This is a genomic window from Pseudomonas sp. (genome assembly GCF_049590575.1).
Classification (GTDB): domain Bacteria; phylum Pseudomonadota; class Gammaproteobacteria; order Pseudomonadales; family Pseudomonadaceae; genus Aquipseudomonas.
Genome location: NZ_JBAWDE010000021.1, coordinates 1 through 55,874 on the forward strand (window position 1 = coordinate 1; position 55,874 = coordinate 55,874).

Annotated in this window: 57 protein-coding genes and 1 pseudogene; 34 read left to right on the forward strand and 24 right to left on the reverse strand. The window is 60.1% G+C overall.

What is annotated here, in order from left to right; genetic code table 11:
- The first annotated feature begins 59 nt into the window (after nt 1–59).
- Genes WBR57_RS01690 through WBR57_RS01700 form a run of 3 tightly spaced genes read left to right on the forward strand, consistent with a single transcriptional unit; the run spans nt 60 to nt 4,340 of the window.
- On the forward strand, nt 60–1,187 hold the full coding sequence (locus WBR57_RS01690) for a GNAT family N-acetyltransferase (protein WP_424081541.1): 1,128 nt from the start codon (nt 60–62) through the stop codon (nt 1,185–1,187).
- The gene (locus WBR57_RS01695) at nt 1,184–2,953 is read left to right on the forward strand and encodes an ATP-binding protein (RefSeq protein ID WP_424081543.1); all 1,770 of its coding nucleotides are present in this window, start codon (nt 1,184–1,186) and stop codon (nt 2,951–2,953) included. The genes WBR57_RS01690 and WBR57_RS01695 overlap by 4 nt, the downstream gene beginning before the upstream one ends.
- A complete protein-coding gene (locus WBR57_RS01700; RefSeq protein ID WP_424081544.1) occupies nt 2,943–4,340 on the forward strand; it encodes a sigma-54-dependent transcriptional regulator in 1,398 nt (465 codons plus the stop codon). The genes WBR57_RS01695 and WBR57_RS01700 overlap by 11 nt, the downstream gene beginning before the upstream one ends.
- Nucleotides 4,341–4,393: 53 nt before the next feature.
- Here the strand turns inward: WBR57_RS01700 and WBR57_RS01705 are convergent, their stop codons facing one another.
- The 11 genes from WBR57_RS01705 to WBR57_RS01755 form a co-directional block, all read right to left on the reverse strand.
- Entirely contained in the window at nt 4,394–4,732 is a 339-nt protein-coding gene (locus tag WBR57_RS01705) for a GlpM family protein (RefSeq protein ID WP_424081546.1), read from the reverse strand.
- On the reverse strand, nt 4,732–6,081 hold the full coding sequence (locus WBR57_RS01710; protein ID WP_424081548.1) for a sigma-54-dependent transcriptional regulator: 1,350 nt from the start codon (nt 6,079–6,081) through the stop codon (nt 4,732–4,734). Before WBR57_RS01710 ends, WBR57_RS01705 begins: the two co-directional genes overlap by 1 nt.
- Nucleotides 6,078–7,979 carry a sensor histidine kinase gene (locus WBR57_RS01715; RefSeq protein ID WP_424081550.1) on the reverse strand — a complete coding sequence of 634 codons (1,902 nt, stop codon included), beginning with the start codon at nt 7,977–7,979 and terminating at the stop codon, nt 6,078–6,080. The genes WBR57_RS01710 and WBR57_RS01715 overlap by 4 nt, the downstream gene beginning before the upstream one ends.
- A gap of 79 nt (nt 7,980–8,058) precedes the next feature.
- Nucleotides 8,059–8,793, reverse strand: coding sequence for an amino acid ABC transporter ATP-binding protein (locus WBR57_RS01720; protein ID WP_010170183.1), 735 nt, complete (start codon nt 8,791–8,793; stop codon nt 8,059–8,061).
- Entirely contained in the window at nt 8,790–9,461 is a 672-nt protein-coding gene (locus WBR57_RS01725) for an ABC transporter permease subunit (RefSeq protein WP_043048812.1), read from the reverse strand. The genes WBR57_RS01720 and WBR57_RS01725 overlap by 4 nt, the downstream gene beginning before the upstream one ends.
- Nucleotides 9,461–10,207, reverse strand: a complete 747-nt coding sequence (locus WBR57_RS01730) for an amino acid ABC transporter permease (protein ID WP_003208731.1) — start codon at nt 10,205–10,207, stop codon at nt 9,461–9,463. The genes WBR57_RS01725 and WBR57_RS01730 overlap by 1 nt, the downstream gene beginning before the upstream one ends.
- Before the next feature lie 193 nt (nt 10,208–10,400).
- Nucleotides 10,401–11,327 carry a glutamate/aspartate ABC transporter substrate-binding protein gene (locus tag WBR57_RS01735; RefSeq protein ID WP_424081554.1) on the reverse strand — a complete coding sequence of 309 codons (927 nt, stop codon included), beginning with the start codon at nt 11,325–11,327 and terminating at the stop codon, nt 10,401–10,403.
- Between the two features lie 305 nt (nt 11,328–11,632).
- Nucleotides 11,633–13,171, reverse strand: coding sequence for a glycerol-3-phosphate dehydrogenase (gene glpD / locus WBR57_RS01740; protein ID WP_424081556.1), 1,539 nt, complete (start codon nt 13,169–13,171; stop codon nt 11,633–11,635).
- Between the two features lie 245 nt (nt 13,172–13,416).
- Entirely contained in the window at nt 13,417–14,172 is a 756-nt protein-coding gene (locus WBR57_RS01745; RefSeq protein WP_010212755.1) for a DeoR/GlpR family transcriptional regulator, read from the reverse strand.
- Between the two features lie 95 nt (nt 14,173–14,267).
- Nucleotides 14,268–15,773, reverse strand: coding sequence for a glycerol kinase GlpK (gene glpK, locus WBR57_RS01750; protein WP_424081558.1), 1,506 nt, complete (start codon nt 15,771–15,773; stop codon nt 14,268–14,270).
- Between the two features lie 76 nt (nt 15,774–15,849).
- Nucleotides 15,850–16,704, reverse strand: a complete 855-nt coding sequence (locus WBR57_RS01755; protein ID WP_424081560.1) for an MIP/aquaporin family protein — start codon at nt 16,702–16,704, stop codon at nt 15,850–15,852.
- Between the two features lie 326 nt (nt 16,705–17,030).
- Between WBR57_RS01755 and ybaK the strand changes: the two genes are divergently transcribed.
- A complete protein-coding gene (ybaK, locus tag WBR57_RS01760; RefSeq protein ID WP_424081562.1) occupies nt 17,031–17,501 on the forward strand; it encodes a Cys-tRNA(Pro) deacylase in 471 nt (156 codons plus the stop codon).
- Nucleotides 17,502–17,643: 142 nt separating this feature from the next.
- On the opposite strand, the gene WBR57_RS01765 is transcribed toward ybaK, so the two are convergent.
- Both WBR57_RS01765 and argF read right to left on the reverse strand, forming a co-directional pair.
- Nucleotides 17,644–18,753, reverse strand: a complete 1,110-nt coding sequence (locus tag WBR57_RS01765) for an ABC transporter ATP-binding protein (protein ID WP_424081564.1) — start codon at nt 18,751–18,753, stop codon at nt 17,644–17,646.
- Complete coding sequence (gene argF, locus WBR57_RS01770) at nt 18,750–19,670, reverse strand: ornithine carbamoyltransferase (RefSeq protein WP_424081566.1); 921 nt, start codon at nt 19,668–19,670, stop codon at nt 18,750–18,752. Before argF ends, WBR57_RS01765 begins: the two co-directional genes overlap by 4 nt.
- A gap of 434 nt (nt 19,671–20,104) precedes the next feature.
- Here argF and WBR57_RS01775 point away from each other — a divergent pair, with 434 nt between their 5' ends.
- Complete coding sequence (locus WBR57_RS01775; RefSeq protein WP_424081568.1) at nt 20,105–22,213, forward strand: molybdopterin oxidoreductase family protein; 2,109 nt, start codon at nt 20,105–20,107, stop codon at nt 22,211–22,213.
- Between the two features lie 84 nt (nt 22,214–22,297).
- Nucleotides 22,298–22,636: a Grx4 family monothiol glutaredoxin gene (gene grxD / locus WBR57_RS01780; protein ID WP_056857625.1), complete on the forward strand. Its 339-nt coding sequence runs from the start codon at nt 22,298–22,300 to the stop codon at nt 22,634–22,636.
- Between the two features lie 66 nt (nt 22,637–22,702).
- Here grxD and bfr read toward each other — a convergent pair whose 3' ends face one another.
- Both bfr and WBR57_RS01790 read right to left on the reverse strand, forming a co-directional pair.
- Nucleotides 22,703–23,173, reverse strand: coding sequence for a bacterioferritin (bfr, locus tag WBR57_RS01785; protein ID WP_012722487.1), 471 nt, complete (start codon nt 23,171–23,173; stop codon nt 22,703–22,705).
- Between the two features lie 201 nt (nt 23,174–23,374).
- On the reverse strand, nt 23,375–23,593 hold the full coding sequence (locus WBR57_RS01790; RefSeq protein ID WP_010564137.1) for a bacterioferritin-associated ferredoxin: 219 nt from the start codon (nt 23,591–23,593) through the stop codon (nt 23,375–23,377).
- A 244-nt stretch (nt 23,594–23,837) separates the two neighbouring features.
- Between WBR57_RS01790 and WBR57_RS01795 the strand changes: the two genes are divergently transcribed.
- Nucleotides 23,838–24,440, forward strand: coding sequence for a peroxiredoxin (locus tag WBR57_RS01795; protein WP_057724790.1), 603 nt, complete (start codon nt 23,838–23,840; stop codon nt 24,438–24,440).
- Nucleotides 24,441–24,504: 64 nt separating this feature from the next.
- Here WBR57_RS01795 and rnt read toward each other — a convergent pair whose 3' ends face one another.
- Both rnt and pyrC read right to left on the reverse strand, forming a co-directional pair.
- Nucleotides 24,505–25,176: a ribonuclease T gene (gene rnt / locus WBR57_RS01800; RefSeq protein WP_010564138.1), complete on the reverse strand. Its 672-nt coding sequence runs from the start codon at nt 25,174–25,176 to the stop codon at nt 24,505–24,507.
- Nucleotides 25,173–26,219, reverse strand: coding sequence for a dihydroorotase (gene pyrC, locus WBR57_RS01805; protein WP_424081573.1), 1,047 nt, complete (start codon nt 26,217–26,219; stop codon nt 25,173–25,175). The genes rnt and pyrC overlap by 4 nt, the downstream gene beginning before the upstream one ends.
- A 156-nt stretch (nt 26,220–26,375) precedes the next feature.
- Here pyrC and WBR57_RS01810 point away from each other — a divergent pair, with 156 nt between their 5' ends.
- The 3 genes from WBR57_RS01810 (at nt 26,376) to WBR57_RS01820 (ending at nt 29,880) form a co-directional block, all read left to right on the forward strand.
- Complete coding sequence (locus WBR57_RS01810; protein ID WP_424081575.1) at nt 26,376–27,284, forward strand: flagellar protein MotY; 909 nt, start codon at nt 26,376–26,378, stop codon at nt 27,282–27,284.
- Between the two features lie 129 nt (nt 27,285–27,413).
- A complete protein-coding gene (locus WBR57_RS01815; RefSeq protein ID WP_424081576.1) occupies nt 27,414–28,631 on the forward strand; it encodes an argininosuccinate synthase in 1,218 nt (405 codons plus the stop codon).
- A gap of 616 nt (nt 28,632–29,247) precedes the next feature.
- Nucleotides 29,248–29,880: a response regulator transcription factor gene (locus tag WBR57_RS01820; RefSeq protein ID WP_122539733.1), complete on the forward strand. Its 633-nt coding sequence runs from the start codon at nt 29,248–29,250 to the stop codon at nt 29,878–29,880.
- A gap of 75 nt (nt 29,881–29,955) precedes the next feature.
- On the opposite strand, the gene WBR57_RS01825 is transcribed toward WBR57_RS01820, so the two are convergent.
- The 4 genes and pseudogenes from WBR57_RS01825 to metG all read right to left on the reverse strand — a co-directional run bounded on the left by WBR57_RS01825 (nt 29,956) and on the right by metG (nt 33,958).
- Complete coding sequence (locus WBR57_RS01825; RefSeq protein ID WP_424081578.1) at nt 29,956–30,138, reverse strand: PA3496 family putative envelope integrity protein; 183 nt, start codon at nt 30,136–30,138, stop codon at nt 29,956–29,958.
- Between the two features lie 107 nt (nt 30,139–30,245).
- Complete coding sequence (nth, locus tag WBR57_RS01830; RefSeq protein ID WP_424081580.1) at nt 30,246–30,884, reverse strand: endonuclease III; 639 nt, start codon at nt 30,882–30,884, stop codon at nt 30,246–30,248.
- A gap of 138 nt (nt 30,885–31,022) precedes the next feature.
- Nucleotides 31,023–31,793 (reverse strand): annotated as a pseudogene (gene rsxB, locus WBR57_RS01835) (electron transport complex subunit RsxB); the annotation flags it as partial.
- Between the two features lie 113 nt (nt 31,794–31,906).
- The gene (metG, locus tag WBR57_RS01840; RefSeq protein WP_424081582.1) at nt 31,907–33,958 is read right to left on the reverse strand and encodes a methionine--tRNA ligase; all 2,052 of its coding nucleotides are present in this window, start codon (nt 33,956–33,958) and stop codon (nt 31,907–31,909) included.
- A 172-nt stretch (nt 33,959–34,130) separates the two neighbouring features.
- Here metG and apbC point away from each other — a divergent pair, with 172 nt between their 5' ends.
- A complete protein-coding gene (gene apbC, locus WBR57_RS01845; protein WP_424081584.1) occupies nt 34,131–35,225 on the forward strand; it encodes an iron-sulfur cluster carrier protein ApbC in 1,095 nt (364 codons plus the stop codon).
- Nucleotides 35,226–35,723: 498 nt separating this feature from the next.
- Here the strand turns inward: apbC and fdxA are convergent, their stop codons facing one another.
- On the reverse strand, nt 35,724–36,047 hold the full coding sequence (gene fdxA, locus WBR57_RS01850; protein WP_003208688.1) for a ferredoxin FdxA: 324 nt from the start codon (nt 36,045–36,047) through the stop codon (nt 35,724–35,726).
- Nucleotides 36,048–36,189: 142 nt separating this feature from the next.
- Nucleotides 36,190–38,781 carry a DNA mismatch repair protein MutS gene (gene mutS / locus WBR57_RS01855; protein WP_424081586.1) on the reverse strand — a complete coding sequence of 864 codons (2,592 nt, stop codon included), beginning with the start codon at nt 38,779–38,781 and terminating at the stop codon, nt 36,190–36,192.
- A 189-nt stretch (nt 38,782–38,970) separates the two neighbouring features.
- Between mutS and WBR57_RS01860 the strand changes: the two genes are divergently transcribed.
- The 23 genes from WBR57_RS01860 to recX all read left to right on the forward strand — a co-directional run bounded on the left by WBR57_RS01860 (nt 38,971) and on the right by recX (nt 54,395).
- Nucleotides 38,971–39,714 carry a LexA family transcriptional regulator gene (locus WBR57_RS01860; protein WP_424081684.1) on the forward strand — a complete coding sequence of 248 codons (744 nt, stop codon included), beginning with the start codon at nt 38,971–38,973 and terminating at the stop codon, nt 39,712–39,714.
- Nucleotides 39,715–40,313: 599 nt separating this feature from the next.
- On the forward strand, nt 40,314–40,658 hold the full coding sequence (locus WBR57_RS01865; protein ID WP_010567787.1) for a phage holin family protein: 345 nt from the start codon (nt 40,314–40,316) through the stop codon (nt 40,656–40,658).
- A 21-nt stretch (nt 40,659–40,679) separates the two neighbouring features.
- Nucleotides 40,680–41,195 (forward strand): hypothetical protein, encoded by a 516-nt coding sequence (locus WBR57_RS01870; RefSeq protein ID WP_424081589.1) that lies wholly within the window; start codon nt 40,680–40,682, stop codon nt 41,193–41,195.
- 3 nt (nt 41,196–41,198) lie between these two features.
- A complete protein-coding gene (locus WBR57_RS01875) occupies nt 41,199–41,810 on the forward strand; it encodes a phage baseplate assembly protein V (protein ID WP_424081591.1) in 612 nt (203 codons plus the stop codon).
- 9 nt (nt 41,811–41,819) lie between these two features.
- Nucleotides 41,820–42,152: a phage baseplate protein gene (locus WBR57_RS01880; protein ID WP_424081593.1), complete on the forward strand. Its 333-nt coding sequence runs from the start codon at nt 41,820–41,822 to the stop codon at nt 42,150–42,152.
- Nucleotides 42,149–43,144 (forward strand): baseplate J/gp47 family protein, encoded by a 996-nt coding sequence (locus WBR57_RS01885; RefSeq protein ID WP_424081595.1) that lies wholly within the window; start codon nt 42,149–42,151, stop codon nt 43,142–43,144. The genes WBR57_RS01880 and WBR57_RS01885 overlap by 4 nt, the downstream gene beginning before the upstream one ends.
- Nucleotides 43,141–43,770 carry a phage tail protein I gene (locus tag WBR57_RS01890; protein ID WP_424081597.1) on the forward strand — a complete coding sequence of 210 codons (630 nt, stop codon included), beginning with the start codon at nt 43,141–43,143 and terminating at the stop codon, nt 43,768–43,770. The genes WBR57_RS01885 and WBR57_RS01890 overlap by 4 nt, the downstream gene beginning before the upstream one ends.
- On the forward strand, nt 43,771–45,240 hold the full coding sequence (locus WBR57_RS01895; protein WP_424081599.1) for a phage tail protein: 1,470 nt from the start codon (nt 43,771–43,773) through the stop codon (nt 45,238–45,240).
- 9 nt (nt 45,241–45,249) lie between these two features.
- On the forward strand, nt 45,250–45,678 hold the full coding sequence (locus WBR57_RS01900) for a phage tail protein (RefSeq protein WP_424081601.1): 429 nt from the start codon (nt 45,250–45,252) through the stop codon (nt 45,676–45,678).
- Nucleotides 45,679–45,764: 86 nt separating this feature from the next.
- The gene (locus WBR57_RS01905; protein ID WP_122539747.1) at nt 45,765–45,956 is read left to right on the forward strand and encodes a hypothetical protein; all 192 of its coding nucleotides are present in this window, start codon (nt 45,765–45,767) and stop codon (nt 45,954–45,956) included.
- A 2-nt stretch (nt 45,957–45,958) separates the two neighbouring features.
- Nucleotides 45,959–47,125: a phage tail protein gene (locus WBR57_RS01910; protein WP_424081603.1), complete on the forward strand. Its 1,167-nt coding sequence runs from the start codon at nt 45,959–45,961 to the stop codon at nt 47,123–47,125.
- A complete protein-coding gene (locus tag WBR57_RS01915; RefSeq protein ID WP_424081605.1) occupies nt 47,125–47,631 on the forward strand; it encodes a phage major tail tube protein in 507 nt (168 codons plus the stop codon). Before WBR57_RS01910 ends, WBR57_RS01915 begins: the two co-directional genes overlap by 1 nt.
- A gap of 51 nt (nt 47,632–47,682) precedes the next feature.
- The gene (locus WBR57_RS01920) at nt 47,683–48,255 is read left to right on the forward strand and encodes a phage tail assembly protein (RefSeq protein ID WP_424081607.1); all 573 of its coding nucleotides are present in this window, start codon (nt 47,683–47,685) and stop codon (nt 48,253–48,255) included.
- On the forward strand, nt 48,252–48,377 hold the full coding sequence (locus WBR57_RS01925; RefSeq protein ID WP_010212704.1) for a hypothetical protein: 126 nt from the start codon (nt 48,252–48,254) through the stop codon (nt 48,375–48,377). The genes WBR57_RS01920 and WBR57_RS01925 overlap by 4 nt, the downstream gene beginning before the upstream one ends.
- A gap of 6 nt (nt 48,378–48,383) precedes the next feature.
- Nucleotides 48,384–49,520, forward strand: a complete 1,137-nt coding sequence (locus WBR57_RS01930) for a glycine zipper domain-containing protein (protein ID WP_424081610.1) — start codon at nt 48,384–48,386, stop codon at nt 49,518–49,520.
- Nucleotides 49,520–49,903 carry a phage tail protein gene (locus tag WBR57_RS01935; RefSeq protein WP_424081611.1) on the forward strand — a complete coding sequence of 128 codons (384 nt, stop codon included), beginning with the start codon at nt 49,520–49,522 and terminating at the stop codon, nt 49,901–49,903. Before WBR57_RS01930 ends, WBR57_RS01935 begins: the two co-directional genes overlap by 1 nt.
- Nucleotides 49,896–50,108, forward strand: coding sequence for a tail protein X (locus tag WBR57_RS01940; RefSeq protein ID WP_424081613.1), 213 nt, complete (start codon nt 49,896–49,898; stop codon nt 50,106–50,108). The genes WBR57_RS01935 and WBR57_RS01940 overlap by 8 nt, the downstream gene beginning before the upstream one ends.
- 9 nt (nt 50,109–50,117) lie before the next feature.
- Nucleotides 50,118–51,128, forward strand: a complete 1,011-nt coding sequence (locus tag WBR57_RS01945; RefSeq protein WP_424081615.1) for a phage late control D family protein — start codon at nt 50,118–50,120, stop codon at nt 51,126–51,128.
- 20 nt (nt 51,129–51,148) lie between these two features.
- Nucleotides 51,149–51,706, forward strand: a complete 558-nt coding sequence (locus WBR57_RS01950) for a glycoside hydrolase family 19 protein (RefSeq protein WP_424081617.1) — start codon at nt 51,149–51,151, stop codon at nt 51,704–51,706.
- Entirely contained in the window at nt 51,694–52,194 is a 501-nt protein-coding gene (locus WBR57_RS01955; protein ID WP_424081619.1) for a lysis system i-spanin subunit Rz, read from the forward strand. Before WBR57_RS01950 ends, WBR57_RS01955 begins: the two co-directional genes overlap by 13 nt.
- Nucleotides 52,195–52,276: 82 nt before the next feature.
- Complete coding sequence (locus WBR57_RS01960; RefSeq protein ID WP_424081621.1) at nt 52,277–52,777, forward strand: CinA family protein; 501 nt, start codon at nt 52,277–52,279, stop codon at nt 52,775–52,777.
- A gap of 83 nt (nt 52,778–52,860) precedes the next feature.
- On the forward strand, nt 52,861–53,919 hold the full coding sequence (gene recA / locus WBR57_RS01965; RefSeq protein WP_424081623.1) for a recombinase RecA: 1,059 nt from the start codon (nt 52,861–52,863) through the stop codon (nt 53,917–53,919).
- Nucleotides 53,920–53,927: 8 nt separating this feature from the next.
- Nucleotides 53,928–54,395, forward strand: a complete 468-nt coding sequence (recX, locus tag WBR57_RS01970) for a recombination regulator RecX (protein WP_122541557.1) — start codon at nt 53,928–53,930, stop codon at nt 54,393–54,395.
- A gap of 167 nt (nt 54,396–54,562) precedes the next feature.
- On the opposite strand, the gene WBR57_RS01975 is transcribed toward recX, so the two are convergent.
- The gene (locus WBR57_RS01975; protein WP_424081626.1) at nt 54,563–55,675 is read right to left on the reverse strand and encodes a TIGR00730 family Rossman fold protein; all 1,113 of its coding nucleotides are present in this window, start codon (nt 55,673–55,675) and stop codon (nt 54,563–54,565) included.
- Between the last annotated feature and the right edge of the window lie 199 nt (nt 55,676–55,874).

The following is a 55,874-nucleotide window of genomic DNA, read 5'->3' on the forward strand; positions in this document are numbered from 1 at the left end:
GCTCCCACAAAAGCCAGCCCACATTTGAATGGTGTACGCCATAGCAATAAGGGAAAGATGTGATAACCAAGCAAGCCTTCCCGACCATCCGGGCCATCCAGCGCAGTGCCTGGAACGACTGCTTTCCCGGTGCCCTGGAGGACTGGGACTATTACGTCGCCGTGGAAAACGCCGCGATGGATGACTTCAAGTGGCGTTACCTCGCCGTTTACGAGGATGGAACGCTGGTGGCCGTGGCCGCAGCGTTCATCACCCACTACCGGCTCGACACCACGGTGTCGGGCGCCAGCAAACGCCTGACCGAGCGCGTGGAGCGGCTGTGGCCGGGTATTTTGCAGCTGGGGCTGTACGCCCTCGGCTCACCGGTGGCGGAGCGTTGCGACGCCGGCGTCGCCAGCCATGTAGCCGAATCGCGGCGCCCGCTGTTGCTCAAACACCTGTTGCAGGCTGCACGCCAGGACGCCGACGACTTCGGTATCGGCCTGGTGGCCGTCAAGGACGCCCCCACACAGGACCCGCATTGGCTCGCGAGTTGCCGGGCGGCAGGCTTTCAGAGCATGCCGAGTTTGCCCACGGGCGTTTTGCCGCTCCCCTATGGCTCGGTCGACGCCTACCTCGGCTCGCTGGGCAAATCCACGCGCAAGGACCTGCGCCGCAAATTGCGCGCACCGGGCCCACGGGTGGAATGGCGACGCAATATCGATGACGTGCTGCCCGAGGTCATGCGCCTGTATGAGGCAACCCTTGCGCGTGCCGAGTTGCAGTTCGAGCGGTTGCCCGCCGACTACTTCACCGGCGTGCTCGAACGCCTCGAAGCGCGCGCGATGTGTGTTCTTTACTGGGTGGACGAGCAATTGGTAGCGTTCAACCTGGTGCTGGTGGATGAACATCGCCTGGTGGACAAGTTCTTCGGGCATGACGTTGAATTCACCCGTGATTACAACCTCTACTTCCGCAGCTGGCTGACCAATATCGACTACTGTATCCAGCACAATATTGCGCTGTACGAGTGCGGGCAGGCCGGGTATGCCAGTAAGCTGCGCCTGGGGTGCGAATTCCACGGCAACAGCCTGTTCTTCCGCCACCGTAATCGGCTGGTGAACGGCCTGCTCAAAGTAGTGAAAATGTTTTTCCGACCGGATCGTTCCGACCCTGCCATGGCTGCTGCGATAAGCGAAACCCGATGATCACCAAGACCCGCCAGAAAGCCCGTCCCTTTGCCATTTCGCGCTGGAGCGTCCAGCGCAAGCTGGTGCTGGCGTTCTGGTTGGTCAGCGTGATTCCCACCATGATTGCCGCGGAGCTGGCCGCCACTACGCTGTCGCAGATCTTCGACAGCAACGTGCGTATCTGGCTGCAGGAGTCGACCAAGATCGTCAAGGACGAGATCGGTGACATCCTTCATGACAACGCGCGCATGGCCAAATTGTTCCTGCGCTACACCAGCCCGCCGTCCAGCAAGCAGGCGGCCAAACACGACCGCCTGACCACCGACATTGCCGACGCCACCGACATCGACGTGGTCGCGCTGATCCGCACCAGCGATCAAAAAGTCGTGTTCAGCACCGCCGCCGATGACATCGTCAAACAGATCAGCCTCGCCCCGAACACCGTGCTGCAGACCGTGCAGGTGGGCGGCGTGAGCACCGGGATTGTGATTTCGACTTTCGAGACCACCCAGGACGGCGTCGACTACCTGCTGCTGGTGGGCACCTACCTGGACAGCAGCTTTCTGACCAGCGTCGCCGACGTGCATTCCCTCGACCTGCGTCTGTACCTGGCCAACCCCGAGGGTTTCTCGGAAATATTCTCGACCCAGCGCTTTGAGGATCACCCGGCGCGCATTCCGAAAAACGTTGAAGCCGCGATGCGCAGCACCAAGCAGCCGAGCGAGCAATTCACCAATAACTACAGTGGTTTGTACTGGCCGATTTTCAATGATGCCGGCGACTTGCAAGGCGTGATTTTCAGCGGCTTGCTGCGCCATACCAGCCTGGTCGGGCTGGTGAACCAGAGCAATTTGTTTGTGTTGATTTTCCTGCTCAGCTCGGCGTTGTCGCTGGCGGCCGGGGTGCTGGTGTCGCGGCGCCTGACCCAGCCGCTGCGGGATTTGTCCCAAGGCGTGAGCGCGGTGATTTCCGGCAATTACGAGCACCGCGTGCAGGTCACCGGCGGCGACGAGCTGGCGCAGTTGAGCAGCACCTTCAACCACATGACCGAGCGCCTGGGGGAATTGCATCACCTCGAGGCCCAGCTGCGCCGGCGTGATCGCCTGCATGCCTTGGGCGAGGTCGCCATGGGCCTGGCCCACGAAATCCGCAACCCGCTGGGCATCATCAAAACCGCCACGCAATTGCTGCACCGTCGCGCCGACCTGGCCGAGGCCGACAAGCGCCACCTGGAATACGTGATCAGCGAAGTCAGCCGCATCAACGACCTGATCACCGAGTTCCTCGATTTCGCCAAGCCCAACCCGCCGTTGCGCGTGCTGCAGCCGGCGCGCCCGCTGGTGGAGGAAATCCTCGGGTTCTGCGCGCCGGAACTGGCCAGCCATAACATCGATGCGCAGATCGACGACCAGGCGCCGGGGGCGACGCTCTACGCGGACGCCAAGCAACTCAAGCAGGCGTGTCTGAACCTGATCCTCAACGCCATCGACGCCATGCCCGAAGGCGGGCGCCTGACCCTGGGCATTCGCAGCGCCGGCGGCAATACGGTGATCAGCATCGGCGACACCGGCCAGGGCATTCCGGCGGAAATGATCGAACGCATCTTCACGCCATTCGTCACCACCAAGGCTTCCGGCACCGGCCTGGGCCTGGCCAAAGTCTATTCGATCATGGAAAGTCACGACGGCAACATCGAATGTGCCAGCGACAAAGATGCCGGCGCCACGTTCAGCCTGTACATTCCGGCGATAGGCGAAGACGACGAGGACAGTCATGACGCATAACATTCTGGTAGTCGACGACGAACCCAAGCTCTGCGACCTGCTCGCGTCGGCCCTGGGCCAGAACGGCGTGCAGGTCTTTATTGCCGGCAACGGCCTGCACGCGCTCAAGGTACTCGAGCAGGAAGACATCGACCTGGTGATCAGCGACTGGCGCATGCCGGGCATGGACGGCCCGGCCTTGCTGGCGGAGATCAAACAACGCTACCCGCATGTGCCGGTGATTGTCATGACCGCCTACAGCACGGTTAAAAACGCCGTGCAGTCGATGCGCAACGGCGCCTATGACTACATCGCCAAGCCGTTCGACATCGACGAGTTGGACATCACCGTGGCCAAGGCCCTGCAGTTTCGCGACATCATGCGCGACAACGCGCGCTTGCGCGCCGAGCTGGATGAGCACGCGCAGTTCGACAGCCTGGTGGGCGACAGCCCGGCGTTTCGCAAAGTGCTGCAGGCGGTGGATTCGGTGCGTGACAGCAGCGCGACCATCCTGCTGACCGGCGAAAGCGGTACCGGCAAGGAAATGGTCGCCCGCGCCATCCACAAGCACGGCAGCCGTGCCGACAAACCCTTCGTGGCGGTCAATTGCGCGGCCATCCCCGAAGGCCTGCTGGAGAGTGAAATGTTCGGCCATCGCAAGGGCGCCTTTACTGGCGCTGTGGCGGATCGCATCGGGCGTTTCCAACAGGCCGACAAGGGCACGCTGTTTCTCGACGAGGTCGGCGATATGCCGTTGGCGTTGCAGGCCAAGATTCTGCGCGCGTTGCAGGAACGCGTGATCGAACCGGTGGGCGACCCGCGCGAGCGCAAAGTGGATGTGCGGGTGATCGCCGCGACCAACAAGAACCTGCTGGACGCGGTGGCCAACAAGGAGTTTCGCGAAGACCTGTATTACCGGCTCAACGTGTTCCCGATTCCATTGCCGGCCCTGCGCGAACGTGTGGAAGACATCGCGCCGCTGGCCCGGCACTTCGCCCAGACCCTCAGCGCCACCGCCGGCAAACGCATCACTGGCTTCAGCCCCGACGCACTGCAGGCGATGGCGGCTTATCACTGGCCGGGCAATATCCGTGAGCTGCAAAACTGTGTGGAGCGCGCGACCATCGTCGCCGCCTCAGCGGTGATCGAGGACATCGACCTGCCGGGTTATCTGTTTGCTTCCCGGCCCAGCGAGGGCGGCGTGACGGCGATTCTCAGCGATGGGCCGGGCATTCCCCAGGACCTGGATGCGGCGCTGGCGGAGGTCGAGAAGGCCTACATTCTGGCGGCGTTGCAGGAGAGTAACGGCGTGCAGGCCGCCGCGGCGGCGAAGATCGGGATTTCCGAGAGGAGTTTCTGGTATCGGCTGAAGAAGCTGGGCATTCAGGTGGACAAGATCGTCCGCTGATTAAAAATGTGGGAGGGGGCTTGCCCCCTCGCACATTTTTTGACCGGGTCGGCTCAGGCGTGGATGCGTACCCAGATACTCACCAGGACCGTCGCCGCCATCAGCCAGGCTACCGCGGCTACGGCCAAGGACGCTTCCAAGCGCAGCCGATCAACCAGCACGTACAACGTCGCCAAATACACAAAGTACGGAATGATCGACCACATCCCGAACAGGATCGTGGTCTTCAAATCTTCCACCGAACGCCCTTTGCCGACGATGTAATGCGCGATCAACGCAAAGGTCGGAAACAGCGGCACCAGGCCGGCGATGTAATAGTTTCTGGTCTTGGCCAGTGCGGCGAGTATCAGTACCACCGCCGCGCCGAGGGCAGCCTTCAATAACAGATCCATCAGTGGCTCAACCCGTATTTCTTGACCTTGTCGAACAGTGTGGTCTTGGCCATGCCCAATTCCTGGCTGGCCTGGGTCAGGTTGCCGCCGCTGCGTTGCAACGCGTCGTTGAGCAGGTTGCGCTCGAACGCTTCCACCGCCTCGGTAAAGGCCAGGCCATGGTTGACGGTGCCGCTGCCGCTTTTCTTGAAGGCGGGCAAACCCAGGGCAAATCGCTCGGCGACGTTGCGCAGCTCGCGCACGTTGCCGGGCCAGTCGTGGCTCATCAGGATCGATACGGTCTGGTTATCTAGCTCCGGCACGCTGCGGTCAAAACGCAGGGAGGACTGCTGCAGGAAGTGTTCGAACAGCTGCAGGATGTCTTCGCGGCGCTCACGCAGGGGTGGCAGCTCCAGGGTCACCACGTTGAGGCGGTAGTACAGGTCGCTGCGGAACTGGTTGGCGCGGCTCAGTTCGTCGAGGTCGGACTTGGTGGCGGCGATCACCCGGCAATCCACCGCCACGCTCTGGTTCGAGCCCAGGCGTTCCAGGGTGCGTTCCTGCAATACCCGCAGCAATTTGATCTGCAGGTTGATCGGCATGCTTTCCACTTCATCGAGGAACAGCGTGCCTTCATGGGCGTGCTCGATCTTGCCGATACGCCGCTTGCCGGCGCCGGTAAAAGCGTTGGCTTCGTGGCCGAAAATCTCGCTTTCGAACAGGTTCTCCGGCAGGCCGCCGCAGTTCAAGGCGACAAACGGGTGGGAATGGCGCCGGCTGAAATCATGCAGGCAGCGCGCGACCAGTTCCTTGCCGGTGCCGGTCTCGCCTTCGATCAGCACGTTGGCCGAGGTGTCGGCGACGTTGGCGATCAGTTCACGCAGGTTCTGCATGGCCGGCGAGCGCCCGATGATGCGGCCTTCGAGCGAATCGCGCTCGGCCAACTGGCGGCGCAGCGACCAGACTTCCCGCGCCAGCCCGCGCTGCTCGAGGGCGCGGCGCGCCACATCGACCAGGCGCTCAGGAGAGAAGGGTTTTTCCATGAAGTCATAAGCGCCGTTGCGCATTGCGCCGACGGCCATGGAAATGTCGCCGTGCCCGGTGATCAACACCACCGGCAGGCTTTTATCCAGGGCCTTGAGGCGCGTGAGCAGCTCCAGACCGTCGATGCCCGGCAGGCGAATATCGCTGATCACAATGCCGGCGAAATTCTCGCCGATGCGCTTCAAGGCTTCTTCGGCACTGCCCACGCCGACGCTGGGAATGTCTTCCAACGCCAGGGCTTGCTGGCAGCCGAGCAGCACATGTGGGTCGTCTTCGACGATCAGCACGGTGAGGTCGTCTTTGGGGGCTGTAGCGTCTGTATTCATGTCGACTCAGCTTTTTGAGTGCCCACCAACGGCAGGCTCAAGACAAAGGCCGTACCACCACTGGCCGGGTGTTCGACGGCGAGGTTGCCGCCGGTGGCCGCCGCGAGGCTGGCGGACAGGGTCAGGCCCAGGCCCAGGCCTTGCTCGCCGGGTTTGGTGGTGAAGAACGGTTCGAATAAATGTTTGCGTGCCTCGGGGTCGATACCGTGGCCGTTGTCGCGCACTTGCAAGCGGTATTTGCCCTCGCTGCTGTGCCCGTCCAGCCACAGTTCGGGGGCCGGTTGCGCCTGCATCGCATCGAGGGCGTTGCCGATCAGGTTGACCAGGATCTGCTCGAGGCGTGTCTGGTCGATCTGCAGTTGGGCGTTGCTGAAGTCGCGGTGCACGGTCAGCGGCAGGCCGTCCAGGCGTGCGCCGAGTACCTGGAAGGCGGCGTCCACGGCTTTGCCGAGGTTGGCTTCGCCCTGGTCATCGCCGCGCCGGGCAAACGAGCGCAGGCTGGCGGTGATGCGGCCCATGCGGTCGATCAGCTCGTTGATGGTCTTGAGGTTGGCGCTGGCGGTGTCCAGCGCACCACGCTCCAGAAAGCGCACGGTGTTGCCCGACAGGGTGCGCAGCGCGGCCAATGGCTGGTTCAATTCATGGGCGATGCTGGTGGACATCTGGCCGATGGCCGCCAGCTTGCCGGCCTGCACCAGTTCATCCTGGGCGCGGCGCAGGGTTTCTTCGGCCTGGCGGCGCTCGCGGATCTGGCCCTTGAGCCGTTCATTGCTGGCGCGCAGGTCGCTGGTGCGTTCGGCAATCCGACGCTCCAGTTGGCTATTGGCTTCCTGCAAGGCTTCCCGCGCGGCGAGGCGGGTGGCGATGACCTTGCGGCGCTCGTTCCAGGCGATCAGCAGAAACGCGACCAGGCCAAACGCGACGGCCACCAGGATGCCCTGGTTGATTGCCGCGCGGCGCAGGTCATTGAGCGGCGTGAGCAGGGTGAAATTCCACGGCGTGTCGTTGAGTGGGCGGGTTTGTGCCAGGTAGCTGACCGCGTGCTCGTCGTTCACCACTTCGCTGTTGGCCGGGAAGGTCAGCTTCTCGGCGCCTTCGTTGATGCGTTCACGGGCCAGGGGTTCCAGCTCGTTCAGGGTTGCCCAGTAATATTGCAGGCTGTGGGCCAGGCGATCCTTGGTGTCATCGCTCAGCGGACGCACGGCCTTGAGGCGGCGGGCCGGGTCGCTGGAGAGGATGATGATGCCGTTTTCGTCGCTTACAAACGCTTCGAGACGCGCGCGTTGCCAGCGTTCTTCCAGGGCTTCGAGGCGCACTTTGACCACGGCCACACCGATGATCTTGCCGTGCTCCTCCAGGCCATGGGCCAGGTAGTAGCCGGGTTCGCCATTGGTGCTGCCGATGCCGTAGAAACGCCCGGGCTGGCCGCGCACGGCATTCTGGAAATAGGCACGGAAGGACAGGTCTTCACCCTGGTAACTGTCGGCATCGCGCCAGTTACTGGTGGCCAGCACGCGGCCGGTGGTGTCCATCACGTAGATAGCCCGACTGCGACTGCGTCGGTTCAGGCCTTCGAGGTAATCGTTGACGGTCTTGCGGGTTTCCTGGTTCGGGTCGGCCAGCAGTGTGGAGACGCTGGACTCCAGTTCCAGAAGGCTGGGCAGGTATGTGTATTTGCTCAGTTCGCTTTCGACAGTCCGGGCATGCAGCTCCAGCTGGCGTTCGCCATTGTCGCTGAGGGTGCGAATGCCATAGTACTCACTGACCCAGAAGCCGATGTAACCCAGGCCGATCATCAGGGCGATGATCAACGGCGGCAGGAACAGTTGGCGAATCAGGCGAGGTTTCACGGCAAGTGATGGCGGTGCGGCGCGAAATTGGTTGGGGTCGCATTTCATCACAGATGCCTTGGGTCAACCAGAGCTTGCCATGTGGGAGGGGGCAAGCCCCTTCCCACATTGGCTCGGGTTTGATTGCTTAGTGCTGCAGGATTTTCTCAAGGAAGTGCTGCGCGCGTTCGGAGCGGGCGCTGATGTCGCCGAAGAACTCTTCTTTGGGGCAGTCTTCGATGATCTTGCCGGCGTCCATGAAGATCACGCGGTCGGCCACTTTGCGCGCGAAGCCCATTTCGTGGGTCACGCACATCATGGTCATGCCTTCGTGGGCCAGTTGCACCATCACGTCGAGCACTTCGTTGACCATCTCAGGGTCGAGCGCCGAGGTCGGTTCGTCGAACAGCATGACGATCGGGTCCATGGCCAGGGCGCGGGCGATTGCCACACGTTGTTGCTGGCCGCCGGACAGTTGCCCCGGATGCTTGTGGGCGTGCGCCGACAGGCCGACGCGCTCCAGCAGTTGCAGGCCTTTCTTGGTGGCTTCTTCCTTGCTGCGGCCGAGCACCTTGATCTGTGCGATGGTCAGGTTTTCGGTGATGGTCAGGTGCGGGAACAGCTCGAAGTGCTGGAACACCATGCCCACGCGCGAACGCAGTTTCGGCAGGTTGGTCTTCGGGTCGGCGATGGACGTGCCATCGACCACCACGTCGCCTTTCTGGAACGGCTCCAGCGCGTTCACGCATTTGATCAGGGTGGACTTGCCCGAGCCCGACGGCCCACACACCACGATCACTTCGCCTTTTTTAACCTCGGTGCTGCAATCGGTCAGCACCTGGAAGTCGCCATACCACTTGTTGATGTTCTTGATAGAGATCATACGGCAAACCTTTTTTGCAGACGCTTGACCAGCAGCGAGGCGGAAAAGCTGATGATGAAGTAGACGACACCGGCGAAGATCAGGAACTCGTTGGAGCGGCCGATGATGTCGCCGTTCGAGCGGGCGGAGTTGAGGAAGTCCACCAGGCCCACGGTGTAGACCAGCGAGGTGTCCTGGAACAGGATGATCGACTGTTGCAGCAGCAACGGGGTCATCTTGCGGAACGCCTGGGGCAGGATGATCAGGCGCATGGTCTGGCCATACGTCATGCCCATCGCCTGTGCCGCCGCCATCTGGCCCTTAGGGATCGACTGCACGCCGGCCCGCACGATCTCACAGAAGTACGCGGCTTCGAACATCATGAAGGCCACGACGCAGGAGGTGAACGCGCCGATCGGGGTGTCTTCGCCGGTGATCCAGCGCAGCACGAACGGCACCGCCAGGTAGAACCAGGTGATCACCAGCAGCAGTGGGATCGAACGGAAGTAGTTCACATAGGCGCCGGCCAGGCGCGACAGCAGTTTGCTGGAAGACAGGCGCATCAACGCGAGGATGGTCCCCAGGATGATGCCGCCGACCACGCCCATGACCATCAACTGCAGGGTCATGACCATGCCGTTCCACAGGCCCGGGATGGCGGGGATGATGCCGCTGAAATCGAATTCCATTATTTACCCCCCACGGAGATCAGGCCGGGCACGGCGACTTTCTTCTCGACCACGCGCATCAGCAGCATCAGGCTCATGTTCAGGGTGAAGTAGATCAGCGTGGCCAGGGTGAAGGCCTCAAACAGGTTGGCCGAGAACTCGGCGGTCTGCTTGGTTTGCGCCAGCAGTTCCATCAAGCCGATCAAGGACGCCACGGAGGAGTTCTTGAACACGTTGAGGAATTCCGAGGTAAGCGGCGGAATGATGATCCGGTAGGCCTGGGGCAGCAGCACGTTCCAGTAGATCTGCGGCAGCTTGAAGCCCATGGCGCGTGCGGCGGATTCCTGGCCGCGTGGCAGCGCCTGGATGCCGGTACGCACTTGTTCGCATACACGGGCGGCGGTGAACAGGCCCAGGCACACGACAACGCTCAGGTAAGCCGAGGTCGTCGGGTTGAGGTCCTGTTTGTACCAGTCCTGCAGGTTCTGCGGCAGCAGGTCGGGTATCAGGAAGTACCAGATGAACAGCTGAACCAGCAGCGGTACGTTACGAAACAGTTCCACGTAGCAGGTCGCGATGCCCGACACGATGCGGTTTGGCACAGTGCGCATGACCCCCAGAATGGAGCCCAGCAGCAAGGCGATAATCCAGGCCACGACGGCGATGGCGATGGTCCAGCCCAGGCCGGCGATGTACCAGTCGAGATAAGTCTCGCTGCCCACGCCGGTGGACTTGAAGAACACGCCCCAGTCCCAGTTGTAATTCATTAGGGTCTCCCCTCGAAGTCGATCGATGTACAAGCACCCGCTTGGGGAAGATCCTTTCCCGCCTGACGGTGAACGCCAGGCACACGCGATCGGCTCGAAAACCGCCAGGTCGAGTGTTCCAAATTAAAGCCAGCAGGTAGTAACAGACGCCTGAGAGAGGTTGGCTCCCTCAGGCGATAAGCTTAGTCAGGTATCAGATTTTTACGTCAGGTGCTGGCTTGTCGCTTGGGTTGGCGATCAGCTCCTTCACCTTGTCGCTCATCGGGAAGTTCAGGTTCAGGCCTTTTGGTGGAATCGGGCTCTCGAACCACTTGCTGTAGATCTTGTTGATCTCGCCGGATTTGAACAGGGCGACGATGGCGCCATCCACGGCTTTCTTGAAGGCCGGGTCGTCTTTACGAACCATGCACGCGTAGGCTTCAAAGGACTGTGGAGTACCGGTAATGACCCAGTCATCCGGCTTCTTGGCCTTGGCTTCTTCGCCGGCCAGCAGGGCGTCGTCCATCATGAAGGCAACGGCGCGGCCGCTTTCGAGCATCTGGAAGGATTCGCCGTGGTCTTTGGCGGAGATGACGTTCATGCCCATTTGCTTGTCGGCGTTCATCGCTTTGATGATGCGCTCGGACGTGGTGCCGGCGGTGGTCACCACGTTTTTGCCTTTCAGGTCGGCAAAGTCAGCGTAGGACGGCTTGCCATCCTTGTCTTTCTTGACCAGCAGACGGGTGCCGATTTCGAAGATGTTGACGGTGAAATCAACCTGCTGGGCGCGTTCGGCGTTGTTGGTGGTGGAGCCGCACTCAACGTCCGCGGTGCCGTTCTGAATCAACGGGATACGGGTTTGCGAGGTCACCAGGTTGTACTTGACCTTGAGGTCGGGTTTGTTCAGGTCTTTTTTCAGTTGTTCGACGATCGCCAACTGAATGTCGTGGGAGTAGCCCACGGGTTTGCCCGAAGCATCCGCGATGTAGGAAAACGGAATGGAGCTGTCGCGGTGAGCGAGAGTGATGGTGCCGGAGTCGTTGATTTTCTTCAGTGTGCCGGTGAGTTCGGCGGCGAAAACTGGAGTGCTGATCAGAGCAGCAGCGATAGCTGCGCCCAGGATATGGGGAACGATGCGCATCAATACTTCCTCGACATTTGTTTTTTTTATGAAGCCGGCTAGACGGCTCTCTTTGTACTGCGAATGCCTGTAACGGCGCCTGAGGCGTTACGGGTAATCGTCAGGGAGTGTAGAGCATGAGTCGTGCCAGCCCCAAAGAAAATGCCCAACTATATGATTTATAAAGATATTAAATTTAAACGGCGAGTAATACACAGTCGTTTAGTCCGGCAAACCGAATAGTCAGGATTGGGGTGTTCGGAAAACCGAACGCAAAAAAAAGCCCCTGCGACTTTCGACGCAGGGGCTTTTGTAGTACCGGGCTGTCAGGCAGCTTCGATCTTGCTGCGGTTCTGTTCAACCTTGGACAGGTAACGGTGCAGGTTTTCCTGTTCTTCAGGGGTGGTGAACAGGCCGAGCTTGGTACGGCGCCACAGTACGTCCTGCGGTTGGGTCGCCCATTCTTCAGCGCACAGGTAGTCAACCTCGCGGGTGTAGAGGCCGCCACCCAGGTGGTCGCCCAGGTCGGTCAGCGATTGCACGCCTTCCAGCAGGCGCCAGGTGCGGCTGCCATAGGTGGTCGACCAGCGGCGCGCGATTTCGCTCGGCACCCAGTCGAATTTGGCGCGGATCGCCTCGGCCAGGGCCTCTGGCGTGGTCATGTCTTCGCCGCCTGGCAGGCTGGCCGTGGCGGTCCAGCTTGGGCGCATCTGCGTGAAGTACGGCGCCAGTTGCGCCATCGCCGATTCGGCGAGCTTGCGGTAGGTGGTCAGCTTGCCGCCGAACACCGACAAAATCGGTGCCTCGCCCTTCTCGCCGGACAGCGACAGGGTGTAGTCACGGGTGATGGCCGAGGGGTTATCCGACTCATCGTTGCACAGCGGGCGAACACCGGAGTAGGTGTGGACGATGTCGTCGCGGCTGACCTGCTTCTTGAAGTGGGCATTGACCACCTTGAGCATGTAGTCGGTTTCGCCTTCGGTAATCGCAACTGCAGCCGGGTCGCCGGTGTATTCGCGGTCGGTGGTGCCGATGATGGTCAGGTGGTTCAGGTACGGAATGGTGAAGACAATGCGCTGGTCTTCGTTCTGCAAGATGTGCGCATGGGCGCCTTCGTACAGTTTCGGCACGATCAGGTGGCTGCCCTGGATCAGGCGGATGCCGTAGGGCGAGCTCAGCTTCAGGTCTTCCTTGATGAACTTGGCGACCCATGGACCGGCCGCATTGACCAGGGCGCGGGCACGAATCGAGAACAGGCTGCCATCGGCGCGTTCCATGTTCATTTCCCACATGCCGTTGCTGCGGTGTGCGCTGACGCAACGGGTCTGGGTGTGGATATGCGCGCCTTTTTCGCGGGCGGCCATGGCGTTGAGCACCACCAGACGCGCGTCGTCGACCCAGCAGTCGGAGTATTCGAAGCCCTTGGTGATTTCGCTTTTCAGCGGGCTGTCCGGGCCAAACTTGAGGCTTTTGGAGCCGGCGAGTTTTTCGCGTTTGCCCAGGTGGTCATACAGGAACAGGCCGGCACGAATCATCCAGGCCGGGCGCAGGTGCGGGCGGTGCGGCAGCACAAAGCGCATCTGCTTGACGATGTGCGGGGCCTTGGCCAGCAGCACTTCACGTTCGGCCAGGGCCTCACGCACCAGGCGGAATTCGTAATGTTCAAGGTAACGCAGGCCGCCGTGGATCAGCTTGCTGCTGGCTGACGACGTATGGCTGGCGAGGTCGTCCTTTTCGCAAAGGAATACCGACAAACCGCGCCCGGCTGCGTCTGCTGCAATCCCGACGCCGTTGATCCCGCCGCCGATAACGGCGACGTCATAGACTTCGGCAAGCGGTGGGGCAGGCAAGGTAGAAGGGTTCATCGGCTGGCCTCGCGATCATTTTGTATTGGAATACGAACATTAATGTTCATTTCCGAAAATAGTAGCTGATAAATGCGCGCGCAGCCACCCGACTTCGATTGAAAAAACTCATCGAAGGGGTGGAAAGGGAAAATTTGTGAACATGAGGGTGTCAGATCGATCGCCATCGGGGGCAAGCCCTCTCCCACAGGTTGATCGCATTCCAATGTGGGAGGGGGCTTACCCCGATGGCGCGAGCGAAGGCGCTAAACGACTTCCAGCCGAACCTTATGCTGGTTCAACAACTGCACCAGCGCCGGCACCGGCTGCTGATCGGTCACCAGGCAGTCCACCAGGCTGATCGGCCCCAAACGAATCATGGCATTGCGCCCGAATTTGCTCGAGTCGGCCGCCAGGATCACCTGGCGCGCATTGGCGATGATCGCCTGGGAAACCCGCACTTCCTGGTAGTCGAAGTCGAGCAGGCTGCCGTCTTCGTCGATACCGCTGATCCCTACCAGGGCGAAGTCGACCTTGAACTGGTTGATGAAATCCACGCTCGCCTGCCCCACCACGCCGCCGTCACGGCGCACGTTGCCGCCGGTCAGCAACACATCGAAGTCGTCCTTGGCGCTGAGCATGGTGGCGACGTTGAGGTTGTTGGTGATGATTTTCAGGTGGTTGTGGTTCAGCAGCGCGCGCGCGATGGATTCGGTGGTGGTACCGATATTGATGAACAGCGAGGCGTGATCGGGGATTTGCGCGGCGATGGCTTCGCCGATGCGCTGTTTCTCGTCGCGCATCTGGTCGGCACGCATGGCGTACGCGGTGTTTTCGACGCTGGAGTCATAGGCCGCGCCGCCGTGGTAGCGGCGCAGCAGATTGGCATCCGCCAGTTGGTTGATATCGCGGCGGATGGTTTGCGGGGTGACAACAAATAGCTGCGCCATTTCCTCGATGCTGACGTAGCCGCGTTCGCGGACCAGTTCGAGGATTTGTTGCTGGCGGGGAGGCAGATTCATGGGGCGTCCTTTGGGCTGCCATACAAAAGTGGCCCATGATGACGCAGGAATCTGCTCCCTGCCAGTTACAACCCTATAGAGGTCCGGCGCTTGGCTTATTCAGCGCCTTCGTGGGGTTCCCAGTCGCGGGTGCGGCTGACCGCTTTTTGCCAGCCGGCGTAGAGCTTCTCCTTGGCCACTTCGTCCAGCTGCGGTTCGAATTCGCGCTCGATCACGGCCTTGCCGCGCAGTTCGTCCAGGCTGCCCCAGAACCCGCAGGCCAGGCCGGCCAGGTAGGCGGCGCCGAGTGCGGTGGTCTCGCGCATTTGCGGGCGCTCGACCTGCGTGCCGAGAATATCGGCCTGGAATTGCATCAGGAAGTTGTTGGCCACCGCGCCGCCGTCCACACGCAGGGCCTTGAGGCGCTCGCCGGAATCCTGCTGCATCGCGTCCAGCACGTCGCGGGTCTGGTAGGCAATCGACTCCAGGGCGGCACGAATAATGTGATCCACACGCACGCCGCGGGTCAGGCCGAACAGTGCGCCACGCGCATACGGGTCCCAGTACGGGGCGCCCAGGCCGGTGAATGCCGGGACCAGGTACACGCCGTTGCTGTCCTTGACCTTGCCGGCGAAGTATTCGGTGTCGGTGGCGTCGGCGATGATTTTCAGCTCATCACGCAGCCACTGCACGGTGGAACCGCCATTGAAGACTGCGCCTTCGAGGGCGTAGGCCACTTCGCCGCGCGGGCCACAGGCGATGGTGGTGAGCATGCCGTGCTTGGACTTGACCGCCTTGTCGCCGGTGTTCATCAGCAGGAAGCAACCGGTGCCGTAGGTGTTTTTGGCCTGGCCGGGCTCCACGCACATCTGGCCAAACAGCGCCGCTTGCTGGTCACCGGCGATACCGCCGATGGCGATGCCGCTTTTGGTGCGGCCGTAGATTTCCGAGGAGGATTTCACTTCCGGCAGCATTTCGCGCGGCACGTCGAGAATCTCCAGCATCTTCGCATCCCACTCCAGGGTGTGGATGTTGAAGAGCATGGTGCGCGAGGCGTTGGTGTAGTCGGTGACGTGGGTTTTGCCGCCGGTAAATTTCCAGATCAGCCAGCTGTCGATGGTGCCGAACATCAGTTCGCCGTTGCGCGCGCGCTCGCGGCTGCCTTCAACGTTGTCGAGGATCCACTTGAGCTTGGTGCCCGAGAAGTACGGGTCGGTGACCAGGCCGGTGGTGTCGTTGATGTACTGCTCGTGGCCGTCGCGCTTGAGCTGCTGGCAGATCTCGGTGCTGCGGCGGCATTGCCAGACGATGGCGTTGTAGATTGGGCGGCCGGTGATCTTGTCCCATACCACGGTGGTTTCACGCTGGTTGGTGATACCGATGGCGGCGACCTGGTCATGGTGCAGGCCGGCTTGTGCCAGGGCCTCGACCATCACCGCGCTCTGGGTGGCGAAAATTTCCATCGGGTCATGTTCGACCCAGCCGGCCTGGGGGTAATGCTGAGTGAATTCACGCTGGGCGGTGCAGACCACGTTGGCGTCACGATCGAAGATGATCGCGCGGGAACTGGTGGTGCCCTGATCGAGGGCAATGATGTAGTTCTTATTCTCGATATCGGTCATGTGAATTGCCTTGGACGAAATAAGGAAGTCAGAAATCAGCCTGGGCCGCGAAGGGCAGGGGACCAGGCTGGCGCTTTCAGGAAATGCGAGTCTTGCCGTTGACAGCCGTGTCAGGTGTTTCAGCTATAGCAGGTTCGGCGCTGGGCAGATGGCGGGCAATCAGCCCGCGGTAGGCCGCAGCACCGAGGCATGCGCCGACAATTGGCGCGAAAATCGGAATCAGGAAGTAAGGAATATCGCGGCCGCCAGTGAAGGCCATTTCACCCCAGCCGGCGAAAAAGGTCATCAGCTTGGGCCCGAAATCCCGTGCCGGGTTCATCGCGAAGCCGGTCAATGGGCCCATGGCGCTGCCGATCACCGCAATCAGCAGGCCGATCAGCAGCGGCGCCAGCGGGCCGCGTGGCAGGCCATTGTTGTCATCGGTGAGCGCCATGATCACACCCATCAGGATCGCGGTAATCACCATTTCCACCAGGAACGCCTGGGCAGTGCTCAGCAGCGCGTGGGGATAGGTGGAGAACACCGACGCCAATTCCAGGCTGGCTTGTGTGCCGCGCACCAGATGGTGGGTTTGTTCGTAATCGAAAAACAGGTTGCTGTAGAGCGTGTACACCAACGCCGCCGAGCAAAAGGCACCGGCAACCTGGGCGAGGATATAGAAGGGCAGTTTGCGCTTTTCGAAATCGGCAAACAGGCACAGCGCGATACTGACCGCCGGGTTGAGGTGAGCCCCGGAAATACCGGCGCTCAGGTAGATCGCCATGCTGACGCCGATCCCCCAGATGATACTGATTTCCCATAGGCCAAAGCTGGCACCCGCGACCTTGAGCGCAGCGACACATCCCGTACCGAAGAAGATCAGAAGCGCAGTCCCGAGGAATTCGGCCATGCATTGGCTCGAAAGTGAAGGCTGTTGAAGAGCAGTTGTCATGGAAAACCTCAATTGTTGTTCTTGTCTGGCGATTGGCCTCAACGGGCCATGCGCGATTTTCACCGTGGAGGTGATCCCCATCTCCTACGCGGCTTACTGCTGGAAAACCGTAGGTCTATTCCTACAGTATTCGGAAACGAAAAAATATAGACAAGAATGACGGCTGTCAAAGGTCGAAAGTGAACCGGTAGTCACTTTCCAACTATTGGTCTGGTGAATGATCACGCCGCACCCTCGAAGCCTATCCCTCGGCACCGCGCGCACTAGAGCGTTTTACGCGGGGTTGGCCTAGAATTGGCCAACTGTTTGCCAAGCCCGGAGAGGCCATGACACCTGCATTGGATCTGTTGAAAAAAGTTCGCGCCGAACATCGCATCCACAGTTACGAGCATGACCCCAAGGCTGCTTCATATGGCCTGGAGGCCGCGGAGAAATTGAGCCTCGACCCGGCGCAGGTGTTCAAGACCTTGCTGGCCAGCAGTGAAAAGGGCGAATTACTGGTGGCGGTGGTGCCGGTCGTCGGAAGTCTGGACTTGAAGGCCCTGGCCCACGCTGCCGGGGTTAAGAAAGTCGAAATGGCCGACCCGGCCGCGGCGCAACGCTCCACCGGATACTTGCTGGGTGGCATCAGCCCATTGGGGCAGAAGAAGCGCTTGCGCACGTTTATCGATGTGACGGCGCAGCCGTTCGCGACGATTTTTGTGAGTGCGGGCAGAAGGGGGTTGGAAGTGGAGTTGCCGGCGGCGGTGCTGGCAGAGCATACCCGGGCCAAATTTGCACCGATTGGCCGGGCCTGAATTTCACTTTTGAAGAGCATGATATCCAATGTGGGAGTCGGGCTTGCCCGCGATGCAGGCGCCTCGGTCTTTGAGGTAAACCGAGGTGATGCTAACGCAGGCAAGCCAGCTCGCACATTTTTGCGTGGGTGTCTTCAGTGACTCAGCCAGCGGAGCTGTAACGGCGTACGCCGGAGTCGGTTTTAGGAATCTGCGCGGCGGTGCTGCCCGAGGCCTGGAACAGCACCAGATGTTCAGCCGCCACCCGAATGCCCACGTCCACACCTACCGGGTGGTCTGCGTGGCTGGGGAAGATCGACTCCAACTGCGCACCCGTCGGCAGTTGCAGGCGATACAAGGTCGACGCGCCGAGGAATGTCTTGCCGACTATCCGTGCTTTCAATGCGCTGTCCGGCGCATACACGATGTCATCCGGGCGCAGCAGCACATCCACCGCGCCGCCGGTCGGCCAGGCGTAGGCACGATTGCCGCGCAGATCGCCCAGCTCGGTACTTACCGATTCGGGTGAGCTCAGTCGGCCACGGATGAAATAACCTTGGCCGATAAAACTCGCAACATACGGCGTCTGCGGTTCGTGGTAGAGGTTATAGGGCGTGTCCCACTGCTCCAGCCGGCCTTCCTTGAACACACCGACCTGATCACTTACGGCGAACGCCTCTTCCTGATCATGGGTGACCAGGATCGCACTGGTGCCGCGTGCCTTGAGGATCTCGCGCACCTCATGGCTGAGCTTGCGCCGCAGCTCGCCGTCGAGGTTGGAGAAGGGTTCGTCCAGCAGTAGCAGCTGGGGTTCCGGCGCCAATGCACGGGCCAGGGCCACACGCTGTTGCTGGCCGCCTGAAAGCTCGTGGGGAAAGCGTTTGCCGAGGTTCTTCAGGTTGACCAGTTCCAGCAGTTCAGCGACTACACGGTCTTTTTTCGGGTGCTTGCGAATGCCGAACGCGATGTTGTCGGCCACGCTCAGGTGCGGAAACAGTGCGTAGTCCTGGAACACCATGCCGATCCGACGTTTCTCCGGGGCCAGGGTGAACCCGGAGCTGGAGATGACTTCACCGGCCAGGCTGATTTCGCCTTCGTGCACCGGCTCAAAGCCGGCGATCGCGCGCAGGGTGGTGGTCTTGCCGCAGCCCGAAGAGCCGAGCAGGCAGCCGATGTCGCCGGCATCGAGGTGCAGGTTGAGGTTCTGCACCACCCGTTGATCTTGATAGCCGCATGCCAGATTGCGCAGGTTCAGCAGTAATGGCTGGCTCATGCGTGGTGGTACGACGGCGGAACGAGAAATTCGAGCAGGGCCTTTTGCGCGTGCAGGCGGTTTTCAGCCTGGTCCCACGCCACCGAGCGCTGATCGTCGAGCAGGTCGAGGCTGATTTCCTCGCCACGGTGAGCCGGCAGACAGTGCATGAACAGCACGTCCGGCGCGGCCTGGTCGAGCAGGGCACGGGTGACCTGAAACGGCGCGAACAGGGCCAGGCGCTTGGCGGTTTCTTCTTCCTGGCCCATGGAGGTCCAGACGTCGGTGCTGACCAGGTGCGCGCCGACCACCGCGTCCTGCGGGTTGCGTACCAACGTCACACGGTCGCCAGCCAATGCGAGGAAGCGCGCGTCCGGCTCGTAGCCTTCAGGACAAGCGATGCGCAGTTGGAAGTCGAACTGGATCGCCGCTTCTATATAGCTGTTGCACATGTTGTTGCCGTCGCCGATCCAGGCCACGGTCTTGCCCTGGATCGAGCCGCGGTGCTCGAGGAAGGTTTGCATGTCGGCCAGCAACTGGCAGGGGTGCAGGTCATCGGACAGGCCGTTGATCACCGGCACGCGCGAGTGGGCGGCAAATTCGGTCACGGTGCTGTGGGCAAAGGTACGGATCATCACCGCGTCGAGCATGCTCGACATCACAATGGCGCTGTCGGCGATGGTCTCGCCACGGCCCAGCTGGGTATCGCGCGACGACAGGAAAATGGCCTGGCCGCCCAGTTGGATCATGCCGGCTTCAAACGAAACGCGGGTGCGGGTCGACGACTTCTCGAAAATCATCCCGAGCACGCGGTTTTTCAAAGGCTCGAACAATACGCCGCGGTTACGCAGGTCTTTAAGCTCAATGCCTCGACGGATCACGCTGACCAGCTCTTCGGGCGTGCAATCCATCAGGGAGAGAAAGTGCCTTGCGCTCATCATTAACTACCTTTTTGCAACAGACCGCAGATACTCAAAGCCTTGTTTATTGTGACAACGGGCGAGACCTGCGGCGAAAGCCGCACGGGGCGACGAAATAGGGGAAGGCGCGATCTTATAATTAAATGTCGCGTCTTACCAATAGGGCTACGGTTTTTAGCGGTGTTCAAGAAGGGCGCACGAGCGCTTTTGAAGACGAAATCCACACAGCAGCGGGCCATTTGTACACTGGCGTCGCAACCTTTTGCAATGCGCGGGGGCGGGCACGGGCCAGGCTGTGTCGGTTTCAGCGGCTGTGCGGCAAGCTTCTGAAACATTTGCTCACGTTTGGCCATGGCCTGGCCTGATGCTTATCGATTCACGCGGCGAACGTTACTGGTGCCCGGCCGCGGCGCGGCCCATAGTCAGGCCAACGCCCAATAAAGAGACTGGCCATGACCAAGACTCTCCACCACCGTGCCTGCCATCTGTGTGAAGCCATCTGCGGCCTGACCCTGGAAACCACTCAAGCCGACGACGGCAGCCTGGCGATTACCTCAATCAAGGGCGATGCGCTGGATACCTTCAGCCGTGGGCATATCTGCCCCAAGGCCGTGGCCCTGCAGGACATCCAGAATGACCCGGACCGCCTGCACCAGCCGATGCTGCGAGTGGGCAGCGAATGGCAGCCGATCCCGTGGGAAGACGCCTTTGCGCTGGTAGCCGAAAGGCTCGCGGGCATACAGGCACGGCATGGCCAAAATGCGGTGGCGGTGTACCAGGGCAACCCCAGCGTGCACAACTATGGGCTGATGACCCACAGCAACTACTTCCTGGGTCAGCTCAAGACGCGCAACCGCTTTTCCGCGACCTCGGTGGACCAGTTGCCGCATCACCTCACCAGCTATTTGATGTACGGGCACGGGCTGCTGCTGCCGATCCCGGACATCGATCACACCGACTTCATGCTGATCCTGGGCGGCAACCCGCTGGCGTCCAATGGCAGCATCATGACCGTGCCCGATGTGGAGAAGCGCCTCAAGGCGATCCAGGCGCGGGGCGGTAAAGTGGTGGTGGTCGACCCACGGCGCAGCGAGACGGCAGCGATTGCCGACCAGCACATTTTCGTACGGCCGGGCGGCGACGCGGCGCTGCTGTTTGGCGTGCTCAACACCTTGTTCAGCGAGAGCCTGACCCGCGAAACGCACCTGCCGGTCGACGGCCTTGAGGAGGTGCGCCGCGCCATCGCCGGATTCACCGCCGACGCCATGAGCCGCCAATGTGCGGTGCCGGCCGAGCAGATCCGCCAGCTGGCACGGGACTTTGCTGCGGCGGACAAGGCCGTATGCTACGGGCGCATGGGTGTATCGACCCAAGCGTTCGGCACGCTGTGCCACTGGCTGGTGCAGTTGATCAACCTGGTGACCGGCAACCTCGACCGTGTCGGCGGCGCGTTGTGCACCACGCCGGCAGTGGACCTGGTAGCGTCCACCGGTGGCGGGCATTTCAATCGCTGGCAGAGCCGGGTTTCCGGGCGGCCGGAGTACGGCGGCGAGCTGCCCGTGTCGGCCCTGGCGGAAGAAATGCTGACCGCGGGCGAAGGGCAGATCCGCGCCCTGGTGACGGTGGCGGGCAACCCGGTGTTGTCGACGCCTAACGGTCGTCAGCTGGAGCAGGCCTTGGATGGGCTGGAGTTCATGGTCAGCATCGATCTGTATATCAACGAGACGACGCGCTACGCCGACCTGATCCTGCCGTCCACCTCGGCGCTGGAAAACGATCACTACGACACCACGTTCAATATGTTCGCAGTGCGCAACGTCACCCGCTTCAATCGCGCGATCTTGCCCAAGCCGGCAGGTGCTCTGCATGACTGGGAAATTTTTGTCGGCTTGGCCCAAGCGTTTGCTGCGCAGACCGGCGCCGCGCTCAAGCCCACCATGCCTCCGGCACAGATGATCGATTTCGGGCTGCGTGCCGGCGCTTATGGCGACGCGTCCACCCACAAACTGTCGCTGACGATGCTGGCGGATCACCCGCATGGCGTGGACCTGGGCCCGCTCAAACCCAACCTGGCCGCCCGCTTGAAAACCGCTGATGGCAAGGTGCAGGCGGCGCCGGCAGTGATCCTCGCGGACCTGGCGCGGTTCGCGGCGCAGCCTGTGCCAGTGGCCGACGAGCTGTTACTGATTGGCCGTCGTCATGTGCGCAGTAATAATTCCTGGATGCATAACTATCATCGGCTGGTGAAAGGCAAACCTCGGCACCAGTTGCTGATGCACCCGGATGACCTGGCCAGCCGGCGGCTGAATGATGGCCAGCGCGTGCGCGTGAGTTCGCGCATTGGCATGATTGAGGTTGAAGTGCTGGCCAGCCTGGACATGATGCCCGGCGTGGTCAGTCTGCCACACGGCTGGGGGCATGGCCGCCCGGGCGTGCAGATGGGCATCGCCAGCGCGCAGCCCGGAGCGAGTGCGAATGACTTGACCGACGAGCGGCAATTGGATGAATTGTCTGGAAACGCGGCGCTGAATGGCGTGCCGGTGCAGGTGGCGGCCGCTTAAGGCTCGAGCACCGCACTGGAATTTTGCGTTACAATGCGCCACCGTGCCGACCTGTGAGTCGCAAAGTTCCAGCCGAGGTGTTCCATGGATATCATCGAAACGATCAAAGAGCAGATTGCCAACAACACCATTCTGCTTTACATGAAGGGCGCCCCGAACGCTCCTCAGTGCGGTTTCTCCGCGAAGGCGTCCCAGGCCATCATGGCGTGTGGCGAAAAATTCGCCTACGTGGATATCCTGCAGAACCCTGAAATCCGCGCCAACCTGCCGAAGTACGCCAACTGGCCGACTTTCCCACAACTGTGGGTAGCCGGTGAGCTGGTCGGCGGTAGCGACATCATCACCGAAATGGCGGCTGACGGTTCGCTGCAAGCGCTGATCAAAGAAGCAGCGGCAAACGCGGCAGCCAAGACTGACGCGTGATGCAGACGTAAAAAAGCCCCGCTTCTCATCAGAGAGCGGGGCTTTTTTGTACCTGCGCGTGGAGGCTTATTCGCCCATCTGCGACTGCAGGTAATTTTCCAGGCTGACTTTGTCGATCAGGCCCAGCTGGGTTTCCAGCCAGTCGATATGCTCTTCCTGGTCTTCGAGGATGTCTTCCAGCAGTTCACGGCTGCCGAAGTCGCCCTTGGTTTCGCAGTGCGCGATGGCGGCCTTGAGGTCGCTGTGGCTCTTGCGTTCAAAGCCCAGGTCGCTGCTGATCATTTCCTGGGTGTGCTCGCCGATGTTCAGCTTGCCCAGGTCCTGCACGTTCGGCAGGCCTTCCAGGAACAGGATGCGCTTGATCAGCGCGTCGGCGTCCTTCATGGCTTTGATGGATTCTTTGTATTCACGTTTGCCGAGCTTTTCCAGGCCCCAATCGTCATACATGCGTGCATGCAGAAAGTACTGATTGATCGCGACCAGTTCATTGGCAAGGATTTTGTTGAGTTGCTGGATGACTGAGATGTCGCCTTTCATGACTGGGGTCCTGCCCTGTAATAGCTGTGTATAAGGCGGAGTTTGAGCGGCGAATTCCCTAGTGTCAAACCTAAGTTATTGAATAATAAATGAAAATTAATCGGAATAAGAATGTTTGTGTTCCGCGTCTTGGCGCTAACTAATTGAATTACGGGCATAAAAAAACCGGACACTAGGTCCGGTTCTTTAAAACACGCCTATTTAGGCGTGTGTAAATTCTGCTGAGTAGGGGAGCGCGGCCTGGGCTGTCTGCAGCTGCGTCAGTGTTTCCCGTACCACTTGCTTGGCGAGGCAAGCACATTTGCCACACTGGCTGGCAACGCCGGTGGTTTCACGCACTTCCTTGTAGCTGCAGCAACCTTCGTAGATTGCTTCGCGGATTTGTCCGTCGGTGACGCCGGTACACAGGCACACATACATAAGGGAGAACCGTCGCGGGTTTAAGGCTTAAGTGCGATGGATCTTAATGTTAACGAGAATGATTGTCAAAGTAGTTCTGGGGCTGTCCCGGCATAATGATCGTCCTCTGACGAACGGTTTTTTATCGAGGCGTGTATGATGGTCGGTCTTCACGAAGCGTGATCCCGTCACAGCGCTGTCGTTTACCCACGGCACACTGGATCGGGTCCTTTTACTTCAAGTCACCACCATCAGGAGATATCCAATGAGCGTACTCGTCGGCAAACAAGCCCCGGATTTCGACGTACCTGCCGTCCTCGGCAATGGCGAAATCGTTGACAGCTTCAAACTGTCTGAAGCCATCAAAGGCAAATACGGCCTGGTATTCTTCTACCCACTGGACTTCACCTTTGTCTGCCCTTCGGAGCTGATCGCTCTGGACCACCGCATGGACGATTTCAAGGCGCGTAATGTTGAAGTGGTTGCCGTATCCATCGACTCCCATTTCACCCACAACGCCTGGCGCAACACCGCCATCAATGATGGCGGCATCGGCAAGGTCAAATACACCATGGCTGCCGACATGAAGCACGACATCGCCAAGGCCTACGACGTTGAGTCCGAAGGCGGCGTGGCGTTCCGTGGCGCGTTCCTGATCGACGACAAGGGCGTTGTGCGTTCGCAGATCATCAACGACCTGCCGCTGGGCCGTAACATGGAAGAGCTGATCCGCCTGGTCGATGCTCTGCAATTCCACGAAGAGCACGGCGAAGTCTGCCCTGCCAACTGGAAAAAAGGCGACAAAGGCATGACCGCTTCCACCGAAGGTGTTGCGGCTTACCTGACCGAGAACGCCGGCAAGCTGTAAGCCCCGTTCGAAGCAAAAAAAACCGGCCTGTGAGGGCCGGTTTTTTTATGCGCGGGATTCAACTTCAGTCGTTGAAGTCTTCCCATCCGCCCATCTGCTTCCAGCGGTTGACGATGCCGCAGAACAGCTCGGCCGTCTTTTCGGTGTCGTAGCGGGCCGAGTGGGCTTCACGCCCGTCGAAGTCGATACCGGCCGCCTGGCAGGCTTTCGCCAGTACGGTCTGGCCATACGCCAGGCCTGCGAGGGTGGCGGTGTCGAAGCTGGAGAACGGGTGAAACGGGTTGCGCTTCATGTCCAGGCGCGCCACGGCGGCATTCAAAAAGCCCAGGTCGAAGCTGCTGTTGTGGCCGACCAGGATCGCGCGTTTGCAGCCGTTGGCCTTCAACGCCTTGCGCACACCACGGAATATATCGGTCAGCGCCGCTTCTTCACTCACGGCCATGCGCAACGGATGGTCGAGCTTGATTCCGGTGAATTCCAGGGCCGCTGCTTCGATGTTCGCGCCTTCGAACGGCTCGACGCGGAAAAAGTGGGTGTGCTCCGGGAACACAAAACCCTGTTCGTCCATGCCAATGGTGGTCGCGGCGATTTCCAGCAGGGCGTCGGTGGCGCAGTTGAAGCCACCGGTCTCTACGTCGATGACAACCGGCAGATAGCCGCGAAAACGCTCGGCCATCGGGTGGCGGGAGCCGCCACCACTGTGCTCGTGTTCGTCGTCGTAATGGTCTTCACTCACTTGCTTTCCTCCAGCAGGCGCCAGCGCAGTGTTTCACCGGCGCGCAGCGGGATGACAGTCAGCTCGCCAAACGGCAGGCTGGCAGGGGCGGTCCAGTCTTCACGGACCAGGGTGATGCGGTCGGTATTCGCCGGCAGGCCGTAGAAACGCGGGCCATTCAGGCTGGCGAAAGCTTCGAGCTTGTCCAGGGCATTGCGTTGTTCGAATGCTTCGGCATACAGCTCGATGGCGGCATACGCGGTGTAGCAACCGGCACAGCCACACGCAGCTTCTTTAGCGTGCTGAGCGTGAGGCGCGGAGTCAGTGCCGAGGAAGAACTTCGGGCTGCCGCTGGTGGCGGCATCCAGCAGGGCCACCTGATGAGTGTTGCGCTTGAGGATCGGCAAGCAATAGAAGTGCGGCCGAATCCCACCCACCAGCATGTGGTTGCGGTTGTAGAGCAAATGATGCGCGGTGATGGTCGCGCCCACATTGGCCGAAGCCTCGCTGACAAACTGCACGGCGTCGGCGGTGGTGATGTGTTCAAACACCACTTTCAGGGTCGGGAACAGCTCGACCACGCGGCGCATATGCTCGTCGATAAAGATCTTCTCGCGGTCGAACACGTCGACGTCCCCGCGCGTCACTTCACCATGGATCAGCAGCGGCATGCCGACCTCAGCCATCGCTTCGATCGCGGGCAGGATCTTGTCGATACTGGTCACGCCGGAGTCGGAGTTGGTGGTCGCACCTGCCGGGTACAGCTTGGCGGCGTACACGAAGCCGCTGGCCTTGGCCTCGCGGATTTCCTCGGGCTGGGTGCGGTCGGTGAGGTAAAGCACCATCAACGGTTCGAAGCGGCTGCCGGCCGGTCGTGCAGCGAGGATACGCTGGCGATAGGCGTCGGCTTGCTCGGCATTACGCACCGGCGGTACCAGGTTGGGCATGATGATGGCGCGGCCAAACGTGCGCGCTACATCAGCCACGGTTTGGGGTAACGCAGCACCATCGCGAAGATGAATATGCCAGTCGTCGGGACGCAGCAGGGTCAGGCGGTCGGACATTGGGGATTCCAGGCGGGTCAATCTGGTGGGAATGCTACCGGAAAAGACTCTTGCAGGCACTCGCTATCAAGTTTTGCAGGATGCATCCGATAGCCTTTCGTATGCCTTATCGATGTATGACGCTTTGAAGTGTTGTAGAAACCAGTGGAGCCTCCCGTGCGCCAGCATTATCTAGCCCTGCTCAGTGTGTTTGCCAGCCTGCCTGCGATGGCCCTCACGTTCCAGACTCGTCTGGAGAATATTGAGTGGAAGGTGGAAGGCGACCAGTTCGAGTGCCGACTGACCCAGCCGATCACCGATTTCGGCTCGGGTGAGTTCGTGCGCCGGGCCGGCGAGCAGGCGACATTTCGTCTGAAAGCCTATAACGGCGCGCTGGGCGCGGGCTCGGCCACCTTGTTGGCGGCGGCTGCGCCTTGGCAACCGGGGCGAGGGGATATCAACCTCGGCGCCGTGCGTGTCGGCAGCGGCGACGTACTCTTCAATAGCTCCCAGGCCCAGGCCGGGCGCTTGTTCGCCGGCCTGCTTGAAGGGCGTAGCCCGACGGTGCGGCATTACGGACGCGAAGGCGGCTATTCGGAAATTCGCCTGCTGCCGGTGAAATTCAACAAGGCCTTCAACGACTATCAACTGTGCACCACCAAGCTGCTGCCGATGAATTACGATCAGGTCAAACAAACCGAAGTCGGCTTTCCCGGTGGTGGTATCGAGCTGGACGCAGCCGCCAAGAAGAAGCTGGACGTGATTCTCGCGTTCATGAAGGCCGACCCCACGGTCAACCATATCGAGCTGAACGGGCATTCGGACAACAGCGGCAATCGCCTGACCAATCGCGATGTTTCGCGCCGCCGAGCATTGGCGGTCACGGACTATCTCAAGGCCAATGGCATTCCCGAAGCGCAGATCACCCTGCGCTTCCACGGCGAAAGCTACCCGCTGGCGCCCAACACCAGCGCCGCCAATCGGGCGCGCAACCGTCGGGTGAATATTCAGCTGGAACGGGTGGCCGTCCCCGAGAAACCGGCACCTCAGGCGGCAGGCCCGAGCAATCCGGCACACACTTCATAAACGGCGACCATCGGTCGCCCGCTCGACATAATCTGTCGCTTTATCTTCATTTGCTGTCGCGCCCCTGTAAATTCACGGTTTTGGTCGGTAGAATCGACGGCTTTCCGTACAACCCCGTGGAGTGATGGCATGGCCGACGTAAACAAGGTCGTTCTCGCGTATTCCGGCGGCCTGGACACTTCGGTGATCCTCAAGTGGCTGCAGGATACTTATAACTGTGAAGTGGTGACCTTCACCGCTGACCTGGGTCAGGGCGAAGAGGTCGAACCTGCACGCGCCAAGGCGCAAGCCATGGGCGTGAAAGAGGTCTACATTGACGACCTGCGCGAAGAATTCGTCCGCGATTTCGTCTTCCCGATGTTTCGCGCCAACACCGTCTACGAAGGCGAGTACCTGCTGGGTACTTCCATCGCACGTCCGCTGATCGCCAAGCGCCTGATCGAAATCGCCAACGAAACCGGCGCCGACGCCATTTCCCATGGCGCGACCGGCAAAGGCAACGACCAGGTGCGTTTCGAACTGGGCGCCTACGCCCTCAAGCCAGGCGTGAAAGTGATTGCCCCGTGGCGTGAATGGGACCTGCTGTCCCGTGAAAAGCTGATGGATTACGCTGAAAAGCACGCAATCCCGATCGAGCGCCACGGCAAGAAGAAGTCCCCGTACTCAATGGACGCCAACCTGCTGCACATCTCCTATGAAGGCGGCGTGCTGGAAGACACGTGGACCGAGCACGAAGAAGACATGTGGAAATGGACCGTCTCCCCGGAGAACGCTCCTGACAAGCCGCAGTACCTGGAACTGACCTACCGCAACGGCGACATCGTCGCACTGGACGGCGTCGAGATGACCCCGGCCACCGTGCTGGCGACCCTCAACCGTATCGGCGGCGAACACGGCATCGGCCGTCTCGACATCGTCGAGAACCGCTACGTGGGCATGAAGTCCCGCGGCTGCTACGAAACTCCGGGCGGCACCATCATGCTGCGCGCTCACCGCGCCATCGAATCGATCACCCTGGACCGCGAAGTGGCTCACCTCAAAGATGAGTTGATGCCCAAGTACGCCAGCCTGATCTACACCGGCTACTGGTGGAGCCCAGAGCGCCTGATGCTGCAACAGATGATCGACGCTTCCCAAGTCCACGTGAACGGCGTTGTGCGCCTCAAGCTGTACAAGGGCAACGTGATCGTCACCGGGCGCAAATCCGATGAGTCGCTGTTCGACGCCAACATTGCCACCTTCGAAGAAGATGGCGGCGCCTACAACCAGGCTGACGCAGCGGGCTTTATCAAGTTAAATGCACTGCGCATGCGCATTGCCGCCAACAAGGGCCGCAAGTTGTTCTGAGTGTTCCAGATGCTGTGAAAAAATGGCCCCTTTTTCAAGGGGCCATTTTTTTTGCCGGTATATAAGCGACATTGCATTCATGTTTATAAGTGTTTAAAGCTCGGTGGAGCTTTGATATTTAAAAAAATCGACACGTAATACTTGCCTGTTTTTATGGCGATGAACGAATTATTTACACCTGAGTAGGAACTATGTCTTACAGAAAATTCACACACATAAGTGCTGGATAGACATGAATGTCGAAAGTTCTGTAGGAAATTTGGAGTGTGAATGGATATGTCAAATGGAACTGAATTTCTCTGGACTTTGTTACCCGCCCGACCGTGGGGAAGCCGCAAGCAAGGGACATTTCCTGAAACTTGTGTGCGCTACGTTTACCACCTACCTCATATCCGCTGGATATTTCATTCAAAATATGTGCGATCAGGGAAAGGTCTGAAAGTCCCCATAAAACCCGACACATCAGAGTTAGCGTTTTTTTGTAGGCTAATTCCTAGCTGGTTGTAAGTTGGGTCTCTGCTTGCTCTAACTCGGGGGTGAATGCTATGCCAACTAGGAAACGACTAGGCTATTGTGTTTGCTCTGAATAATTCGAACAGCGAAATTGGACTTTCTCATGAATAAAGTGCTGATCGTGGATGATCATCCCGTCATTCGTCTTGCTGTGCGTATGCTAATGGAACGTCATGGTTACGAGGTCGTTGCCGAGACCGATAACGGTGTCGATGCGTTGCAACTTGCGCGCGAGCATATGCCGGACATTGTCATACTTGATATTGGAATTCCCAAGCTCGATGGTCTGGAAGTTATTTGCCGACTGTCTTCCGCCAAACAGCCAGCGCCGTTCAAGGTACTGGTGCTCACGTCGCAGGCGCCGGGCCATTTCTCCATGCGGTGCATGCAGGCAGGCGCCGCCGGTTACGTGTGCAAGCAACAGGACCTGACGGAGTTGCTGAGCGCCATAAAAGCGGTGCTTTCCGGCTACAGCTACTTTCCGAACCAGGCGCTGAACTCCGTGCGCTCGACCATGGGCAACGCCAGTGAGGCTGACATGGTCGAGCGCCTTTCAGGTCGGGAGATGATGGTGTTGCAACAGCTGGCGCGTGGCAAAACCAACAAGGAGATTGCTGACGGCATGTTCCTCAGCAACAAAACCGTCAGCACCTACAAGACGCGTTTGCTGCTCAAGCTCAATGCGCGCTCACTGGTGGACCTGATCGAACTGGCCCAGCGCAACGGCCTGGTATAGAGGAGGGTTGCAACCAGAGGTGTCCCGGCATGAAAAAGCCTCCGTAAAGGAGGCTTCCGGCCGTTGCAGGCTCTATCAGAGGTCGAAGTCGTAGTCGGCCAGCTGTTTTTGCAAGCGTCGCTCTTCCAGGAGATTGTCGATAGTGCGGCGTTTGCTTAAATTGGTCTTGGCTACCTCTACCACAGGTGCTTCAGCCCCATCGTCATCCGACTCAACAAGGTCGTCATCCGCTTCCAGTTGTTCTTTGCCAGTGCTCATAAGGTTAACTCCGGGCTAAGACTGCCGTTGGCGCTCCTTATAACGATAATCCATGGTCGGGTAAAAAAGATTTTTTCAATCGACTGATCGAGAAAACCAATGAGCTCTCAATCGTCAGAGGTTTTGTCCTTGTATTCGCACAGGTCCTCGATCCGGCAACTGCCGCAGCGTGGCTTGCGCGCCTGGCAAACATAGCGTCCATGAAGGATCAGCCAATGGTGGGAATCGAGCAGATAGGGTTTGGGGACGAACTTCATCAGTTGCTTTTCCACCTCAACCACATTCTTGCCGCGGGCAATGCCGGTACGGTTACTGACCCGAAAAATGTGCGTGTCCACGGCCATGGTCAATTGCCGGAACGCGGTGTTGAGCACCACGTTGGCGGTTTTGCGACCGACCCCTGGCAGCGCCTCTAGAGCTTCACGGGTTTGTGGTACTTCGCTGCCGTGCAGTTCGATCAGCAGGCGGCACGTTTCGATAACGTTCTTGGCCTTGCTGTTGTACAACCCAATGGTCTTGATGTAATGCGACAACCCATCGACACCCAGGGCGTAGATCGCCTCCGGGGTGTTCGCCACCGGGTACAGCTTCGCCGTAGCCTTGTTGACGCCAACGTCCGTGGATTGGGCCGAGAGGATCACCGCAATCAGCAACTCGAACGGCGTGGAGTAGGCCAGCTCAGTCTTGGGTTCCGGATTGTCTTCGTGAAACCTGCGGAAAATTTCCAGGCGTTTTGCAGCGTTCATGGGGCAGGCGTTTCCTTGCAAGCGGTCAACATGATGGTGAAGTAAGGGCCAGAAATAACCGCAGCAGGATAAACCATCATCAGCATGCCGGGCAGCGCCTGGTGCGGGTCAACTGGCGAGAGGGGCATCGACCTGGCGCTGCGCCGCTTCCAGCGCTTGTTCCGCCGCTTCGAACTGCTGCTGCAGGACAATCAACTGCGACTGTTGCTCAAAGGTTGGTGGGTGACCAAATGCCTTCAACGATTTGTGCAGTTGAGCGCGACTCATAGCGACCGTGATTTTGGCTTTCTTGACCGCTGCATCCCTGGTTGTCTGAGCCGTGTCGGCCGGCACAGGCACGACAGGCACCTCGCGCTTGGCGCGTGCCAGGCGTTCGGCAAGCTTGTGCGCTTCTTCCCGTTGCAGGCGTGCATTGCGTTGTTCATAGCGCCGCCGCGCTCGGTCACGCTTGAGGCCACGTTCATGCCGTTCTTCATCGTTGGCCGCCACGCCGCCCACGATCGGCAGCACGCTGATCGCAGGGCGCATCTCAATGCAGTCGACGGGGCAGGGCGCGACGCACAGGTCGCAACCGGTGCATTCGTCCATGATCACGGTGTGCATCAGCTTGGCGGCGCCGACAATCGCATCCACCGGGCAAGCCTGGATGCATTTGGTGCAACCGATGCACTCGGCCTCGCGGATGTAGGCAACCTGGGCGGGTGCTTCGCCGCGGCTAGTGTCCAGTTCCAGCACTGGCACGCGCAGCAGCTGCGCAAGCCCGGCGATGGTTTCCTGCCCACCGGGCGGGCACTTGTTGATCGCCTCGCCTTGGGCGATGCCCTCGGCGTAAGGCTTGCAGCCTGGGTGCCCGCACTTGCCGCATTGGGTCTGTGGCAGGAGTGCGTCGATGCGTTGAATCAGGGTCATGGAGTGATCAATGGCATGCCGGTTAAACAAACAGGGCCTGATTATCCGGCAAGCGGGAAGGGGGGACTAGCTGAAAAGCCCTGTCGCCGAGACGACAGGGCCGTTTTGCAGGCTTACTTGATGCGTTGCCCCGGCTTGGCGCCGCTGTCCGGGCTCAGCAGGTAGATTTCTTCACCACCAGGGCCAGCAGCCATCACCATGCCTTCGGAAATACCGAACTTCATTTTCCGTGGCTTGAGGTTGGCGATCATCATGGTCAGGCGGCCATCGAGCTTGGACGGGTCCGGGTAAGCACTCTTGATGCCCGAGAACACGTTGCGTTGTTCGTCACCGATATCCAGGGTCAGGCGCAATAGCTTGTCGGCGCCTTCTACGGCTTCGGCCTTGATGATCAGCGCGACGCGCAGGTCCACAGCGGCGAAGGCGTCGAACTCGATTTGCGGGGAAAGCGGGTCCTTGGCCAGTTCGCCGTTGCCGGCAGGTTTGGATTCTCCGGTGTCAGTCTGGCTGGCGACCAGGTCTTCTTTCGAAGCGTCGGTCATGGCCTGGACCTTGACCGGGTCGATGCGGGTCATCAGCGGCTTGAACTCGTTCAACTGATGGTTGCTGAGCCAGGTGGCGTGGTCGTTCCAGGTCAGCGGCGCGACGTTGAGGAACGCTTCGGCGTCTGCGGCCAGCAAAGGCAGCACCGGCTTGAGGAAAATCACCAGCTGGCGGAACAGGTTCACGCCCGTGGCGCAGATCGCCTGGACTTCAGCCTGCTTGCCTTCCTGCTTGTTCAGCGACCATGGGGCCTTGTCGGCGATCCAGGCGTTGGCGCGGTCGGCCAGGCCCATGATCTCGCGCATGGCGCGGGCAAAGTCGCGGGCTTCATAGGCGTCGGCAATGCTTGGCGCGGCGGCCAGGAACGCCTCGGTCAATTCCGGCGCGGCATTTTCAGCGACCATCAGCCCGGCGTTGCCCTTGTGGATAAACCCGGCGCAGCGGCTGGCGATGTTGACGACTTTGCCCACCAGGTCCGAGTTGACCTTCTGTACGAAGTCTTCCAGGTTGAGGTCGAGGTCGTCGACGCCACGCCCCAGTTTGGAAGCGTAGTAGTAGCGCAGGTATTCCGGCGACAGATGGTCCAGGTAAGTGCGCGCCTTGATAAAGGTGCCACGCGATTTGGACATTTTCTGGCCGTTGACTGTCAGGTAGCCGTGCACCGCGATGCCGGTTGGCTTGCGGTAGCCCGAGCCTTCGAGCATCGCCGGCCAGAACAGCGCGTGGAAATTCACGATGTCCTTGCCGATGAAGTGGTACAGCTCGGCGGTCGAATCCTTGTTCCAGAACGCGTCGAAGTCCAGCTCCGGCGTGCGGTCACAAAGGTTCTTGAAGCTGGCCATGTAGCCGATCGGCGCATCCAGCCACACGTAGAAATACTTGCCTGGCTCGTCGGGGATCTCGAAACCGAAGTACGGCGCATCGCGGGAAATGTCCCACTGCTGCAGGCCGGCATCCAGCCATTCGGCGATCTTGTTGGCCACGGCGTCCTGCAAGGTGCCGCTGCGGGTCCAGGTTTGCAGCATCTGCTGGAAATCCGGGAGCTTGAAGAAGAAGTGCTGGGAGTCCTTGAGCACAGGGGTGGCGCCGGAAATGGCTGATTTCGGGTTTTTCAAATCAGTCGGTGCGTAGGTGGCGCCACATTTCTCGCAGTTGTCGCCGTACTGGTCTTCGGTGCCGCATTTCGGGCAAGTGCCCTTGATGAAGCGGTCGGCCAGGAACATTTTCTTTTCCGGGTCGAAGTACTGCGTGATCGAGCGCGTGGCAATGTGCCCGGCGTCGCGCAGGCGTTTGTAGATCTGGCTCGACAGCTCGCGGTTTTCGTCGGAATGGGTCGAGTGGAAGTTGTCGAAATCCACCAGGAACTCGGCAAAGTCGGCGCTGTGTTCAGCCTGCACGTTGGCGATCAGTTGTTCCGGGGTGATCCCTTCCTTCTCGGCGCGCAACATGATGGCCGAACCGTGGGCGTCGTCCGCGCAGACATAAATACATTGATTGCCGCGATGCTTCTGGAAGCGCACCCACATATCGGTCTGGATGTACTCAAGCATATGGCCAAGATGGATCGAACCATTGGCATAGGGCAGGGCGCTGGTGACGAGGATCTTGCGTGGCTCGGACATGGGGCTCGGCTACTTGATGAAACGGAGGTCGGCCACTATAAAGCGCCGGGAAATTTATTTCACCCCGTGGCGGTGTTTCAGAATCCTCCATGCCTTCGAAAGCATGCCGCTGGGCGCCTGGAACGGTTAGGATAGCCGCCTGTTTCAGTCAGTCTTTTTTCGGGAGTAGCCCATGAGCGCCGTCAATCGCGCAGCGGTGGAAGCCGTTCTTCGCCAATACACCGACCCCTATTTGAACCAGGACCCGGTCAGCGCCGGCTGTGTACGCGCCATCGAGGTTGAGGGCGACCAGGTCTCGGTCCAGATGGAGCTGGGCTATGCCGCAGATCTATTCAAGAGCGGTTGGGCGCAGATGCTGCAAATGGCCATCGAAGGCCTGGACGGTGTGCGCTCGGCCACAGTCGACATCCGGTGCGTGATCGCCCCGCACAAGGCCCAGGCGCAGATCCCCGGCCTGGCCAACGTCAAGAACGTGGTCGCCGTCGCATCCGGCAAGGGCGGCGTGGGTAAGTCCACCACGGCGGCCAACCTGGCCCTGGCCCTGGCTCGTGAGGGCGCGCGTGTAGGCATTCTCGACGCCGACATTTATGGCCCGAGCCAGGGTGTGATGTTTGGCATAGCCGAAGGCACACGGCCCAAGGTCAAGGATCAGAAATGGTTCGTGCCGATCGAGTCGATGGGCGTGGAAGTCATGTCCATGGCCTTCCTCACCGATGACAACACGCCGATGGTTTGGCGCGGGCCGATGGTTTCCGGGGCTTTGTTGCAACTGGTCACCCAGACCGCCTGGAGCGACCTGGACTACCTGGTGATCGACATGCCGCCCGGCACCGGCGATATCCAGCTGACCCTGGCGCAGAAAGTCCCGGTGGCCGGCTCGGTGATCGTGACCACGCCCCAGGACCTGGCGCTGCTCGACGCCAGGAAAGGCGTGGAGATGTTTCGCAAGGTCAATATTCCGGTGCTCGGTGTAGTGGAAAACATGGCCGTGCACATCTGCTCCAACTGCGGACATGCCGAGCACCTGTTCGGTGAAGGCGGCGGCGAGAAGCTGGCGACCCAGTATGGGGTCGAATTGCTTGCCTCGTTGCCGCTGGCGATGGAGATTCGTGAGCAGGCTGATGGCGGCAAGCCCACTGTGGCGGCCGAGCCCGATGGGCAGATTGCTATGATCTATCAGGAGCTGGCCCGTCATGTCGGGGCGCGGATCGTCATGCAAGAGGCCGCCGCGCCCGCGATGCCGACCATCACCGTCAGCGACGACTGAGCCCCCTGAAGGATGAAAGCCTCGACCTTGTCGGGGCTTTTTTATGCGTGCCGGTCAGTCAATGGTTCTCAATGACGCGATTACGCAATTGCGCGTGTAAGCATTCGCTTACTTTTTCGTAAGTGTTTGGGTTTTTTGCCGGGTACAGACACCTCGAATTCGCTAGAGACTTTTCTATCTGATTGAAATACAACAATTATTTATATGCTATCAGACGTCAAAGCCCGACAACCCGCCGGTTGGATCCCATTGAACTTCCTTTGGAACTCTCTAAGATCAGCCCTGTGTCCACGGATTGGCACGGCCATCAAGGAACGATGGTTCGAAGGAACGTCGCAGGAAGCGATTCATCAGGATGATGAAAAGGAACACAGGGACTAGGGAAAAAATGTGGGCGGGTCATACCGCCCCTTTTTTTTGCCCGCAGAAAAGTAAAACCCATCAGACAGAAACGCAAAAAGGCCCGCAAGGGGCCTTTTTATCGGGCGGCGGCGCTTTTTAGCGCTCGAGGTCTGCAATCTTGCCTTTCTTGCCATCCCACTCCGCTGCATCTGGCATCGGATCTTTGCGCTCAGTGATATTCGGCCAGATTTCCGCCAGCTCGACGTTCAACTGAATAAATTCCTGCATCTCTGCCGGGACTTCGTCCTCGGAGAAAATAGCGACGGCCGGGCATTCTGGTTCACACAGGGCGCAGTCGATGCACTCATCCGGGTGGATAACCAGGAAGTTCGGGCCTTCGTAGAAGCAGTCCACCGGACACACTTCGACGCAGTCGGTGTACTTGCACTTGATGCAGTTGTCGGTAACGACGAAGGTCATTTCTAATTTTCTCCTCAGGCGGCGGCAGCGAAACCCTTTGTGGCAGGGCTCGCGAGGTTCGGGAGCGATAGTCTGCAGGCCAGGCTAAGAGCCTGCAGCATCCCAAACCGCGCGAGAGTCTACCAGCTTGCAAGCGTCTGCGTTATATCCGAACTTGCAGTGCATATAACATTTCTAGCGCTTTGCGCGGGGTCAAGCCGTCCAGGTCAAGCTTGGCCAGCTCATCCAGCACCGGGTGGGGCAGGCTGGCGAACATATCGCTCTGATGTGGCGCGGCGGGTTTGCGCGAGGTTTTGGCTGGGCTTGCGACCACGTTTTCGTGGGGCAGTGCCGTGGTTTCCAGGCGGCTGAGGTGCTCGCGGGCGCGGGTGATCACGTCGTTCGGCACGCCGGCCAATTGCGCCACGGCCAGGCCGTAACTCTGGCTGGCGGGCCCTGGCAGCACATGGTGCAGGAACACGATACGCTCGTTGTGCTCGGTGGCGTTGAGGTGCACGTTGGCCACCAGTGGCTCGCTTTCCGGCAGTACCGTCAGCTCGAAGTAATGAGTGGCGAACAGCGTATAGGCACGCAGGTGCGCGAGGCGCTCGGCCGCAGCCCACGCCAGGGACAGACCGTCGAAGGTGCTGGTACCGCGCCCGACTTCGTCCATCAGCACCAGGCTGCGCTCGGTGGCATTGTGCAGGATGTTGGCGGTTTCGCTCATTTCCACCATAAAGGTCGAACGGCCACCGGCCAGGTCATCACTGGAACCGATCCGCGTGAAGATGCGGTCCACCAGCGAAAGCTCGCAACTGGCCGCCGGCACAAAGCTGCCGATATGTGCCAGCAGTACGATCAGTGCGGTCTGGCGCATGTAGGTGGATTTACCGCCCATGTTCGGACCGGTGATCACCAGCATGCGGGTGTCGACATCCAGCGACAGGTCGTTGGCGACAAACGGCGTGGTCAACACCTGCTCCACCACCGGGTGACGGCCCTGCACGATGCGCATGCACGGTTCGCTGACAAACCGCGGGCAGTTCAAGTCGAGGTTCAGCGCGCGTTCGGCGAGGTTGCTCAGTACGTCCAGTTCGGCCAGGGCCGCGGCGGTGTCCTGCAGCGGTGCCAATTGGCTGATCAGGTCTTCGAGCAAGGCCTCATAGAGCATCTTTTCCCGAGCCAGCGCACGGCTTTTGGCCGACAGCGCCTTGTCTTCGAACTCTTTCAGCTCCGGCGTGATGAAACGCTCGGCACCTTTAAGGGTTTGACGACGCTGATAGTCGATTGGCGCCGACTCGGCCTGCTTGCTTGGCAACTCGATAAAATAGCCATGCACGCGGTTATAGCCGACTTTCAGGTTGGCCAGGCCGGTGCGGGCTTTTTCGCGCGCTTCCAGATCGATCAGGAACTGCCCGGCGTTTTCGCTCAGGGACTGCAACTCATCGAGCTCGCTGTCGTAACCGGTCTTCAATACGCCGCCATCACGGATGATTGCCGGCGGGTTGTCGATGATGGCTTTTTCCAGCAGCGCCGCCAGTTCCGGGTAGGTGCCAGCGGTAACCGCGAGCTGTTGCAAGTGCGGCGTGTCCAGTTCGGTCATCGCCAGCTGCAATTGTGGCAAGGCGCCAAGGGCGTCGCGCAGACGCGCCAAGTCACGGGGGCGCGCATTGCGCAGGCCGATCCGCGCCAGGATGCGCTCGATATCGCCGATTTCCTTCAGCTGCGGCTGCAGCTTTTCAAAGCGATAGCCGTCCAGCAGGCAGGTGATAGATGTCTGGCGCGCCTGCAGCACCGTCAGGTCGCGCAACGGGCGGTTCAGCCAGCGGGTCAGCAAGCGGCTGCCCATGGCGGTCTGGCAACGGTCCACGACTGATTGCAGCGTGTTATCACGCCCACCGGCCAGGTTGGTGTCCAGTTCCAGGTTGCGACGGCTCGCGCCGTCCAGCACCACGGTGTCGTCCAGGCGCTCGTGGCGCAGACTGCGCAAATGCGGCAGGGCGGTGCGCTGGGTTTCCTTGGCGTAGGCGAGCAGGCAACCGGCAGCGCCGATGGCCAGGGTCAGGGTTTCACAACCGAAGCCTTTAAGGTCTTGCACCGAGAATTGCTGGCAGAGACTTTTCAGCGCCGAGTCACGCTCGAAGTCCCACGGCGCACGACGCTTGGTCCCACGACGTTTTTCCGCCGGCAGGTCCTTTGGCCAATCGTCCGGGATCAACAACTCCACCGGGTTGATGCGTTCCAGCTCCGCCAGCAGGTTCTCCCAGCCCTTGATCTCGAGCACGCTGAAGTTGCCGCTGGTGATATCCAGGACCGACAGGCCGAACAAACGCTCGTCGCCCAACACCGCAGCGATCAGGTTATCGCGACGTTCATCCAGCAGCGCCTCATCACTCACCGTGCCCGGCGTAATAATGCGCACCACCTGACGTTCCACCGGCCCCTTGCTGGTTGCCGGGTCGCCGATCTGCTCACAGATCACCACCGACTCGCCCAGCTTCACCAGCTTGACCAGGTAGCCTTCCAACGAATGGTAAGGAATCCCACACATTGGAATCGATTGCCCAGCCGACTGCCCGCGCGCGGTCAGGGTGATATCCAGCAACTTGGCGGCCTTCTTCGCATCCTCATAGAAGATCTCGTAGAAGTCGCCCATGCGATAGAACATCAACTGATCAGGGTGCTGGTTTTTGAGGCGCCAGTACTGCTGCATCATTGGCGTGTGGGAGGACAGGTCGGAGGCGTTTTTACTCATTGGATAGTAGGCAAATTCGTTGAAAGTGATGGGGCAAAGGGGGCGCTTGGCCCAGCATTTTTTGCGATGGGCGCAAGGTTAACACGCGAAGTCGGGGGTTCGCAGGTCGTAAACGGATAGGTATCGAGGCATCGCATATGCATGAAATATGCAAATTAGCATTTGCCAAGCGCTAAATCTGCCTGCACTATCGCCGTTATGCAAAAACGCAACGTTTCTATCGTATTAAGAGAATTGCTGGACCGCGACCGGATCTCCCCCACGGAGCTTCACCGGCGTACCGGCGTGCCTCAATCGACGCTGTCCAGGATCCTCAGCGGCAAGATCGTCGATCCGTCGGACAAGCACATCTCGCGCATCGCCGAATACTTCCGCGTCAGCACCGATCAACTGCGCGGGCGCGCGGTGGTGGGCGGTCCGCGGGATGACGGACGCGACCCGATGCATTCGGAACTCAAGGACATAAGCCTGTGGGACGACGACACGCCCGTTAATGATGACGAGGTGTCGATCCCCTTTCTGCGCGAGGTTGAATTGGCTGCTGGATCAGGAAGATTCGTCATCGAGGAAAGCGAGAAGGCCAGCCTGCGATTCGGCAAGCGCAGCCTGCGGCATAACGGGGTGCAGTTCGACCAGGCCAAGTGTGTGACGGTGCGTGGCAACAGTATGTTGCCGGTGCTGCGTGATGGCGCGACGGTCGGGGTCAACGCGGGCAAGAGTGGCATTGGTGACATCGTCGATGGTGATTTGTATGCCATCAATCACAACGGCCAGTTGCGCGTAAAACAGCTCTATCGCCTGCCTTCCGGGATTCGCCTGCGCAGCTTCAACCGCGACGAGCACCCGGACGAGGACTACAGTTTCCAGGAGATCCAGGATGAGCAGATCAGCATCCTCGGTCATGTGTTCTGGTGGGGCATGTACGCCCGTTAACCTGCTTGCGTAAGACAAAGCCCGCCAATGCGCGGGCTTTTTTTCGCCTGCAGAAACCCGTCAAACCCTTGGCCCACAAGGCCAAAAATGCATAAGTGCATTTAGTTGGCAAAATTAAATGCATTTACGCATTGACTGTATATGCATACATGCATATTCTTCGTCTCAAGCCAGCCAACAAGGCGGTGGTGGCGGCAAGGATGCTGCCAAGGAAGACAAGGAAGGCACGCAACATCGGCAAGGACGCCATCAGAGCGATGGCAAGGATGCCAGGCAACACCGGCAAGGATGCCGACGCTCTTTAGTTTCACGGTTTCACAAAAACAGGCAGCGATGAACCGGCCTTGACGGTTCAGAGGGTTGGCAACTGACCCGGGTGTGCAGCGTAAAGCACCAGAAGCAGTTATCCGGCAGACAGGGATCGTGGTCGGAAAAACATCTTAGGAAAGATCCGTACCGCGCCAGTAGCGCCGAAAGATCGCATGTGGACCGCATTACTGAAAAGCCCGGGCGACCGGGCTTTTTGGAATGCCTACCTTTAAATGGATTTACCCAACACACCGGCACGTTGCCGGTAATGCTCAGCCAGGAGGCGTGACATGACAAACGAGCAGCAAGCGTTAGCGGAAATGCCTATCTGGCTGGTCATCGTACTGGCCTTGATCGGCGGTGTATCCGGCGAAATGTGGCGCGCCGACAAGGAGGGCGCCCGCGGTTGGTCGCTGGTACGGCGCCTGGCCTTGCGGTCCGGAGCGTGCATGGTCTGCGGAGTTTCAGCCTTGATGCTGTGCTACGCCGCCGGCATGTCGATCTGGACCGCCGGCGCCATTGGTTGCCTCACGGCCATGGCCGGCGCGGACGTCGCCATCGGCCTTTATGAACGGTGGGCGGCCAAACGCATCGGGGTCAATGAGCCCCCGACCTCTCGCCCGGATCAGCAGTAACCGCTGCAAGGACGCAACAACATGACACTTATCGAAAAACCTTCCCAGCTGCCTGTGGCAATCGGGGAAGTGCTGAAAGGTGCTTTCCCACAATTGCGTGTAGGCAATCATCAGGACTTTATCGGCGCGGGGGATAAAACCGGCGTGCTGATAGGCGTGGAACGCAACGGCCCCGGCGTTCGTTCCCTGGCAGGGCGCAAGGCGCACGCCTTGTCGGTTTCACTCAAGGCCATGGTCGCCAGCGGGTCAGCCCCGTTCGATGCCTGCGACCTGGCGAGCCAACTGATGGACCTGGCCCTGGACAATCGCTGGGGCCTGCCGCCCGATCAGTGCGACTTACCCACGTCCATTGTCGCGGCGCCGTCCGGGCTCACCAGCGCCGAAACGGACTACGACACCTGGACAGTGTCCTTCAGCCAAACCCTCTATCTCGGGCCGTCGTTGCTCGAAGATCCCACAGGCAGACCTCTGTTTGCCCGCACGTGGGAAGTCTCGAACATCGACGACCCGGACCAATATCGGCCACTGCAGGAGTAGTCCATGTTCGACGCATTGCTACGCATGCAACTGGGCCCGATCGTCGAACGCCTGGCGGAAATGGAAGCCCAGCTCGAAGACCTGTACCGACGCGCCGAAAGCTTCTGCCGGATTGGCGTGTGCCAGGAGGTCGACGCCGCCAGCAATACCTGCAAGGTCAGTCACGGTGATCTGCTCAGCCCGGCGATTCGTTTCTTCAATCCGAGTGCCGGTGCGCAAACCGAAACCCGTATCCCGTCAGTCGGCGAACAATGCCTGTTACTCAATTACGGTGGCGGGGAAGGCGGCGCGCAGTCCGTGGCCTTGTTCGGTCTCAACAGTAGTCTGTTTCCCCCGGTATCCGGCGTTGCATCGCTGACCCGACGGCGCTTTCAGGACGGCACGCAAAGCGATTACGACGACGCCAGCCACCTCTTCAATTGGGTCAACGGCCCAACCACGTTCAGCGGCTCGCGTGAGCAGGTCGACGCCACCGTCGGCGCGGCCAGCCTGAGCATGAACGCCCAAAGCATCAGCCTGCAACTCGGCGCCACCGGCCTGTTGCTGGATGCCGCCGGGGTGCATTTCAGCGGCCCGCTGGTTGACCACCAAGGCCGCGTGATCAGCCGTGCATGAGGATTTGCCATGATCGGAATCGATAGGAACTCCGGGGCAGCCGTCGACGACTGGCTGCAATTCGTCCAGCGTGCCACCCGGGCGCTGACCACCCCTGTGGGCACTCGCCAGAAGCGGCCGTTGTACGGCTCGATGATCCCGCAACTGCTTGGCCAGAACCTCGGCGACGACCTGCTGATCCTCGCCCAGAGCCACGCTGCCCAAGCGTTCTATAACGCCCAGAACGGCATCGCCGACTTCCAACCCCAAATTATTGTCGCCACCCGCCAGGGCGCCGGCCTGCTGCTGCGGTTCGCCGGCACCTGGAAAAACCGCCAACAATCCTTCGAGGTCGTGACATGAGCATGCTGATCCCTGGCCAGAACCAACTGGCGGAACCGGCCATCATCGCCGTTGACGCGTTCGAGCCCTTGTTGGCCGAGTTCAAGGCGTTTGTCGTCGACTACGTCGCCACGCGTGCACCGCAAAACGCGGCCAGGCTCAAGGTCAGCCTCGACAACGAAAGCGAGTTGCTGACCCTGGCGCTGGAAGCCTTTTGTGTGCGCTTGCAAACCCACGAACGCAAGTACAACGCGCGCATCAAGCAGATGCTGGCGTGGTGGGCGACCGGTAGCAACCTGGATGCGCGCCTGGCCGATATGGGCCTGGAGCGCCAGGTGCTGGACCCCGGCGATCCGGCCGCTTTCCCACCCGTGCCGCCAACCCTGGAAAGCGACGACGACGCCCGTTTGCGTTATTACCTTGCACCCCATGCGCCGGCAGCAGGCTCGCGCATGCAGTATCGCCGCGAGGTCTTCACCCTGGGTGAGCGGCCGTCGGTCAAGGTGCAAAGCGCCACGCCGGGCGTGGTCACCGTCAGCTACACCTTTGATCCGGACGGTTATGCGGCGCAGGTCAAGGATGGCAACGGGCGGCGCACCGCACCCGGTGAAGTGATGGTCACTGTGCTGTCCAGGGAGGGTGATGGCAGCGCTTCCGCCGATTTGCTTGACGGTGTACGGCGACATTTCGCACGGCCTGATGTAAGGCCGGAAACCGACCTGGTCAGCGTCCAAGGTGCGCAGATTCAGCCGTACAAGATTCGCGTGGTGGCCAAGATCAATGCCGGCCCGGATTCGGGGCTGACCCAAGTGGCCGCGCAGCAACTGCTGCAAACCTACGCCGACTCCTGCCATCGCCTCGAAGGGCGCGTGGACCCGAGCTGGATCGACTACGCCATCCACAGCGCCGGCGCCGCGCAACTGCAGATCCTCGAACCGCTGGAGCCGATTATCAGCACGGCGTTCCAGGCCCCGTACTGCACGGGTGTCGAGGTGGAGGTGCGCACGCTATGAGTGAACCCAAAGCGAGCTTGTTGCCTGCCAACAGCTCACCGCTGGAAAAGGCCCTGGACCTGGGATTCGGTCACTTGCTCGAGCGGGTAACGCCACCGTTCCCACAGTTGATGGACCCAGATCGCACGCCGGCGGCGTTCTTGCCCTACCTGGCAGCGGACCGCGCGGTGAACGAATGGAGCACCACGGCTCCCGAGGCCGAGAAGCGCCTGACGGTCAAACTCGCCTGGCCCACCGCACGCCAGGCCGGCACTCGCCAAGCCCTGGAAAACGCCGCCAAGGGTTTGCAACTGAGCCCTGAAGTGCGCGCCTGGTACGAGCAAAAACCGCCCGGCGTGCCCTACAGCTTTGCCGTACGTGCCTGGACCGAATTGCCCTACAGCGAAACCATCGATGCCCGGCTCGACCGGCGCCTGGCCGATGCCAAAAGCGAGCGCGACATTCTCTCGGTCTCGGTAGGCCTGAGCGCCTCCGGCCGCCACTTCATCGGCGCCGCCACCCTGTGCGGCGAGCTGACCACGATCTACCCAAATGTGCTGGCAGGCGTAGAGGCCTCGGGCCGCGCCTTTTTGGCGGCAGCGCTCTACACCGTCGAAACCACCACCCTTTATCCACAGGAGCACTAAATGGCTGACTATTACACCCTGCTCACCGACGCGGGGATAGCCTACGAAACCGCCTGCAAAGCGGCCGGCATACCGATCAAGCTGGCGAAAATCTCCGTCGGCGACGGCAACGGCGCCGTCTATAACCCTGCTGCCAGCGCAAAAGCGCTAAAACGCGAAGTGTGGCGTGGGCCGCTGAATGCGCTGTTCCAGGATGAGAAAAATGCTAACTGGCTGATGGCTGAAGTCACCATTCCGTCGGAGGTTGGCGGCTGGTATGTGCGCGAAGCCGGGTTGTGGACCGATACCGGGATTTTGTATGCCGTCGTTAAATATCCGGAGTCGTATAAGCCGGTGTTGGCGACGTCGGGGGCGGGGAAAGAGTTTTATATCCGCTCGATCTTTGAGACGAGTAATGCCGCGCTTGTGACGTTGTTGATTGATGACACGGTGGTGAAGGCGACTCGGGCTTGGGTGATGGATTACCTGGGGAAGGGAACGTATTCGAAGGCTGAGATTGAGGCGATGATTGCCAAGGCTTCGGCGTTGCCGGTGGGCTCAATCGTCGCCTTTCCCGTGAATAAAGTTGCGCCAGGCTTTCTTGAGATCGATGGGAGTATTAAAAGCGCCTCGATCTACCCTGACCTTTCAGCATTTTTGGGGGGGGCCTTCAACAAAGGTGATGAAGGCGTCGGAAACTTTCGAATGCCTGAATCTCGTGGTGAGTTCTTGCGAGGTTGGGATCATGGGCGGGGAGTTGATGTAGGCCGAGAAGTCGGTAGCTGGCAAAAAAGTACATTGCAGGCGTTCGATTACAGCTCTGATAGCTTGGCTGTTGCGGGGCTATGGCACACCGGACCGGACGCCGGAGCCTTAAGTGCGCATGGTCTGGATGCTGTGGCGCAAAGTAATTATCCCATTAGCTACGTCATTTACGCGGGCGGTAATCAGCCCACTCAGAACGTTGGTTTGGGGGGCAGTCGTCCCCGTAACTTGGCTGTGGTCTGGTGCATCAAAGCCTGGAATGCACCGATAAATCAGGGAAACATTGATATTGCGGCGCTCGCTTTATTGGCTGCCCAGTCAACCGAAGTTAATCAGGGCACCGCAAAAGTTGCCACTGCCGTACAAATGCTCGACAGCGCAAATGATTGGGTGATGGTTACGCCAAAAAAGTTGCGCTGGGGATTTGCGACAAGTTTTACCCCAACAGGATATTTCGTTTTTCCCAGCTGGCTAGGTGGCTTGGTTATTCAGTGGGGCGCAGTTGAATATCAGACAAGTGGAGATAGTTTGTTACCCGTCTCATACCCTGTTGAGTTCCCCAACTCCGTGCTCTACGCCGACTGGACTGTAGAGAGCGATATACTGAGCTCCGTTATCGGAGCGTATGTGCATCAGGTTACGAAAAAGGGTATGACCTTGACGTGCGATAAACAAGTTACCTCCGCGGCAACCATCGTTGCGCGATGGTTTGCATTCGGCAGATAAGGAGTATTTATGCGCTTTTATAGTCCGTCCACAGGCTGCACCTACTTGGCTGCGATACACGGCGAGAATATTCCAGACGATGCGTTAGAAATCTCGGATGACGTTTTTCTACGTGTGATTGCAAATCCAGAAAGGGGCAAAGTGCGAGCGCATGATGATTTAGGGATTCCCTATTTGATCGATGCCCCGATCATCGAGATAGACCTTCAACGCGAAGAGCGAATCTGGCGAGATGCTGAAATTGATAGCGTTAGATGGCTGCGTGAGCGTCATCGCGATCAACTTGAAATCGGTGCTGAAACAACGCTGACAGAGGAGCAGTTTTCGCACGTTCTGCTGTATGTGCAATCCCTGCGCGACTGGCCGCAATCGCCTGACTTTCCGGGCATCGAACATCGGCCGAAACCTCCCCTATGGATCGCCGAACAAACCAAATAAACGCCCCGCACTCCGGGGCGTTTTCTTTCCCCATCCGAACTACCCGCCGCCATCGAGCGGTTTTTTTGTGCCTGGAGATCCCACACATGCCCACCCGCCAAACCTACACCGTCCTCATCCCATTCCCCACCGGCGCCGGCCATTGGTCTGTCGCCGGTCAGCAACTGGACCTGCTGGACGTCGAAGCATCCGCCCTGCGCACCGCCGGCCGCCTGGAACTCACCAGCGTCCTCAACGCCACCCCGGCCAAAAAGGCCACCACCAAGAAGGCTGACTGAACATGGCTGAGGTTTTGAACTTCGAGCACAACGGCATCACCGTGAATGCCACCGAATCCCCCGAGGCCATGGGTGGCCTGGGTGACAATGTGATCGGCCTGGTCGGCACGGCGCCGAATGCGCATGCGTCGATCCCGAAAAACGCGGCGTTTCGCATCAACAGCTTCACTACCCAGGCGCTGCTGGACCCGACCGGCGCCGAGGCCGGCACGCTGTTCCACGCGGTGTACCAGATCCTCAAAGTGGTGAAAGTACCCGTGTATGTGGTGATTGTGGAGGAGGGCGCTACCCCGGCAGACACCCTCAACAATGTCATCGGCGGCGACGAGCCGGTCACTGGCCGCAAGTTGGGCCTGGCCGCGCTGGCCAGTGTACCGGAAGACCTGACCATCATTGGCGCGCCGGGCTTCACCGGCGTCAAAGCGGTGGCCGGCGAGTTCGCGGCGTTCGGCAAGCGCATCAAGGCCCGTGTGGTGCTGGATGGCAAAGACGCAAGCGTCGCCGATCAGGTGACCTACAGCGGCGAACTGGGCGGTGCCGACCTTGGTTTCGACCGTTGCCTGCTGGTGCACAACATGCCGTCGGTGTACTCCAAGGCCGCGAAGAAAAACGTGTTCCTGGCGCCATCGTCTCTGGCTATCGCCGCCTTGGCCAAGGTCAAGCAATGGGAGAGCCCGGGTAATCAGGTGACGTTCGCCGAGGACGTTTCCCGCGTGGTCGAGTACAACATCCTCGACACCTCCACCGAAGGCGACCTGCTCAACCGCTACGGCGTGAGCTACTACGCGCGCACCATCCTTGGCGGTTTCTCGCTGCTGGGTAACCGCTCCATCACCGGCAAGTTCATCAGCTACGTCGGCCTGGAAGACGCGATCAGCCGCAAGCTGGTCAAGGCCGGGCAGAAAGCCATGGCCAAGAACCTCACCAAGTCGTTCATGGACCAGGAGGTCAAGCGCATCAACGACTGGCTGCAAACTCTGGTTGCCGACGAAACCATCCCCGGCGGCAGCGTGTACCTGCACCCGGAATTGAACAGTGTCGAGCAGTACAAGAACGGCACCTGGTACATCGTCATCGACTACGGCCGCTACGCGCCGAACGAACACATGATTTATCAACTCAATGCCCGCGATGAAATCATCGAGCAGTTCCTGGAGGACGTTCTCTAATGTTTACCAACCGAGTCAGACAGGCCATTGCGGCCACCCTTCAAGGCCTGCCGTTGTCCGCGACCGTAGAGGAATTCACCCCGCCGAAGATTGAATTCGACATGGAAGCCATGTCCGGCGGGCGCTTTATCGCCGAAGAAATGGCCAAGAGCGGCAAAGTGCTGGGCGCCAAGCTGATCTTGCAGGGCGCAGGCGCGGAAATCATGTTGGCCCTGGGCGTGCGTCTGGGTGACGACATTCTGTTGAACGTGCGCGAAGCCGGCCAGGACCAGGACGGCAAGACCTACTTCACCTACCACACGGTCGGCGGCAAGCTCAAATCCCTGGAGGAAGGGAAGTTGAAGATGGGCGAGAAGGCTCTCACCACGTTGGATCTCTCCTGCCGCACCTACAACCGTCTGGAAAACGGTATTTCGGTGATCGACATCGACGTGCGCACCCAGAAGTTCGTGCTCAACGGCGTCGACATTCTCGGCGACGCGCGTCGTGCCGTGCTGATGCCTTAAGCCCAGCGGGGCGGGCCTGCTCGCCCCATTACTTCATCAAGGAATTGCCCCATGGCCTGGATGCCACCGCTGCACCGCCTGCTGTCCCCGATCAGCGCCGACACCGGCGTGACGATCGAGCAGGTGCAACTCAAGCCGCTGTACTATGCCGCGCAAAAAGATGCGCTGGCCCGGGCCGGTGATGACGAGGACGACCAGTTCTTCGAGCTGGCGAAACTCGCCACCGGCCTGTCGGAAAAAGAACTCGATCAACTCAAGCGTCCGGACTACGTGACCATCGCCCAATACGTGCATGAGATGTCGACACGTCCTGCGTCGTTCTTCCTGGGCAAACAGCAGGAAACCGCCCACGACCAGCCGGTGCAGCTGCTGTTGCCACTCGACGCTGCCGGCCGCACCGTTACCGAACTGCCCCTGGAAATGCCTGCCCTGCGCGCCACCAAGGTGATGAAAAAACTCACCACCAATAAAGAACGCGCCGAGTTCATCACCGCGCATTGCACCGGCCTGATGATTCCCGATCTCGCCGGCCTGACCGTGCCCGACTGGACCGAGTTGCAGGAGCGTATCGACGATTTTTTAAATCAACCGGCGGCCTTCTTTCGCAACGCGACATCGAAGTGATCCTCGATGTGGTGCCGCTGGTTTATTCGGTAAACGAAGCGGAGATCCTCGACTGGGACGCCGCAAAAGCATTGCGCCGCTACGACATCGCGATCACTCGCCTTGGCGTTAAACAGGAGTAGAGCGGGATGCAAGAGACTAGATATGGGATACGGCTCGCCCAGGAAGACTTCCGCTGGATGCTCGGCGAAGCGGATCTCGGCAACGTGTTGGCACCGTTTTCCCCCAGCGCGGTGGCACCTGCAAACCTGGAGGCTTCTTCGCAGCCGCAACTGGCGTTGCGCTCTGCGCTGTACACGCTCAGCGTGGACATCAACGCCTTGACTCAGGAGCAAGTGCGGCTGCGCGAAACGTTGGAGACGCTCAACAGTACGTTGTTTATCAACAGCGACTCTTTGGCGCCTAAAAGTGCCAATACGCAGACAAGCGCGTTGAAAGATGAGGCGACTGGTCCCGTGCCTGTTGCTGACAAATCCGCCGGGGATGAATTGTTGGATACGGCCAGGGACAAGATGGTTGAAAAACTGATTGATCTGGTTTTCGACGGGGCTGTAGAGAAGTTCAAGGGCCGCAAAAAAAACAGCAGGCCCAAGGCACCCCTGCCTGGTGCTCCCAAAACACACAGCAGTGTCCCGGGCGGCTCACAACTGGGTGTTCATGCAGGGGGGCCGTCGCAGGGCTTGCAATTCTTTGCCGGTGCCAGAAGCCCTGCGCCCGTCCCGCCAAGCGTTGCCAGCAGCGCGCTGAAAGATGCCCTCGCAAAACTCGAATCCGTTGGTATTCGGCGACTCGCGCCATTGAGAACGGCAGAAGCTGCGGTGGACGTCATCCAGGGCGTACGCAACGGCGATTCACATGCCGTCGCCGCGGGCCTGAGCACTGCCGGCGGTGCCTGGGCCGGTGCTTCTGCCGGTGCAGCCATCGGCACCTTGATTCTGCCCGGCGTCGGCACCGCGGTCGGCGGCGTAATCGGGGGCTTGCTGGGCAGTGAGGCGGGCGCCTGGATGGGTGACAAACTGTTCGGCTCACCTGACCGCCTGCCTGCGCCCAATGCGGTCAGCAAGGAGCTCAACAGTGCGCGCGCAGACAGCGTGCAGGTCAGCATCGCCCCGAGCATCCAGATCACTGGCGTAAACCCGGCCGACGCCCAGTTGGTGGTCAATCAAGTGATCCAGGCCCTGCAATTCCAATGCATGCCGATGGTTACGGATTCCCTTGGACTGCGCCGCAACGCAGCACTGGCCGATCCTTCTGGAGGTGATTGATGCGACAGCAAATGGTACTGGGTGACTTTATTTTTGGCTTGTCCCGAGGGTTTGCGTATTCCTCGTTGGTGCGAACCAATGACGGCGGCTGGAGCGACCTGGCGATTATTGCCAGCAAGCCTCAGTCGCGCCAGAGCGGTCAGAAACTGGAAAAACTCACCTTCGCCGGCACGGCGATGTATGGCGTCGGCATGCAGCGATTGGACGAATTGCGCGCGCTGCAAAATGGGCGCGCGCCGCTGCCCCTGGTCGATGGCATTGGCCGTAACTGGGGGTTGTGGCGGATCAATTCGGTGGTGGAAACCCAGAGCAATGTCATCGATGACGGCACTGCGATGGTCATGGCCTGGACCCTTGAACTGGAGGAATTCGTCAATGCGTAGAGTGCGAAGTATCGCCGGTGACTCGGTCAACCTGCTGCTCTATCGCGAGCTGGGCCGTTGCGATGACGCGGCGGAAGAAACCCTCTGGCATTTGAATCCCGGGCTCGCCGAATACGGACCGGTGCTGCCGGCCGGCGTGGGGGTCATCGTGCCGGAAATGCAATCGCGGCGGGGTGCGGTACGACCTCTCTTGGCCTGGGATTAAGGAGGCTGCATGGCACAGGGATTCACACCGATAGTAGAGTTTTACGGCGCCAACGCGGCGCTGCTCAATCAACGCCTGATGCACTGGCGCCACACCGACGCTGCCGGTATTCAGGCTGACCGGCTGGAGCTGACCCTCAATATCGAAGGGTTGGAAGGCCTGCCCAGCCTGAGCGGCAAGATCGGTTTGCGCGTCGGCTATCGGGAATCGGGGTGGGTGGAAAAAGGCGAGTTCGTCATCAATCAACGAACCCCCGTGCTGTTTCCCATGCGCTTGATGATCGTGGCCACCGCCGCGCCTTTCAGCAGGGTGGACGCGAGCGGCTATCGCCAACGAAGATCCGCCAGTTACGGGCCTACGACGTTGGGGGCGCTGTTCCGCCAACTGGTCAGTCGCCACGGTTATTCTCCGCGTGTGGCGCCGGCGCTGGATGCTATTGCGATTGCGCATATCGACCAGTCCAACGAAAGCGACATGGCTTTCATCACCCGCCTTGCCAAGCGCTACAGTGCGGTCGCCAAGCCGTTCAACGAGTTGTACGTGCTGGCGGAGGCCGGGAAGACCACCTCGCTTTCCGGCCAGCTGCTGCCGGAAGTCACATTAACGGTCACCCAAGACAACCGCCCCGGTGACCAGGCGTTTATCACCGCCACGCTCGACGAAACATCCCGCTCGAAATACATGGGTAGCCGCGTCACCTGGTGGGATGCCGCCGCCTGTAAGCAGCGGGTGGTTGAAGTCGGGATTGCCCCGTTCAAAACCCTGCGCCAACGCTGCCAGAACGAAGTCGAAGCCCGTGCCGTCGCAGAAGGTGAATGGCGCCGTGTAGGGCGTGAAGGACTGAAACTGGTGATCGATTGCCCCGGTAACCCGTTGTTGGCCGCCGAAGGGCTGGTGCGCCTGGATGAGAGCTGGCCGTCCTACATGCAGGGGCGATGGTCAATGACGCAGGTGGTACATGTTGGCGACCCGGTCACCGGGTATCGCAGCACAATTACGGCGGGTGGGTTATCGGTGTAGACATTTTCAAGGGAAAGCCAATGGTCATATCGCTGCAGCAACTGCTTCAAGTGATGCCTGGAGCCCGCCTCAGAGCGGGCGTCTTTGTAGCTGCTCTAAACGCAGCGCTTATTCGCTACGACATCATTACTGCAAAACGCGCTGCTGCATTCATCGGCCAGATTGCCCACGAATCCGGCGAGCTGCGTTACCTGCGCGAACTTGGCAGCGATCAGTACCTCGGCAAGTACGACACCGGCACCTTGGCCGCACGCCTGGGCAACACCCCCCAAGCCGATGGTGATGGCCAGAAGTACCGGGGCAGGGGGCTGATCCAGATCACCGGGCGTCGCAACTACCTGGTTTGCAGCCAAGCACTGTTTGGCGACGAACGCCTGCTGCGCCAGCCTGAACTGCTGGAGCAACCGCAATGGGCGTGTGAGTCCGCGGCCTGGTTCTGGCAGAGCAACGGGTTGAATGAGCTCGCTGACAAGGACCAGTTCACCACCATCACCCGGCGCATCAATGGCGGGCTCAATGGGCTGGAGGATCGGCTGCGGCTATGGGCGCGGGCGAAGGCGGTGTTATGCGCGTCCTAGGGGCGTGCCGCCTGGTCGGCGTCTGCCTGCTGCTGGCGCTGGTCTGGCAGGTGCAGGCCTGGCGTTATGGCGCGCAACTTGAGCGGCAATCGGCGGAGCATGCTCAGGCGATCTTTCAGCAAAGCCAGGCAAGCGTGCATCAGCAACAGGCAGAACAGCACAAACGGCTGGCGCTGGAGCAACAGCTCGGCGCCAGTGATCAACAACATGCTCGGGAGTTGAGTGATGCGCAACGTAATCAAGCGGCTTTGCGTGACCGCCTGGCCACTGCTGATGTGCGCTTGTCAGTCCTTCTCGACGCCACCGACCCTGCCCCTGGTTGTGCAATGCCAGCCGCCGCCAGCCCCGGCAGCGTGGTTCATGCAGCCGCGCGCGGCCGACTTGACCCGGCGCATGCTCAGCGAATTATCGCCATCACCGACGACGGTGATAACGCCCTGATTGCCTTGCGTGCCTGCCAGGCGTATGTGCAGGCGCTTGCCCGCTAATCTCTTGATCCAGTCTGTCGCTTGCATGCGCGATTTGCTCCTGTAGGGTAGGCAAACCCCTCGCCCATTCCTGGAGACGACCGTGAAGGAAATCACTCAACTTGCTGCTGAACTGGGTCGCCGTCTGCAGGTGCTCAATGCCCACGTCACCACCGCCGAGTCGTGCACCGGTGGGGGTATTGCGGAAGCCATCACGCGGATTCCGGGGAGTTCGGCGTGGTTCGAGGCGGGGTATGTCACCTATTCGAATCGGCAAAAGACCCGCCAGCTGAATGTACCGGAAACCTTGTTTGCAAAAGTGGGCGCTGTCAGCCAGGAAGTGGTGGAAGCGATGGTGCGCGGCGCGCAGGAAAAAAGCCTGGCGCGGTTTGCCGTGGCGGTCAGCGGTGTGGCGGGCCCTGATGGTGGTTCGCCGGACAAACCAGTGGGCACGGTGTGGCTGGCTTTCGGCGTGGGTGACGAGGTCACGGCCGAGCTGCAGCACTTCCCCGGCAACCGCGACGAGGTCCGCCGACAGACGGTAAAGGCCGCCCTTGAGGGCCTGATGCGACGAGCTGCAGCAGAAATAGAAAATCAGGGGTAGGCGATTTCCGATCTTTGTGGAACAATACTGTCTACTTATACAGGTGTTGGCCGCCAGGCCTTATTGATTACGTGAGGACTTTAATGGACGACAACAAGAAGAAAGCCTTGGCTGCGGCCCTGGGTCAGATCGAACGTCAATTCGGCAAGGGTGCCGTTATGCGTATGGGCGATCACGACCGTCAGGCGATCCCGGCTATTTCCACTGGCTCTCTGGGTTTGGACATCGCGCTCGGCATTGGCGGCCTGCCAAAAGGCCGTATCGTTGAAATCTACGGTCCTGAATCTTCCGGTAAAACTACCCTGACGCTGTCGGTGATCGCCCAGGCGCAAAAAATGGGCGCCACCTGCGCGTTCGTCGACGCCGAGCACGCCCTGGACCCTGAATACGCCGGCAAGCTGGGCGTCAACGTTGACGACCTGCTGGTTTCCCAGCCGGACACCGGTGAGCAGGCCCTGGAAATCACCGACATGCTGGTGCGCTCCAACGCCATCGACGTGATCGTGGTCGACTCCGTGGCAGCCCTGGTACCGAAAGCTGAAATCGAAGGCGAGATGGGTGACATGCACGTGGGCCTGCAAGCCCGCCTGATGTCCCAGGCGCTGCGTAAAATCACCGGTAACATCAAGAACGCCAACTGCCTGGTGATCTTCATCAACCAGATCCGTATGAAGATCGGCGTGATGTTCGGCAGCCCGGAAACCACCACCGGTGGTAACGCGTTGAAGTTCTATGCTTCGGTTCGTCTGGACATCCGTCGTACCGGCGCGGTGAAGGAAGGTGACGAGGTTGTTGGTAGCGAAACCCGCGTGAAAGTCGTGAAGAACAAAGTGGCCCCGCCTTTCCGTCAGGCCGAGTTCCAGATTCTCTACGGCAAGGGTATCTACCTGAACGGCGAGATGATCGACCTGGGCGTATTGCACGGTTTTGTCGAGAAGTCCGGCGCCTGGTATGCCTACAACGGCAGCAAGATCGGCCAAGGCAAGGCCAATTCGGCCAAGTTCCTGGCGGAGAACCCGGATATCGCCGCCACGCTTGAGAAGCAGATTCGCGACAAGCTACTGACTGCAGCACCTGACGTGAAAGCTGCTGCCAACCGCGACCCGGTTGAAGAAGTAGAAGAAGCCGACACTGACATCTGAAGCAAACGATGACAGTTGTACTGGATACACCCGTCGCCGTTCGGCGCACTGCAATGGACCTGCTCGCTCGCCGCGAGCATGGTCGAGTCGAGCTGACGCGCAAACTGCGTCAGCGCGGCGCTGAGCCCGAGATGATCGAAGCCGCCCTCGACCGTTTGACGGAAGAGGGGTTGCTGTCGGAAGCCCGTTACCTGGAGAGCTTTGTGTCCTACCGAGCTCGCTCCGGTTATGGCCCGGCGCGGATTCGCGAAGAACTGAGCCAGCGCGGCCTGCAGCGTGCTGATATCGACCTTGCCCTGCGTGAGTGCGGTATCAGTTGGCAGTCGCAGCTGGAAGACACGTGGCGTCGCAAGTTCTCTGGTCATCTACCCATTGATGCCAGGGAGCGAGCCAAGCAGGGGCGCTTCCTCAGTTATCGCGGGTTTTCGATGGAAATGATCAGCCGCCTACTCAGCGGCCGATCCATGGACGATTGAGCGTCAAGGCCTAGTCCTTCTGATCAGGAGGCTTTTGTGGCGAGCAGACTTGCCCTGCCCTGCGCTGGGCTGCGCAGTAGCCCCAAATGCCTCACCACCGCCCGCCCGAAACACCACAAAAAAGGCCCGCTATGAAAATAGCGGGCCTTTTTTTTTGCACTCAAAAATCACGCCGGTTCCGGCGTCACCCGTTGCTGCGCCTTCCCTTGAGCCTGCGCCCAGTTTTCCGGCAGGTTGATGTAATCCACCAACTCCCGCAGCCGCCCCTGGTCCCGCCCATTGAAGTTGAACACCAATCGCGTCAAATGGCTGAACCTCGGCTCATCATGCTCCTCGCCCGTATAGGCGAGTTGCTGGAAGTCACCACTCAACCGCAGGCTGGCAAACTCGCTCTGCAAATGAGCCAGCGCGTGGTCACTCAAGGGGTGATTCATGCGCACCACAAATTCACGTTTCAACCAGCGTGTGGAATGGAAGTTGGCGTAAAACTGATTGATCTCTTCCACCGCTTCTTCAGCGCTGTACACCAGCCGCACGAGTTTGAGGTCGGTGGGCAGGATGTAGCGGTTGGCTTCCAGTTGGCTGCGGATAAAGTCCAGCGCGCCTTGCCAGAAACCGCCGCCAGGTGCGTCCAACAACACCACCGGCACCAGTGGGCTCTTGCCGGTCTGAATCAAAGTCAGCACTTCCAAGGCTTCATCCAGGGTGCCAAATCCGCCGGGGCACAGCACCAGGCCATCGGCTTCCTTGACGAAAAACAGCTTGCGGGTAAAGAAGAAGTGGAAGGACAGCAGGTTCTCGGTCCCATCAATGGTCGGGTTGGCATGCTGTTCGAACGGCAGGGTGATGTTGAAACCCAGGCTGTGTTCCAGGCCCGCGCCTTCGTGAGCTGCGGCCATGATGCCGCCGCCGCCGCCGGTGATCACCATCAAGTCCGAGCGCGCCAAGGCGGCACCTACCTCTCGGGCCAGTGCGTACAGCGGGCTTTCTACCGGCGTACGGGCGGAGCCGAACACGGTGACCTTGCGCCGGCCTTTGAACTTTTCCAACACGCGGAAGGCATGGTCCAGTTCGCGGATGGCCTGCAAAGTAATCTTGGCGTTCCAGCGGTTGCGGTCGTCCTGGGCCATGCGCAGCACGGTCAGGATCATGTCGCGATATAAGGGGATATTCGGGCTGTCAGGAGCGATCAGCTGGAGTTGGGCTTCGACCTGCTGCGTGAGGTCGGCGCCGTTTGCTTCAAAATGCCGGATCAGGCTGTCATTCGGTTGGTAAGGCATTCAACTTCTCCTTCTTCACAGAGACAGGGCCATCGGCGAGAGATTCGGCCGGGGGCCACGACACTGCATGTGTCGTTGCATACCCTGGGTATTACACGTGTTCGCCAGGCAGCAAATGGGCTCTGTATGTTCCTTGTGATGTGGAAACCTTTGCAAGTCGCAGGAGGGCAACCCTCTTTTGCCCTGGAAATGTTACAGA

Coding starts and splice junctions, on each gene's coding strand:
- WBR57_RS01895 (WP_424081599.1), top strand. CDS start 43,771: ATGGCTGACTATTACACCCTGCTCACCGACGCGGGGATAGCCTACGAA.
- fdxA (WP_003208688.1), bottom strand. CDS start 36,047: ATGACCTTCGTCGTTACCGACAACTGCATCAAGTGCAAGTACACCGAC.
- WBR57_RS01795 (WP_057724790.1), top strand. CDS start 23,838: ATGAGCGTACTCGTCGGCAAACAAGCCCCGGATTTCGACGTACCTGCC.
- WBR57_RS01820 (WP_122539733.1), top strand. CDS start 29,248: ATGAATAAAGTGCTGATCGTGGATGATCATCCCGTCATTCGTCTTGCT.
- recA (WP_424081623.1), top strand. CDS start 52,861: ATGGACGACAACAAGAAGAAAGCCTTGGCTGCGGCCCTGGGTCAGATC.
- WBR57_RS01695 (WP_424081543.1), top strand. CDS start 1,184: ATGATCACCAAGACCCGCCAGAAAGCCCGTCCCTTTGCCATTTCGCGC.
- WBR57_RS01900 (WP_424081601.1), top strand. CDS start 45,250: ATGCGCTTTTATAGTCCGTCCACAGGCTGCACCTACTTGGCTGCGATA.
- mutS (WP_424081586.1), bottom strand. CDS start 38,781: ATGAGTAAAAACGCCTCCGACCTGTCCTCCCACACGCCAATGATGCAG.
- WBR57_RS01715 (WP_424081550.1), bottom strand. CDS start 7,979: ATGAAATGCGACCCCAACCAATTTCGCGCCGCACCGCCATCACTTGCC.
- ybaK (WP_424081562.1), top strand. CDS start 17,031: ATGACACCTGCATTGGATCTGTTGAAAAAAGTTCGCGCCGAACATCGC.
- WBR57_RS01930 (WP_424081610.1), top strand. CDS start 48,384: ATGCAAGAGACTAGATATGGGATACGGCTCGCCCAGGAAGACTTCCGC.
- WBR57_RS01870 (WP_424081589.1), top strand. CDS start 40,680: ATGACACTTATCGAAAAACCTTCCCAGCTGCCTGTGGCAATCGGGGAA.
- WBR57_RS01755 (WP_424081560.1), bottom strand. CDS start 16,704: ATGACAACTGCTCTTCAACAGCCTTCACTTTCGAGCCAATGCATGGCC.
- WBR57_RS01880 (WP_424081593.1), top strand. CDS start 41,820: ATGATCGGAATCGATAGGAACTCCGGGGCAGCCGTCGACGACTGGCTG.
- grxD (WP_056857625.1), top strand. CDS start 22,298: ATGGATATCATCGAAACGATCAAAGAGCAGATTGCCAACAACACCATT.
- WBR57_RS01710 (WP_424081548.1), bottom strand. CDS start 6,081: ATGAATACAGACGCTACAGCCCCCAAAGACGACCTCACCGTGCTGATC.
- WBR57_RS01920 (WP_424081607.1), top strand. CDS start 47,683: ATGGCCTGGATGCCACCGCTGCACCGCCTGCTGTCCCCGATCAGCGCC.
- WBR57_RS01955 (WP_424081619.1), top strand. CDS start 51,694: ATGCGCGTCCTAGGGGCGTGCCGCCTGGTCGGCGTCTGCCTGCTGCTG.
- WBR57_RS01875 (WP_424081591.1), top strand. CDS start 41,199: ATGTTCGACGCATTGCTACGCATGCAACTGGGCCCGATCGTCGAACGC.
- WBR57_RS01950 (WP_424081617.1), top strand. CDS start 51,149: ATGGTCATATCGCTGCAGCAACTGCTTCAAGTGATGCCTGGAGCCCGC.
- WBR57_RS01730 (WP_003208731.1), bottom strand. CDS start 10,207: ATGAATTACAACTGGGACTGGGGCGTGTTCTTCAAGTCCACCGGCGTG.
- glpK (WP_424081558.1), bottom strand. CDS start 15,773: ATGACCGATATCGAGAATAAGAACTACATCATTGCCCTCGATCAGGGC.
- nth (WP_424081580.1), bottom strand. CDS start 30,884: ATGAACGCTGCAAAACGCCTGGAAATTTTCCGCAGGTTTCACGAAGAC.
- recX (WP_122541557.1), top strand. CDS start 53,928: ATGACAGTTGTACTGGATACACCCGTCGCCGTTCGGCGCACTGCAATG.
- apbC (WP_424081584.1), top strand. CDS start 34,131: ATGAGCGCCGTCAATCGCGCAGCGGTGGAAGCCGTTCTTCGCCAATAC.
- WBR57_RS01745 (WP_010212755.1), bottom strand. CDS start 14,172: ATGAATCTGCCTCCCCGCCAGCAACAAATCCTCGAACTGGTCCGCGAA.
- WBR57_RS01940 (WP_424081613.1), top strand. CDS start 49,896: ATGCGTAGAGTGCGAAGTATCGCCGGTGACTCGGTCAACCTGCTGCTC.
- WBR57_RS01735 (WP_424081554.1), bottom strand. CDS start 11,327: ATGCGCATCGTTCCCCATATCCTGGGCGCAGCTATCGCTGCTGCTCTG.
- WBR57_RS01905 (WP_122539747.1), top strand. CDS start 45,765: ATGCCCACCCGCCAAACCTACACCGTCCTCATCCCATTCCCCACCGGC.
- WBR57_RS01865 (WP_010567787.1), top strand. CDS start 40,314: ATGACAAACGAGCAGCAAGCGTTAGCGGAAATGCCTATCTGGCTGGTC.
- WBR57_RS01890 (WP_424081597.1), top strand. CDS start 43,141: ATGAGTGAACCCAAAGCGAGCTTGTTGCCTGCCAACAGCTCACCGCTG.
- WBR57_RS01910 (WP_424081603.1), top strand. CDS start 45,959: ATGGCTGAGGTTTTGAACTTCGAGCACAACGGCATCACCGTGAATGCC.
- bfr (WP_012722487.1), bottom strand. CDS start 23,173: ATGAAAGGCGACATCTCAGTCATCCAGCAACTCAACAAAATCCTTGCC.
- WBR57_RS01945 (WP_424081615.1), top strand. CDS start 50,118: ATGGCACAGGGATTCACACCGATAGTAGAGTTTTACGGCGCCAACGCG.
- WBR57_RS01705 (WP_424081546.1), bottom strand. CDS start 4,732: ATGGATCTGTTATTGAAGGCTGCCCTCGGCGCGGCGGTGGTACTGATA.
- WBR57_RS01720 (WP_010170183.1), bottom strand. CDS start 8,793: ATGATCTCTATCAAGAACATCAACAAGTGGTATGGCGACTTCCAGGTG.
- glpD (WP_424081556.1), bottom strand. CDS start 13,171: ATGAACCCTTCTACCTTGCCTGCCCCACCGCTTGCCGAAGTCTATGAC.
- WBR57_RS01885 (WP_424081595.1), top strand. CDS start 42,149: ATGAGCATGCTGATCCCTGGCCAGAACCAACTGGCGGAACCGGCCATC.
- WBR57_RS01775 (WP_424081568.1), top strand. CDS start 20,105: ATGACCAAGACTCTCCACCACCGTGCCTGCCATCTGTGTGAAGCCATC.
- WBR57_RS01935 (WP_424081611.1), top strand. CDS start 49,520: ATGCGACAGCAAATGGTACTGGGTGACTTTATTTTTGGCTTGTCCCGA.
- WBR57_RS01815 (WP_424081576.1), top strand. CDS start 27,414: ATGGCCGACGTAAACAAGGTCGTTCTCGCGTATTCCGGCGGCCTGGAC.
- metG (WP_424081582.1), bottom strand. CDS start 33,958: ATGTCCGAGCCACGCAAGATCCTCGTCACCAGCGCCCTGCCCTATGCC.
- pyrC (WP_424081573.1), bottom strand. CDS start 26,219: ATGTCCGACCGCCTGACCCTGCTGCGTCCCGACGACTGGCATATTCAT.
- WBR57_RS01725 (WP_043048812.1), bottom strand. CDS start 9,461: ATGGAATTCGATTTCAGCGGCATCATCCCCGCCATCCCGGGCCTGTGG.
- WBR57_RS01765 (WP_424081564.1), bottom strand. CDS start 18,753: ATGAGCCAGCCATTACTGCTGAACCTGCGCAATCTGGCATGCGGCTAT.
- WBR57_RS01700 (WP_424081544.1), top strand. CDS start 2,943: ATGACGCATAACATTCTGGTAGTCGACGACGAACCCAAGCTCTGCGAC.
- WBR57_RS01975 (WP_424081626.1), bottom strand. CDS start 55,675: ATGCCTTACCAACCGAATGACAGCCTGATCCGGCATTTTGAAGCAAAC.
- WBR57_RS01790 (WP_010564137.1), bottom strand. CDS start 23,593: ATGTATGTGTGCCTGTGTACCGGCGTCACCGACGGACAAATCCGCGAA.
- WBR57_RS01825 (WP_424081578.1), bottom strand. CDS start 30,138: ATGAGCACTGGCAAAGAACAACTGGAAGCGGATGACGACCTTGTTGAG.
- WBR57_RS01915 (WP_424081605.1), top strand. CDS start 47,125: ATGTTTACCAACCGAGTCAGACAGGCCATTGCGGCCACCCTTCAAGGC.
- argF (WP_424081566.1), bottom strand. CDS start 19,670: ATGAGCGCAAGGCACTTTCTCTCCCTGATGGATTGCACGCCCGAAGAG.